Below are 57,105 nucleotides of genomic sequence, written 5' to 3' on the forward strand. Positions count from 1 at the left end.
TGGCCTGGAGGCGATCCAGAACCGCTATCCGGAGCTCGATGTCGGCAGCTATCCCTTCGCGCGTGACGCCGGCCATGGCGTCGCCATCGTCAGCAAGGGCACCGATGTCACGGAGGCCGAGGCGGCGACGGCCGATGTCACCGCCCTCATGGCGGGTCTCGGCCTGGCGCCCATTCAGGGAGAGCCGGTGTGACGACCACGCGCGCGCGGTCGCGCTGAGGTGGCCTGGCTGCTGATCGTTTTCTCTGGCCTGTGTGAGCCGGTCTGGACCTATTTCCTGAAGCAATCCCAAGGCTTTTCGCGCCTCTTGCCGTCCGCGATCACCTTAGTGGTCTCCGGAATGAGCTTCCTCGCGCTGAGCTTCTCGCTCAAGAGCCTGCCGCTCGGTCCGGGCTATGCGGTCTGGACCGGCATCGGCACCATCGGAACGGCGGTGACCGGCGTCATTCTCCTCGGCGAGCCGATCACCGTGGCCCGCGTTCTCTCCATCGCCGCCATCATCGCCGGGACCATTGGCTTGCGGCTGACGACATCGGGGTAAGAAGCCCGTCGCGAGCCTTATTGGGCGATCGTCGCATTCCCGTCGGCCGCGCTGAGCTTCGCCGGCGGATCGCCCATCCAGGTCTGCATCAGCGTGTAGCTGACCGCCAGGATGGCCGGGCCGATGAACAATCCGATAAGGCCAAAGGCGACAAGCCCGCCGAGCACGCCGACCAGGATCAGCAGCAGCGGCAAATCCGCCTGCCGCCTGATCAGGACCGGCCGCAGCACGTTGTCGAGCACGATCGCCAGGATCGTGAACAGCAGCAGAACCACCGCCATCGTTGTGCCGCCGTAGACGAACATCCAGATCACGGCTGGGATCAGCACCAGCCCTGGCCCGGCCTGCGCGACGCAGACCACGAACATCACCGCCGTCAGCACCACCGCGAAGGGCACACCGGTTATCCAAAGCCCCAGGCCACCGATCAGCGTCTCGACCAGCGAGGTCACCATCACTCCCATCGCCACGGCGCGGATGGAGCGCCCGGCCAGCCGCACCATCTCCTCCCCGCGCTCTCCGGCGAGCCGGCGGCCGAAGCGGTCGAGCAGCCGGACCCCGGCTTCGGCATGGACATCGATGAGGGCGACAATCACGACGGTCAGCAGGAACTGGATCAGCAGGCGCCCCAGGCCGCCGATGCTGCCCAGCAGCCAGCCGATCGCCAAACCCGCATAGGGCCGTAGCGTCGGCGCAAGCTTGCTGAGGCCGCTTGCATCGATATCCCGCCACAGCTCGGCCAAGCTGGGACCGACCAGCGGCAGCGTCTCGAGCCAATGCGGCGCCGGCGGCAGCCGGAAGCTGACTGCGGCCTGCGCCAGGGCCGCCAGATCTCCCGCATGCCCGAGGATGGTGATGGTCGCGAGCCAGAACGGCAGCACGAAGACGATCAGGACGATCAGCGTCATGACCGCCACCGCCAATCCACGACTTCCCCACAGCAACCGCTGCATCCGCTGCAGCAGCGGCCAGGTCGCGACGGAAACCGTCACAGCCCAGATGAAAGCGGGCAGGAAGGGCCGCACCACCCAAAGCGTGACGATGATGAGTATGCCGATGATCAGGACGGCGAAGACGGTCCGCGTCAGATCATGGCTCGGCGCCGGCTGGGGCATGGGTGGCTTTCACGCTGCAAATTCTCGGGACATACGCAGTTCGCCGAAGGACGGCTGATGCTCTGTCAGTGAGTGCCGGATTGATCAGTTGGTCAGAAACACGCAGGTACGAGCCAAGGCATTAACAAAGGTCCTAGAGCACGATGTCTTTGGTTGAACGGTTCTCGTTCCGTATCGTCATCCTCGGCGAAGGCAGAGGATCCACGGCTTCCTTTCTCCACGAAGGTGAAGGCGTGGATGGCAGGCCTTCGCGTGCCATGACGAAACCTTGTCGCCGTTCAGTAGTCGATCATCTCGCTCTGGGACATCCATCCGCGCCGGGATTTGCTCCGAAGAAAACCTTGCCCGCTCTGGGAGGCGCGCAACGAAATCCCGGAATACTACCCCATCCGCCGCGCCAGCCGCACCGCAGTGTGGCCTCGGCTGGGGCGGAGGCTTGGCATGATGAGCAGGCAGTCGTCATAAGGCGTGCGGATCTCGATGCCGCCATCCAGCGCCAGCAGGGTATCGCGGCGAGGGATCAGATCTCCGCCACGGAACGGGCGGGTGAAGGTGAAACTGCCGGTGCTCGCGGTAATGACCGCCGTGACCTCGGCGAGCGAAGGGGGATCCTCCGTCACGGGAGGCAGCCTTGGCTCGTTTTTCGCCGCCATGCCCAGGGTGCGCATCATGCCGCCGATCGCGCGCAGCGTCGCGGCAACGGTCGGCTCCTCCCAATGCTGGCCGGCCTCGACCAGGATCGCGCGCTGCGCCGTATGCGGATTGGAGAAGGGCGCATAGTCGATCAGCCGCCGCCCATTGGCGTGACCGGCATCCGACACCACCAGCCCCGGCGTTCCGACCGCCTGGGCCAGTTGGCGGCCGCGTGCGGTGGGGCCGCACAGGATGAGCGGGATGGAGGGCCACAGCATCGAATGCAGGTCCAGCAGCGCATCCGCCGTATCGATCAGGGGCCGCATATCCCGCGCCCGGTCGATCTCCAGCGACCGCCGCCCGCCCTCAAGCCAAGCCGGATCCCAGACGCGGTTGAGATCCTCCTCGACATAGCGCGATGCCACAGGCTCCGCCGCATCGAAGCGGCGGAACGCGGCGAGATTGGCGAAGCCGAAGGTGAGCTTCCCGCGCGCCGGCCGCAGATCCGCCCGCAACAGCCGGTCGAGCGCGATCGCCCCGGCCAGCTCGTTGCCATGCATCAGCGACACGAGAACAAGATGCGGACCCGGCGACCCGCTGTCTCGGGTAGTGAAGCCCTCGATCCCGGTATTGCCCGCGTTCCAGGGCGAGAGATCGGGCGGCGTCAGCTCGACCGCGAATTGCGGCAGCGGCGGCAATGCGAGGGAGGCGCTCGCGATCATCCGCAGGCCAGACGGGCGACGCGGCGAATGAAGGCGTCGCAGGCCACGAGTTGGCTCTCCGCGATCCATTCATCCGCCTGATGGGCCTGCGCGATATCACCCGGACCGCAGACGACCGTTGGGATATCCGCCGCGTCATAGAGCCCGGCCTCGGTGCCGTATGACACCTTGCCGGCCCCGTTGGCCCCCGTCGCCTGGCGAACCAGATCGACCACCGCGTGATTATCCGCGGTCGAGAGACCGGGAATCCAATTAAGCACCTCGATCGTGAACCCCGTCTCGGGATCGACCGCATGCATTGCGGGTTCGATCTCGGTGGCGAGATAGGCGCGCAGCGCCGCCGTCTCGCGGTCGAAGTTGTCGCCCGGCACCGTGCGCCACTCCATGTCGCACCAGGCCTGGTCCGGAATGATGTTGATCACCGATCCGCCGCCCATCACCCCGACATGGGCGGTGCTATGCGGCGGCTCGAAACCCGCGATGAACGGACCCTCGGCGGCAAATCGCCGCTGCCGCTGCGCCACCCAGCGCACCGCCTCGGCGATGGCGGTCACGGCATTGACCCCGCGATCCGGAGTGGAGGAGTGGCCCGCCCGGCCGCGCGCCGAGACGCGCAGAGCCATCCGGCCCTTATGCGCGGTGATCGGCTGCATGAGGCTCGGCTCGCCGACCACGCAAAGCGCCGGCTGCCAGCCGCTTTCGGCAACATCCTCGATCAGCCGCCGGGCGCCGTCGCAGCTGACTTCCTCGTCATAGGTGATGAGGAGGTGGACGGGCCGCGCCAGCCGGGCCGCCTGCAAATCGGGGACGGCGCTCAGGCAGGCGGCGACGAAGCCCTTCATGTCAGCGGTGCCGCGCCCATACAGGCGGTCGCCGTCCCGCCGCAGCCGGAAAGGGTCGCTCGCCCAGTCCTGGCCCTCGACCGGCACGGTATCGACATGGCCGGATAGCGCGAGACCACCGGGCCCGGGTGTGCCGATCACCGCATGGATATTGGCCTTCTGCCCGGTGGGGTCGTGACTGACGCGGAAAGGCACGCCATGGGCGCGCAGATAGTCGCCGACGAAATCCATCAGCGGCAAATTGCTGTTGCGGCTCGTCGTATCGAAGGCGATGAGCTGGTCGAGCATCTCCACCGTCGTCATACGGCGGGCTTCGGTAGTGGCAGGCGGCGCGTCGGAGTGCATGACGGGCCATCCTATACGCGCTGCTCCAACCAGCAACCGCCGTTCGGAATGAAAGATCTGTTGTTAGGCAATGCCGTTGACGCTGAGGTCCCAGCGGACGACAAACCGCCGCCATGTCCCCACCCTCGCAAGCTGCTCCGACATCCTGGATTCTGAGCGAACCCTATGCCGGTTTGCAGGCACAGGCCCTGGGCCTGGCGGAAGCGGCGGGTCTCACGCCTGACCTGCGCACGCTAACATCCCGCTTCCCCTGGAACTTCATCTCTCCGCCGCGCTGGCCCTGGCCGCTGGCGGCCGTGAACCGGGACGCCCTGGCAGGCAGGCTGCCGGATGTCGTCGTCGGCTGCGGCGGGATGGCGGGAGCCGTAGGCGCAGCACTGCGGGCGGGCGGGCAACGTGTCGTCCATGTCCAGCATCCACGCATGCCGCTGCGGCGCTTCGACCTGGTGGTCGTCAACCGGCATGACGAGGTGACCGGGCCGAATGTCATCACCACCCGAACCGCGCTTCACCGCGTAACCCCGGCGCGGCTGGCCGAGGAGGCGGCGCTGTGGCAGGCGCGGTTCGCGCATCTGCCCCGCCCGCTCGTTGCCGTTCTCATCGGTGGCACCAACGGCCGGTTCCGCTTGACGACTGGCGTCGCCGAGGGTCTGGCAAAGTCTCTCGCCGCCATGATGGCCGCGGATGGTGTCGGCCTGGTTCTCACGCCCTCCCGCCGCACGGATCCGGCGGCCACCGAAATCCTGCGCAGCGCCCTCGTGCCGCTCGGCGCCGCCGTCTGGGACGGCACGGGCGACAACCCCTATTACGGCATGCTCGCCCTCGCCGATATGATCGTGGTCACCACCGACTCCGTGTCGATGGTGTCGGAGGCGGCGGCCACCACGGCGCCGGTCATGCTGGCCGCCTTGCCGGGCCGCTCGCGCCGCATCGGCCTCTTTGTCGATGGGCTGATCGCCGAGGGCCGCGTGCGGCCTTTCGCCGGCCGGTTCGAGCCTTGGCCGGTCACCCCTCTGGACGACACGCCAGCGGCGGCGCAGGAAATGCGCCACAGGCTCGGCTTCTGAGACAGGCGGGACAGATGCTCGACATCCAGACCTTCGACGCGGTGCGCGGCGGCAATGTTCTGTACAAGGCGCTGGCTCATCCCCTTGCCGCCGAGCGGGTCGCTGTCCTGGCGGAGCGGCTGCGGGATCGCGGCCCGGTCGCGCTGTTCGACCCCGAAGGCGTGGCCGCCGCACTTCTCACTCTATACCCGTCGCTCCCGGTCACTTCGCTTTTCGTCCAGGACGTTCGCCATGTCGGCGCCATCCGCGCCGGGCTGGTGGCCGAGCCGCTGCTCGATCTCGCCGCCAGTGGCGCGCGCACCGTGCTGCTCGCCGGCTTCGACGCCCGCCGCCCGCTCGCCTTGTTGCGCGACCTGCTTCCGGAGACGATCGAGGTGCTGAGCCTCGACGAGCTGCGCCTGCCGGAGGAGCGGCTCACCAATCCCAAGCGCTACCTCGACCCGTTGAACTTCGCGATGAACTTCGCCTTCTTCCGCGACGCGGCGGGACTCTCTACACGGGTTGTCACCGCCAATTACTGGGCGGGCTACGGCGCGAAATCGGTCCGCTTTTGCCTCCGCCTGTTCGGCGCCGCGGGCGAGGTGCTGGCGAATTGGGAGCAGGCCGCGCCCGCTGGCGCGGGCGGCATCGTCTTCGACAGCCGCGAGATCCGCGCCCGCTTCGGCCTCGGCGAATTCACCGGCCAGCTTTTCATCCATGCGATCGGCGTGGCCGGCCATGACATTGTGAAATACGCCGTCGACACCATCGGCGAGGGTGCCGAGCAAAGCCTCTCCTGCACCCACGACGCCAACGCCTGGCCGTCCGACCGCTATGCCGGCCTGCCCGCGCCACGACCCGACGAGCGTGTGCTACTCTGGGTGCAGAACAGCCACGGCTCGCCCATCCCCGCAGGCAGCCTGGCGCTCGACCGTATGGGACGCGAGGCGCCGGTCATGCTGGACGAGCCGATCGGCTCCTTCGCCAGCCGCGCCATCGATGTCGCGGAGCTGCTGCCCGGTCTCCGCTGGCCGGAACAGGTCGAGTTCCGCAGCGGCCGCCATGTCGTGCGGCCGCGCTACGAGGTCATTCGCGGCGGCCGCACGCGCATCGCGCATGTCAATGTCGAGCGGGCCGATCTCCAGCCTGATCCGGGCATCCCGGCGCTCTCCAACGCACTCGGCCGGGGCTTTCTGCTGCCGCTGCCGATCCTGCCGCGCAATGATTATCGCAGCATCGTGCTGCCGACGCCGATGGCCGAGACCGAGAGCGATCTTCCGTTGCGCATCGACCTGTTCGACAGCGAAGGCAGATCGCTCGGCCAGCATTTCCTCGGCTGCCTGCCGCGCGACCATGCGACCGCCGTCGATCTCGAGGAAATGCTGCCCAGTGGCGCTCTCGCGGATCTCGGTGGCCATGCCGAGCTGGTCTATGACTTTCGTGACGGCGGCAGCGCGAATGGCTGGCTGCATGCCCTCATGCGCTATGAGACGCGCGATGGCAGCCATGCCGCCGAAACCAGTTTCGGCGCGCATATCTTCAACACGCTGATGACCTACAAAGGCGAGCCGCAATCCTATTCCGGGCCGCCGCCCGGTCTGAGCACGCGCCTTTTCCTCAAGCTGGGAGACGAGCAGCGCGCCAGCTTCGCGCATCTCATCTACTCCGCCTCGGCGCCCTGGAAGCCGCGCTCGCAGACCGCGCTCATCCTGCATGACGGGGAGGGCGAGGTGCTGGCCGAGGAGGCTCTGTCGATCGCTTGCTCCGGGTCGGCGCTGGTGCGGCCTGACCGGGTTTTCGGCCCCGACCTGCTCAACAAGGCCGGCTCGCGCGGCTACGTGCTCATCCGCGACACGACCTGCCGTCTCTTCGGCTACCACGGCCTGATCGATCCGCGCGGCCGTTTCTCGCTCGACCACATGTTCGGGTTCTAACCGGCCCACCGTCCACAGGCTGATTCGCCGCCAATGGTCAAGTTGACGGCATGGCTGGACTGCGTAGTCTGACGTCTGATGTGTTTGCGAGCCATTGGAGGTCGTTTTTGCGTCGTTGTTTGTTCCTTGGCTTCCGGCTGAACCGCCGGTCCGCGCCGCCGAGCGCCGAAATCCGGGCGTGACGATGGCCGCGCGAGCGGATGCGAATATTGGTTCCCCGGTCGAGATCAGGGGCCTGACCAAGCGGTACGGCACCCACTACGCGCTGCGTGACATCGATCTGATTGTCGAGCGCGGCGAGCTGTTCTCCCTCCTGGGCAGCTCCGGTTGCGGCAAGACAACGCTGTTACGGTCGCTCGCCGGTTTCGTGCGCCCCGACGAGGGTTCCATTCTCATCGGCGGCCGGGATGTCACCCGCCTCGCGCCCTATGAGCGGCCGGTCAACATGATGTTCCAGTCCTACGCGCTCTTCCCGCATCTGACGGTGGAGGGGAATATCGCTTTCGGACTGCGCCGGGACCGGCTGGCGCGGCCGGAGATTGCCCGTCGTGTCGATGAAGCGCTCGAACTCATCCGCATGTCGGATTTGCGCCGCCGCATGCCGCAACAGTTGTCGGGTGGTCAGCGGCAGCGCGTGGCCCTGGCCCGCGCCGTCGTCAAGCGCCCCCAGGTGCTGTTACTGGACGAACCGCTTTCCGCGCTCGATCGCAAATTGCGTGAGAGCACGCGGATGGAACTCGTCGCGATCCAGGAGCAGATCGGCATCACCTTCGTTCTCGTCACGCATGACCAGGACGAGGCACTCACGATGTCGAGCCGCATCGCCGTGATGTCCGAAGGCCGCATCGTCCAGATCGGCACGCCGACGGAAATCTACGACAAGCCGCGCAACCGCTTCGTCGCCGACTTCATCGGCTCGGTCAATCTTTTCGAGGGCGTCGTCGCCTCAATCAGCGCCGGCATCGCGACGGTGGAATGCGCGACGCTTTCGGCCCGTTTGCAGGCCGCCGATCGCGGCTTCGCTGTTGGTGACAAGGTTGCGCTCGCGGTGCGGCCTGAACGCATGACGATCTCGCCCCCCGAACCTGCGGCGCCGTCATCCGGGTGCTTCGCCGGCATCGTGTCGCATCACTCCTTCGCGGGCGACCGGCATCTCTACCGTGTGGCGCTCGAAGGCGGTGCCGTTGTTCAGGTCGCGCAGCTCAGCGCGGGAACGGATGGACGAGCCTTTCCGCGCGGCGAAGCCGTCGAGGTGAGCTGGGACCCAGCCTCAAACGTTCTGGTCGGGCCCTGATGCGCTGGGGCACCCTGTTTCGTTTGCCGCGCGACAGGCGAAGCGTCGTGATCGCGCTCGTGCTCGGCTGGTACGTGATCTTCTTCATGATCCCCTTCTTCCTCGTGCTGAAGATCTCGCTGTCGCGCCTGTCCGACATGATCCCGCCCTACGCGCCAATGTTTACCTTCGACGGCATGCGCCTCGCCATCACGCTGACCTTCGAGAATTTCTCGCAGCTCCTGTCCGATCCGATCTTCGTTCTGTCCTATCTCGGCTCGCTGCAAACCGCCGCGATCACCACGATCTTTTGCATCCTTCTGGGCTATCCGCTGGCCTATGCCGTCGCCGCCGCCAGACCCTCCGCCCGCCCGAGCCTTCTGCTGCTGATGACGATCCCGTTCTGGACATCCTTCCTCATCCGCATCTACGCCTGGATCGGCATCCTCAAAGACAATGGTCTGCTCAACAACCTGCTCATATGGCTGGGCGTGATCGCGCATCCGCTGCGCATCATGAACACCTCGACCTCGATCTATATCGGGATGGTCTATTGCTATCTGCCGTTCTTCGTCCTGCCGCTCTACGCCGTACTCGAGAAGATGGACTGGTCGCTGCTGGAAGCCGCGAGCGATCTCGGCTGGCGGCCCTTCCGTGCCTTCTGGGCCATCACGGTGCCGCTGTCCCTGCCGGGTGTCGCGGCCGGTGCGCTGCTCGTCTTCGTTCCCGCGACAGGCGAGTATCTCATCCCGCGCATTCTTGGCGGCGCGGTCAATCTGATGATCGCGCCGGTGCTGTGGGACTCGTTCTTCGTCGCGCGGGATTGGCCGATCGCCTCTGCCGCCACGGTGGCGCTGGTCCTGCTATTGCTCCTGCCGCTTGCTTTCGTGGAACGCGCCCGTTCGGCTGCCGCGGAGGCCCGGGCTTGAACGCCACGCTGACCCCGGCCGGCCGGCGCCTGCTGTTCGGCGTGCTCGTCGCCGGCTTCAGCTTTCTGTACGCGCCCATCATCCTGGTGGTTCTTTATTCCTTCAACCGCTCGACCTCGACCACCGTATGGAGCGGATTCTCGCTCCGCTGGTACGCCGAGCTCCTGCAAAACGACGACGTGTTGCGGGCCGCGCGGCTGTCGCTCGAAATCGCTACGCTCAGCGCGATCGGCGCCACGATTCTCGGCACCCTTGTCGGCTATGTGCTGTCGCGCTTCGGCCGCTTCCGCACACGTACTCTGCTCGCCGGCATGGCGACGGCGCCGCTCGTCATGCCCGAGATCGTGCTCGCGGTGTCGCTGCTGCTGCTTTTCGTGGGTTCGGAAAAACTCACCGGCTGGCCGCATGGGCGAGGCGTCGTCACGATCATTCTCGCCCACATCACCTATACCGCAGCCTTCGCCGCGATTGTGGTGCAGGGACGCCTCGCCGGTATCGACCGTTCCATCGAGGAAGCCGCGCAGGATCTCGGGGCCCGTCCGGTGCCGCTGTTCTTCCTCATCACGGTGCCGATGATCGCGCCCGCGATGATCGCCGGCTTCCTGCTCGGCTTCTCGATCAGCCTGGATGATGTGGTCATCACCCAATTCACCTCCGGCCCCGGCTCCACCACCCTGCCGCTGCTGATCTTCTCGCTCGTTCGGCATGGCGTGAAGCCGGACATCAACGCGCTCGCGACCTTCTTCGTGGTCGCCGCCGTGCTCGTCACCTTCGGCATCGCCATGTTGCAAAGATGGCGATCCACCCGTGCCGGATCCGAGTGACCCGGCAGCCCGACTTTGACCCGTTCTATCGAGCCAACCCCAGGGAGACTGCGATCATGAGAAATGCACTACTCGCCGCCGCCTTCACGATGGCGACCGTTTTCGCGGCCGGTCCGGTCCTTGCGCAGGACATGGACAAGGAAAAGGTCCTGAACGTCTATAACTGGGCGGACTACTTCGCGCCCGACACACTCAAGAATTTCACCAAAAAATACGGCATCCAGGTTCACTACGACACCTTCGGCAGCGACAATGAGATGGAGGCGAAGCTCATGGCCGGGAGTACCGGCTATGATGTCGTCGTGCCGTCGACGATGTTCTATCCACGCGGCATTCACGCCGGCATCTACCAGAAGCTTGACAAGGCGGCGATGCCGAATTGGAAGAACCTCGACACCAAGGTTCTCGACCAGATTTCGAGCAGCGGCACCGATCCCGGCAATGCCTATGCCATGCCATATATCATCGGCTACACCGGCTTCATCTACAACAAGGAGGCGATCGACAAGGTGTTGCCGAATGCGCCGGTCGATAGCCTGCGGCTGCTCTTCGATCCCGCGATTGCCAACAAGATCAAAGAATGCGGCATCAACTATGTCGATTCGCCCGAGGATGTCGTCCAGCTCGCGCTGATCTATCTCGGCAAAAGCCCGAATGACGAGGATCCGAAGGATATCGCCGCAGCCTATGCTTTGCTGAAGTCAGTGCATGGCACGGTGCGGACGATCGACTCCAACAACTACCTGAACGCGCTTGCCGCCGGCGATATCTGCGTCTCCGTCGGCTGGGTCGGCAACGATGTGCAGGCCCAGGCTCAGGCGAAGGCGGCGGGGAAGACATTCCACCTGCAATTCGTGCTGCCCAAGGAAGGCACGCCTGAATATATCGACAACATGGTCATCACCACGGATGCGCCGCACCCGAAGAACGCCGCTCTGTTCCTGAACTACATCATGGACTCGCAGAACAGCGCCGCGATCATCAACTCACTCGGCTACCCCATGGCCAATGCCGCCGCGATGTCGAGCGTGAAGCCGGACATCGCCCATAACCCGACCATCTATCCGGACGCAGACACGATGAAGCGCGTGATCCTGCAGACGCCGCGCACCACGGAGGCCAACCAGGCGGTGTCCAGCGGCTGGGTGAACTTCAAGGCGGGGCAGTAAGAACCGATCTGCGCGCGCAATAGCTGACCACGTCATGCTCGGCGAAGGCCGAGCATCCCCGCCTTCGCCTTCGCCGCAAGCAAGGCGTGGATCCTCGGCCTTAGCCGAGGATGACGTTGGTGGCTGATTGCCAATGCAAATCGGCCATAACAGCAGCAAAACATCGCACAGCCTCCCCGACAGGGGGCGAGGCCTCTACCGCCGGGAGAAATTGTAGGAAAGCGCGTCGCCTCGGTGATAGAGGCGCGCGTACAGCACCGGCGCGCCATCCTCGGTGAAGCAGGTTTCGGTGATGAGCAGCCACGGATCCCGGCGCGTCCAGCCAATCGCGCGACCGACCGGCGCGGGGAGCATCACCGCCGAGATGGACGCGGTCGACATGCGCGGCCGATGATATTGCAGCGCCAGAAGATCGTTCAGCGAACTCGCGAACCGGTCATGCGGCAAATCCTGCGGCAGAAAACTCCGCGGCACCGCCTCCAAGGAATAGATAAGCGGCGAGCCGCCATCCGTGCGCAGCCGCTCGATGAACAGGATCGGCAGATCGGCAGGGCACTGTAGCGCGGCCATGACGGCGGCATCCTCGCCAGCGGTCGCCGCGCGCACCGACAACACCGTGGTACTCGGCCGGTAACCGAGTTCCTCCAACATCTGAGTATTGCTCTCGTATGTCGTGATCGGCCGCGTGACGGTGAGGGCGGAAGCGGCCGAAAGAAATCGCCCGCGCCCGTGTTCCGTGCGGACCAGTCCCTGCTGTTCGAGCAGCCTGAGCGCCTCTCGCAACGTCGGGCGGGAGACGCCGACCCTGATCGTCAGCTCCGCCTCGGAGGGCAGCTTGTCGCCGACCTTCAGCCCCTCGCGCGAGATCAGTTCGACGACCGCATCGCGCGCCTGCAGCCCGATCGATTTTGGGTTGCGCAGTTGGATGAGACCAGCTCCCCAAGCATGTTGTCAGACGTCAGGCAGGCCTTGGATCATGAGGCATCCAGGGGAATTAGGAAAGGCGGCCAGGAAGCTCGCGGGCGAGGGCGTTAAAAAGACGAGCCTACATTCAGGTAGCCCGCGACAATCGATACTGCGAGTGTCGTGGCTATGACCACGCCCCCTCCGCCACCAGAGACGCCCGAAATCATCGCCGCAACTCTGAGGCGCCTCTCGCCCGGCTACGAGGCGACGCCTTTGATCGACCTGCCCAAACTCGCTGCTCACCTCGAGGTCGGGGGCGTATTGGCGAAGAACGAAGGCCAGCGCATGCTCGGCAGTTTCAAGTCACTCGGCGGCACCTATGCCGCATTGCGCGCGCTTGCCCGGGCGGCTGGCACGGATATCGCAGGGATGCTAGCCACGGCGAAGGCCTCCGCCGGGCGGCCGACGCTTCTCTGCGCCAGTGACGGCAATCATGGCCTGGCGGTTGCCGCGGCGGCCCGCCTTGCCGGGGGCGCCGCACGCGTCTTTTTGCACGGCGGCGTGCCGCCCCTTCGCGCCGAGCGGATCGCGGCCCAGGGAGCGGAGATCGTTTGGGTGAACGGCACCTATGATGACGCGGTGGATGCGGCGCATGCGGCGGCCGGGGCAGGGCAAGGCATTCTCATAGCGGATACGAGCGACGACGCGTCTGACCCAGTCGTCGCGGACGTCATGGCCGGCTACGGCGTCATGGCTTGGGAAATCATGCGCCAGGTCGAGGATGCCGCCCATCCGCGCCCCACGCATCTCTTCGTGCAGGCGGGGGTCGGTGGCTTGGCAGCCGCGATGGTGGAGGCGCTCAAACCATGGCTGGCGCCGCCCGCCGCCGTGATCGTCACCGAGCCGGAAGCCGCTGCCTGCATCGCCGCGTCCCTGGCCACGGATCCGCCTCCTCGCGTCCCGGGCGGCCTCGATACCGTCGCGGACATGCTGGCCTGCGGACAGGCGAGCGCTGTTGCCATGCCGATGTTGCGACGCCACAGCGCGCGGGTCGTGACGCTCTCGGAGGCCGCTCTAGCCGCCGCGCCGCGCTTACTGAGCGAGCAGGGCGGCCCCGCAACGACACCGTCCGGCGCCGCTGGCCTGGCCGCCCTCGCGGCACTCATGGCAAACCCGCGGGACGCCGCCGGCTATGGCCTCAGCGCCGATAGCCGCGTGCTGATCCTGGTGACGGAAGCGGCCCTCGACGGCCAGGCAACCTGACGCCGCCTTTCGCTGCCCCGGCACGTCTTGCGCGACTGAACGTCAAACCTTCTCGGTGGAAGCGCGATAGATCGCGTCGATGGACTTCGCGAGTGCCGTGTTGAACTCCTCGTCGCTCATCTGACGCGTAAGGCCCTCGGTCAGAGCCCGCGAGAAACTCGCGATCATGCCATGGTTGGCGGCCAGGCGCTTGCAGGCATCGGCCTGCGAATAGCCCCCGGACAATGCCACGACGCGCGCCACGCGCTTGTGCTTGATCAGCGGCGCGTAGAGATCCGTAACGTCCGGGATGGTCAGCTTGAGCATCACCTGGCGGCCCTCAGGCAAGGCGTCGAGCTTGCTGGTCAGTGCCGCCAGCAGAATGGCTTCCGCGCCGGGCTTGTCCGGGCTCTTGATCGAAACTTCCGGCTCGATGATGGGCATCAGCCCGTGCGCGGCAATCTGTGCCGCGATCGCGAACTGCTGTGCCACGATGGCGGCGATGCCCTCTTTCGACGGCAGGTTGATGACCGAACGCATCTTGGTACCGAAAACGCCGAGCTTGAGCGCCCGCGTAAGCAGCGTATCGAGCCCCGGTATCGGCTTCATCAAGCTTACGCCATTGCCCTCCGCCTCAAGCCCCTTGTCGACCTTCAGGAAGGGGATGACGCCCCGCTGTTCCCAAAGGTATGTCGGAACCGGCTTGTCCTGTGCCAGCCCGTCCATCGTGTTTTCGAACAGGATCGCGGCGATGACCTTGGCGCCGGTGAAAGCCGGCGAGGTCATGATGCGCACGCGCATCTCGTGCATGAGCCGGAACATTTCGGCATCGCCGCTATAGGCGCTGTCCGGAATGCCATAGAGGCGCAGCGCACCGGGGGTCGAACCGCCGCTCTGGTCAAGGGCTGCGATGAAGCCGCCCTTTCCGGAGATTTGCGCTAGCATCTTTTCATTGGCCATGACCGTCATCCTTCACTTGAGGCCGCTGCGCTCAAGAGAGACGCGCGGCCTCGACCGATTGCCCGCGAGCCGGCGAGAGTATTGGCACGGCGTTCAAGTTCCACGCAATCTCTGCCCAGGCCGCCATTGCGACGTCATTGGAAGATCATTGCATGACGATGTTTACGGTTCCGGGATTGGATTAACGCTTCAGAAATTACGCCGCGCTAACCTGATCCGCGAAGAGCGCTATAACGCGCGGAGGCCGGAACCTGGTCGTTCGGGCCGTCGGACTGGTGGGTGCGACAGGGATTGAACCTGTGACCCCCGCCGTGTGAAGGCGATGCTCTACCGCTGAGCTACGCACCCAGTCCATGGATCGGCGGCGGGACCTCTAAGGGCTTTCCGCCCTGGCAGCAAGAGCCTGATCACGCGCGAATGCAACCACGCTTGCGGCATGGTAACCTTCTGGTAGCTATCCCGCTCCTATGGGCTCAGAGCCTAACCTACAGCGGGATGAACCAAATGGCGGTCCGCCTCAGCGAAGTCCGATGGCAGCAACTGGCCCTGGCGCCGGGGAGCGATTTTCGCGGCGTCCTTAGCCTCGGCTTGCTCGCCGCCTGGGCCTATTTTCTCTGGCAAGCACTGCAACTGCCGGCCTTCTCCGGCCTGTTGGTCGGCGCCGATCCGCTCCTGCTATCCGTGGTCGCGAAGGGTCGCGTCGTTCCCGACCTCGGGCTGATCGTGGCCGGAATGACGGTGTTCCACTTCCGCCGCCAGTTCCGCCATACGCTGGAATTCGGCCCGGCGGGCCGCGTAATCCTGCAGACCGCGCTATGGCTCGCGGTGCCGCTCCTGGTAGCGCTGCTGCTTGCCGTCGGCCTCAAGCTCGCCGCTGGTTGGCGTGGCCCGGCACTATGGCCTTGGCATGACCCCTGGAGCCGCCCTCAGCTCTTCATTATCGGCTTCGCGCTCGCCTATACCCTGCTGCTGCCGCCGCTCCTCCACATGCTGTGGGCGGACACCGCCGAGATCCCCCTATCGGTCCCCCCGATCGCACTCGGAATATACGGGTTCATGTTCTGGACCGGGATCGACCGCAACGGCTGGGTCTGGGCTTTGCGCCTGCCGGTGGACTTCACGCTCGGCTTCGCGCTCGCCTCCAGCCTGTTCCGCGGCATGAAGTATTTCACCGTCGTGCGGTGGCACGGCGTCATCATCGGCTGGCTGACGCTGCTCGGCGGCAGCATCCTTCGAACGCCGGGCCTTTTCATGCTCGGCTTCATTTTGCTCGCGCTATGCTTTGCCATGGGAGAGCGCATGCGGCGCTTGCCGGGGGAGGGTGCGCTGCTCGCCTGGGCCAGCACCGCGCCGGCGATCTTCCTCGTCCAGCCTGTCATTCTCCTGGCCTGGACGCTCTGGGGTGCCCACCTCGGGCTGACAGCTGGTCACGGGTTGATTGTCGCGGCGGTCCTCACCCAGTTGCTCGCGGCTGCGCTCTTTCTCGGCATTCAGCGGCCAATTCTATGGGCGCTGCCCGTGCCGCCGGCGCCCTAGTGAGCCACACCGCAGCCCTTAGCGATGACACCGGACCCGTTGCCGCTCTTCGCACGACCCTCCTCGTCCATGACCTGCGCAACAGCCTGGCGGTTATCGAGGCCGCGGTGACCGGCCTCGCCCTACGTCCGGATCTTTCCGCCGAGCTGCGAGAAACGCTTGGCCTCGTCGCGCGAATGACGCGTCGGACGACGGGTCTCGCTCGCCTGCTACTGCCCGTGCCGCCAGAGGCAATCCCCGCAGAGGAGCTCGATGATCGCATCCGCATGCTTGCCCCGGAGCTGACACTCGCCGCCGGGCCCGCGCTTCGCCTCGACCTGCGGCTCGCCGCCCCGCCCGGAACGAAATTGCCCGATCCGGCAGCCCTCGACCGCATCCTGATGAACCTCATTTCAAACGCGCGCGCCGCGGCGGACGAGAGCAAAACCGGCACCCGGATCGAACTGAGAACAAGAGCCGTGGCCGGCGGCGTCGTGATCGAGGTGGAGGATGACGGCGCCGGCATGCCCGCCGACATCGCCGCGCGACTGGCTCCATCCGTGCTTCTCGATGGCGTCCCGGAGGAGCCATCGATCTCACCGGAGGGTCACGGCCTTGGCCTTGCCTCGGTAGCGACGCTCGTCCGGTCTCTCGGCGGATTCCTCGCGGTCGAGACCGGCGAGGCCAAGGGCAGCCGCTTCGTCATCACCCTGGACAGGAGCGGAGTATCGCCAAAGCTCGAGACGGAACGCTGCCGCGACGTGCTGCTGGTCGAGGACGATCCTACCCTCCGCTCGTATCTTGCCCTCATCCTGCGTGACGAAGGCTGGGTGCCGCAGGGCTTTGCCTCAGCCGAGGAAGCGTGGCTGCAGGTCAAGAAGTGTGGGGGGGCGCCCGCCGCGCTCATCACCGACCTCTCGCTGCCGGGCGATTGGACAGGGCGGGAACTCATCCGGCAACTGCGTCGGCGCTGGCCGTCTCTCCCAGCAATTTTGCTGTCAGGCTACGGCCCGTCGGAGGCTGACAGGCAGCCGCCGTATTTCGCGCATATGACGAAACCGATCGACGCCGCGGCGCTTCTGGGAGAGCTTGAAAAGCTGACCGCTGCAACGTGACGCCGCCCGGCGGCCTTGGCATCATTGCGCTTTACTGGCTTCCCACCAAGTGTTTCGCATAATGCAGCAATACGCGCTGCGGCATGTTCGAGCGAAAGGACCCCGGCCCATGAGCGACTTCGAGTCCGACTCCCCGACCACGGCGAAGAATGTCGCGGATGACCTGGCAATGCTGAAGAACGACGTCGCCGCCCTCATCAAGCAGATGAAGGAGCTTGCGGTGCGGGAGGGTTCGCGCATTGGTCAGGATGCCGCCGAGCGTATCAGCGGTACCGCGGCCAATGTGTATGACAACGTGTCGAAGCAGGGGAAACGCTCCGCCGAAGCCGTCAGCCAGCATGTCGAGGAGCAGCCGATTTCCAGCTTGCTCATCGCCTTCGCCGCCGGCTTCGTCTTCAGCAAGCTGTTTACGCGCTGACGGGCGGGGGCCCGTCCATGGCATCGATTCAGCGCCTGGTAAGGCTGGGCGCGGCCCTCGCCTTCAATCCCATGACCATCGTCGAGGATGCGGCCGCCGCGGCGCGCCGCACGGCGGTCCTGATCATCTGCATTCTGGTCGCCGGGGTGATCGTTCTTCCCGCCGTCGGCTGCCTCGCGGCGGCGCTTTGGATCTTCGTGCAGCACCGTCTGGGGCCGGTCTGGGCCGCGGTGATCACGGCGGCGGCGCTGATCCTACTCGCGATAATCGTGCTTCTTGTGGGCGTCATGCAATCCAAGAAGCGCCCTGTTGACCAGGAACGGCGCACCCGGCGCTCATCAACCCCGGCGTCGCTGGCGGCCGCCGGTCTCTCCGCCCTGCCGCCGCCTGACGAGCTTATCGCCCAGGGACGGCGGGCCTTCCGGCAGAACAAAGGGACGATCCTGCTGGCCGCTGGAGTCGCCGGCCTGCTCTTCGGCCAAAATCTACTGCGCCCCCGGCCTCGCTATGTTGTGAGGCCCGAGACGCCAGCTGGGCGTGGATGGCGTTCAATGTTTCGCCGCTCATGACAGCGATGCATTCCAGCCTCGTTGCCATCGGATTTCTGTAACCAGTCGCAAGCCGGAGGCGTATAACGACTGTCTTCTGCGTCGCACCCGGGGGTGGGCGCAGCACTATCATCACCGGATGGTTATCGCCGCTCAGGGATAATCTCTTCCTCGTGATGAGGTCTAAGAACGACCGCCTCTCTATAAACGGTTCAGGACAGTCGAACCGCTTCGCCCGAAAACGTCGCTAGTCTCAGGTCGTTGTCGGCGAAGATTAAAGGAGTTCCTGATGGCTCTTGGCATCAATATCGCACCGGAAGGCAACCTCTCTCGCTACCTCCAGGAAATTCGCAAATTTCCAATGCTGACCTTCGAGGAGGAGCTGAGCCTATCCAAGTCATGGCGTGACAACGGCGATCTCGAAGCCGCTCATAAGCTAGTCACGTCTCATCTTCGCCTCGTCGCGAAAATCGCTATGGGCTACCGTGGCTACGGTCTGCCCATCGGTGAGCTGGTAAGCGAAGGCAACGTCGGCATGATGCAGGCGGTGAAGCGTTTCGATCCGGAGCGCGGCTTCCGCCTAGCCACTTACGCTATGTGGTGGATCCGTGCGGCAATTCAGGAATACATCCTGCATAGCTGGTCCCTCGTTAAGATGGGCACCACCGCCGCGCAGAAGAAGCTTTTCTTCAATTTGCGTCGCCTGAAAGGCCAGATGCAGGCTATCGAAGACGGCGATCTCAAGCCCGAGCAGGTCGCGCATATCGCCCACATGCTGGCTGTGCCGGAACAGGATGTCGTCAACATGAACCGCCGCCTTTCGGCGCCGGATCATAGCCTCAACGCTCCTGTGCGGATGGATAGCGAAGGCGAGTGGCAGGATTGGCTTGTCGATGAGTCCGACAGCCAGGAAACCGAAATCGCCGAGCGCGAGGAGTTGTCGGATCGCAAGGCATTGCTCGCCAATGCGCTGAAGACTTTGAACGAGCGCGAGCGTCACATTCTCATCGAGCGGCGCCTGAAAGACGATGCGACGACGCTTGAGGATCTGTCGCAGCAGTATCGCATCTCGCGCGAGCGGGTTCGGCAGATCGAAGTCCGTGCTTTCGAGAAACTGCAGAAGTCGATGAAGGCGCAGATTGCCGACCGCCGTAAGATTCTGCCCGGCGAGGTTGAAAAGCTCCGTATCGCCGCGTAACGCGGTTTCGCAAAGAAGCGACAAAAGCCAAGCTCGAAAGAGCTTGGCTTTTTTATTGCGCAGCGCGTATCTCAGCCGTCTTCGCGAAGCGGCATCGTATGCGCGGCCCAAAATGCAGCCCGCCGCGCGCCCCGCCGGCGGCGCGTGCGCGTCTCCAGCCGCACCGCAAAGAGAACCGTCGCCAGTGCGACAGCACTGAACGCGCAACCGCCCCAGGGCAACGCGTCATATCCAATGCCCGCCGAAACCATCAGCCCACCCGTGGAAGCGCCAATCGCATTGCCGAGGTTGAAGGCACTTTGGTTGAGCGTGGAGGCAAGGCTAGGCGCCGCCTGAGCCTGATCGACCACGCGGGTTTGCAGGCAGGGCCCAACGCCGAAGGCGAGCGCGCCCCAGATCATCAAGGTCACGACGGATGGGATGGCGTAGTGGCTCGTGCGGGTGAAGATCGCTTCGACCACGATCAGCACGCAGAGCAGCACGATAACGGAGAACATCAGCCGCCAATCGGCCAGCCGCCCGCCCATCAGATTGCCGAGGGTGATGCCAACGCCAAACAGCAAAAGCGCGACGCTCACCCCATGCGGCGAGATGCCCGAAACCGTCTCCAGCATCGGCGTGATATAGGTGAAGACGGTAAACAGCGCCGCCGAGCAGATGGCGCTGGTCGCCATGGCCAGCAGCACCTGCGGATGGGCCAGCGCATGTATCTCGCGGCCCAGCCGCATGCGCCGCGCCTGCCGCACATCCGGCACCCAGATAACGAGCGCCACGAAAGCCGCCACGCCGATGACCGACACGGCCCAGAAGCTCGCCCGCCAGCCATAGGCCTGGCCGAGCAAGGTACCGAAGGGCACGCCGAGCACATTGGCGAGCGTAAGCCCCGAGAACATCAGCGATATCGCCATGGCGCGCTGGTGGCGCGGCACCACGTCCGCCGCCACGATCGCGCCGATCCCGAAGAAAGCGCCATGCGCGAGCGCGGTGAAGACCCGCGCCGCCATGAGAAGATCGAAACTTCCTGACAGGGCGCAGAAGACATTGCCCAGGACGAAGACCGCCATCAGCACCAGCAGGGCCCGTCGCCGCGGTAGCCGCGCTATCAGAACCGCCATGATGGGCGAGCCGATCGTCACCGACAGCGCATACATCGAGACGAGCTGGCCCGCCGCCGGGATGGTGACATCGAGGCTGCGGCTGATCTCCGGCAGCAGCCCCATGATGACGAATTCCGTCGTGCCGATCCCGAAAGCAGCGGCGGCGAGCGCGAGAAGGGCAGGCGACAGTGTCACATTCAGGCTCCGAGGGCAGGAGCCTCATTATACGGGCGACCCCGCGCCTTCGAAGCTTCTATTTCGCAGTTGCGAGATGATATCGGGCGCGGGCGAAAGCAGCATGTCTCTGGTCGGAAACCCTGCTCGCTCGCTCCACAACGTCACGCTCGGCAAGCAGGATTTCTCTGGCCTGAACCCGGCTCATTCCACCACGTCATGTCCGGCGAATGCCGGGCATCCACGCCTTTGCTTGCGTGACAAAGGCAAGGCGTAGATGCCCGGGGTGCCCCGCACGCCTTCGCGTGCCATGACGATATCCTTTGGTTGCGATCCAGGCCAAAACATCACCTACTAATCGCCCATCCGCACCCGCAGGCGCAGGCTGATCAGGAAGGCGCCCAGCGCGATCGCTGTCGCCAGGGTGAAGCACCAGATGCCCGCATGCGTTACGACCGCCGGCGTATCGGAGACCGCGAGGCCCGCGCTATTCGCCGCGACCCCGCCCAGCGCCGCGCCGACCGCGAGTCCGGCTGACATCATGGTGGGCACCATTCCGGAGGCACGGTCGCGATCCGCCGGCGCGACACCGACCATGATCGCCTGGCTGACGAAGCCCCAACTCACGCCATAGGCCAGACCGACGAGTGCCTGACCCGCCAGGAACAGCAGCAGCCCGTGCTGCCATAGGGAAACACCGCAAATCGCCAGCCCCGCCGTCATAATCAGCGGCCCGAGCCACAGACAGGCGCGCGCCCAGCGAGCCGAGAGCCAGCTCACCGCCACACCGACCACGCTCCAGGTGAAGCCCATGGTGGCGCCAAGCGTGCTCGCCGGTAGTGGCGAGAAGCCCCAGACCCGCTCGAACAGGAGAATGACATAGACGCCCGGGCCGGTATGGGCGCTCGGCATCAGCAGCACGATCCAGAAGGCAAGGCCCAGCACGCTGCCGAACGAGAACGCGCCGCGTGGCAACAGGTGGTTCGCGGCGCGATGATCCCACAGCACCATCGCCAGCAGCACGAGCAGTCCGGCGCCAACCCCGGCGAATCGCAGAGCCGGTGGTGCGATGGCGGCCGCCGAGATCAGCAGGATGCCAAGCCCGACGCCTGCCAGGCGCACGAAGGGCAGCGGCATGGCGCTGGCCCGTCCGCCACCTCCGCCGCTTGGGATCGCGATGCGGACCATCGCCATGAACAACAGGATGAACGGCACGGAAACGAGGAAGGCGCCGCGCCAGGAAATGACCTCCGTGAGAAACCCGCCCACCACCGGCCCGACGATCGAGCCCAGTGCCCAGATCACCGCCTCCACCCCAAAGATCGCCGGGATCAGCGCCGCCGGGAAAAACTCGGGAATGAGGATGTAGCAGAGCCCCGAAATCGCCCCTTCGCCGACCCCCTGCAGCAGTCGGCCGCCCAGCAACACCCACATGGCCGGGGCCAGCCCACAGGCGAGGCTGCCGAGGAGATAGACCACGCTCGCATATTGGAAGGCCGCTTGGGTGCCCCAACGTTGCTTCAGGGTCGCCGCGAGCGTGCCCGCCAGAATCGCTGCGACGAGATAGAAGGTGAAGCCCCAGCTCATCAGCGACAGGTCGCCGAGTTCGACCACCGCCGAGGGCAGGCAGGCCGAGACCAGGAAGGCGCTGAAGGCATAGAGCGCCGAGCCAAGGCTGAACGTGGCGAGATACATGGCGTGGCGGCGGCCAAACAAAACGCGCCATCCGCCCCCACCGGCGCCTGTGACCGAACCCTCCATCATCGTCTGGTGCCCGTGCGTTAGCCCAGGCGGCGGCGGGGTGGCCGGCCCGGCCACTCGACAGCGTGGTGTTCCAGTGGTCCCGCGTGACGCTCGTTGATGATCCGCCCCGAGGCCGAGATGCCGGCATCGATCACGCTTTGCGGGTCGCCCGTCCGTAGCGGATGCCACGTCGGCAGGTCACGCCCTTCCGCGAGGCGGCGATAGGCGCAGGAGGGCGGCAACCAATCGACTTCTCGCACGACGGCGGGTGTCAGTTGCACGCAGTCCGGCACTTTCTTGAAGCGGTTGGCGTAGTCGGTGCAGCGGCAGCTCTCGGTATCGAGCAACCGGCAGCCGACATTGGTGAAGGTGAGGGCGTCGGTATCCTCGTCGCGCAACTTGTGCAGGCAGCAACGGCCGCAGCCGTCGCAGAGCGATTCCCACTCCGCCTGCGTCATCTCTTCAAGAGTCTTGGTTTTCCAGAACGGGCCGGGCATCGGCGTGGTGTAGCAGATCCCGCGTTAATCTGTGGAGAGCGCGGCATCCCATGTCATCTGCCGAAACGCCGCGGCAGGCGCGACAGCCGCCAGCAATTGCCGCGCGCGAGGTTCGCTGTCGAGCGGTCCGTCGATCGCGCCAAAGCTCGCGGCCCGGATCTTGGTGGGGTCTCCTCCGGCCGCGACCAGATTAACAAGCGCCGATTGCAGCGCGCCGAAACTTGGATTGTAGGCGACATTCTCGATGGCCACGCCGGGAACCAACACACCATCCGCCAAGCGTAACAGGGCCGCCGAACCGCCTCGGCTATAGGGCGCATGGGCACGTGAGGCGAGGCCGCGCAGCACCTCCGCCTCCTCGCTCAGAGCGAGGTCGAGCAGCGCCGGAGCGACCGGCTCGGCGCCCGTCTCTCCAAGATCCGCCGGACTGAAGAAATGCGGCAGTAGCTCGGCGAGGCTGCTTGCCCCGTCACCCTCGGGATCGAGAACAACCAGCCGCTCGCGGCCCGCGAATTCCGCCATGAACTGGCGACAATGGCCGCAGGGCCGCGCGCTGGTCGCGACACGCTCCAGGATCTCGCCACGATGGAAGGCGCGCGCGAACAGGAACTGCTCCGCATGCACAGTTTCGGCCATCGTCGTGCCCGAAAACTCCAGGTTGGCGCCGAGCACCAAGGCGCCGGATCGCCGCTCGAGCCCAACCGCCCCCACACGGAAGTTCGAGACCGACGGACGCGCGAGGCTCTGTGCCAAAGGCAGCAGCGCCCGCATGAGCGCATCCATGCTCGCCAGACCGAACCGCGCGACCAAATCCGCCGCGTCCGAGGCCCCCAGCACCGCGCCTTGCCGCAAGCCGGTTCCCAGTAGCCCGGCGGCAGCGTCGAGCAGCGGCTGCGCCATTCGCGGCTAGTCGGCGGATGAGTGGGGATGATGCGCCCAGCTCTGCACCAGCAGGCTGGCCGCGTTATCCGCCGCCTCGCCCCACAGATGGCTCATCACGGCAACCACAGCGGCGACGCGCGGTCCGTTAGCGGGCGCCGAAAGGTTCAGCGTCCGGGTCGCCCAGGTCGTCAGCGAGGCCCCCGACTTGATGGCAAGCTGCGCGATGAAGATCATCATGCCGCTCGCATCCGTGTCGAAGCGCTGCAGATTGATCTCGACCAGCGCATCGGGCGTGCCGGTGATCGAACTACCGGGACCTGTGACGGTCGTATTCGGCAGCCGCTGCGCCAGATCCTGGACCATCGAATCCTGCAGCATGCCGGCAAAATCCTCGGCCCAGAGATCGTTGTCGTGGATGTCGATCTGGTAGTTCCCGCCGCCCTTCACGATGCCGTCGCGGTCGAGATAGCCGGGAATGCTGATGCTCCGCACCACGATCCGCCCGGGACCGCCGGTATGGACCGTGCCCGGAACGATCCCCAGCCGGTAGTAGTTCGGACTGGGGGAGGAACAGCCGCTGAGGCCGGTCAATCCGACAGCGGCAAACCCGGCGGAGGCGCGGAGGAGCTGGCGGCGTGAGACCATGCGCTAGCCCCCCGTGGCCCGGCCGGTTCGGCCGAGGATCAGCGCCTCGGGGTGCCGGTCGAGGAAGTCGGCGAGCAGCTTGATCGATCGCAGCGCACCGTTCGCCTGGTCCATGAGCTGCTCCAGATTGCGTTGGAAGTCGGAATCGCTGCCGTAGCCGCGCCCGACCTGCCCCAAGGTCGAGGTCGCGGCGTGCAAGGTCGTTTGCAGCGACTTGGTGAGCCCCGGCAGTGCCTTCAGCGTCGGCGCCAGGCCGTCATTGGTGTTCTTCACCAGCTGCTGCACGTCTTTCAGCGTTGTGGACAGCGAGGTCAGCGACTGCTTCACCTCCGGCCCGCCGATCGTGTCATTGGCGGTGACGAGAAGCTTGTTGAGGTTGCTGCCTAAGGCATCGAAGGGAATCTTCGACAGCTTGGTCGTCACGTCCGACAGCGAGGACATGATGTTGTCGAGGCCGCCGCCCTCGCTCGGCATGACCAGCGCGCTGCCCTCGCGCGTGATCTTGGCCGGCTTCGCACCGGGCACGACCTCGAGGGAGATCTGTTTCTGCCCTGTGATGAGGCTGCCGGATTCGAGAACCGCGCGCAGCCCGCGATCGACCATCTTCTGCAGCACTACCGGGGCGGTCTCGTTCTTCGGGAATTCATTGGCCGAGAACACCCGTTCCGGCTGCAATTGCATCGCCACGCGAACCTTGGCAGTGCCCTTGTTCGGGTTCAGCAGCAGCTTCACCTCCGTCACTTCGCCCACCTGAATGCCGAAAACATTGACCGGTGAGCCACGGCTCAGGCCGCTGACTGAGGTCTGGAAATAGGCGACGATCGGTATCTGGTTCTGGTATCCGGCGGCTTCGGCCTCTCCTTTCGAAGCGAAGAGCGGGAAGACCGCGCTATTGGGGCTTGGTGCGCTATCCGCCGCTTCTTTTGGCAGATCGAAGGTCACGCCACCGGCGATGATCGCCTGGAGCGACTGGAATTCGATGTGGAATCCGCCCCCCTGGAAGCCCGCCGAGACCCCGGATGAGTTGTAGAAATGGCTCTCGGGCCGCACCAGTCGGTCATAAGGCGCGCGCACGAAGACGTTGATGGTCACCGGCCCCAGCCCGTCGCCGAGGTCATAGGCCAGGACCTCGCCCACCTGGACATCCCGATAGAACACGGGCGAGCCCGAACTGAGCGAACCGATGCTCTCCGCCTTCAGGACGTAAGTATGGCCTGGCTGATCGGACCGCACGCCAGGCGGGTCCTGCAAGCCGGTGAAATGGGCGCGGTAACGTCCTCCGGGCGCTCCCGGATCGACCTCGATGTAGGCGCCGGATACGAGGGTATCGAGGCCCGAGAAATTGCTCGGCGAGAAGTGCGGCCTCACCACCCAGAAGCGCGCGTGGTCAGTCAGGAAGCGCGTACCCACGCCATTCATCCGCACCCGGACCACGACATGGCTGTTGTCCGGGCTGAGATCGATAGTCTCAACGGTGCCCAAAGCCACCGCCTTGTATTTCACCTGTGTCTGGCCCTCGGACAGGCCGAAGGCGTTGTTGAAGGTGATGGTGATCAGCGGCCCCTGCTGCACCAGCGTGCGATAGCCGAGATAGAGCGCGATGCCGGCGGCCACGATCGGAATCAGCCAGACGAAGGAAAAGCGGCGGCGGCGGAGATGCGCGGTCGGCGGCGGCTTTTCGCGCTGCGGCGGACTGCCATCGACGCGTTCGGCGCGGGGCGGTTGGTCACTCATGCCGGCACTCCCGCAGCCGCGTCATCCGCCTCGGTTCCCGTCTGCAGGTATTCGACCCGCGGCGCGTCCCACATCAGGCGGGGATCGAAGGCGATCACCGCGAACATCGTGAGAACCACGACGGAGGCGAAGGCCGGGGCACCGATATCGGTACGGATATTGGCGAATTGCCCGAAGCGGACGAGCGCCACCAGGATCGAGATCATGAACACATCGATCATCGACCAGCGGCCTATGAAGTCGATCACTCGGAAGGCCCGGGTGCGCCCGAGAAGATGGTCGCCGTTGCGCAGTTGTATCTGGACCAGCATGTAGCCAAGCGTCAGCAACTTGAGCAGCGGGATGGTGATACTGGCGACGAAGACCAGGATCGCGAGCGGCCAAAGGCCGTAATCCACCAATTCGACGATGCCGCCCATGATCGTGAAGTTCTGCGTCTTGGCGAGCTGGGTGACATGCAGCACCGGATACATATTGGCGGGGACATAGAGCGCGACCGCCGCCACGAGGTAAGCCCAGCTCCGCACCACGCTATTCGGCTTGCGCGTATGCAGAACGCCATGGCAGCGCCGGCAGCGGTCGCCGTGATCGGCGCGGTTCACCAGATGGCAGGTGTGACAGCCGACGAGATCGCCCGGGGTGGTCGGTCCCTCGAAGGCGTAGTCGGACTCCGCCGGCGGGCGATGATGCCGCTCGTCCGAATGCTGTTCCGCCACATCCAGCGCGCGCCACACCGCTTCCGAATCGAGTGCTGCTTCCGCCGCCGCCATCATTACCATGAGGCCGATGAGGGAATAGAGCGCGGTGTCCAGGTCGACGCTGGCGATGGCGGTGAGGCGCGTATAGGCGACCAGGAAGCCGAGCAGATAGACATCGACCATGGCCCAGGGCCCGACCCGCTCGTGCCAGCGGAAGGCCAGTTTGAGTAGACGCGCCGATACGAAACGGCTTTCGAGGCCAAGCAGCGTGAAGAGCATGAGGCCAAGCTTGATGCCCGGCATGATCACCGTGACGCCGAGCACGAGCAGGCCGAGCAGCGCGAAGCCCTGCAGCCGCAGCTGGTCCGGCCCGGTTTCGATCCGCGCCAGCTGGAAGCGGCCGTAGGCGGAGATTTCGAGGAAGGGTGCGACGATCGTATAGGCGTAGAACATCACCGCCGCGATGCCGCAGGTAATGGGGAAAGGGAAGGGGGTTCGCCGCATCCGCCACAGTGTTTTGCTGCAGCGTGGGCACTCCGCCACGAAGCCGGGCCGCATCCGGGGGAGGGTGGTCAGCAGGCCGCAATCCGGGCATTCGCGCCAGACATCCGGCACGCCCCCACCGGGCTGCAGTTTCAGGGCGTCGTCAGACATAGGGAACATCCAGGGCAAGCGGCCAATTCTTGAGACTGCATGGCCAATGCGTCAATGACCGGAAGGTCAACGCGGCGGACGAAACCGCCGGTCGGTCGATACCTTTCGGTCTAGCACGACCACGCTCTCTAACCGGCTTGACCAGACGAATTGATCAATCGGTGTCGCCTGCAAGAGATTGAATCCCGCGGCTCTTAGCAACCCCACCTCCCGCGAAAGTGCTGCGGGGTTGCAACTCACGTAAATCACTCGCCCGACGGAAGAGCGGGCGACCGCCTCGATTTGATCGGGCGCACCGGCAAAGGGCGGGTCGAGCACGATGGCCCGGGCGCCGGCGAAATCCGCCAAGCCAAGCGGCTGACGCGCAAGATCGCGCCGGTGGACCAGGATATTGCCGTGCAGCCCCGCGTGCCCGGCAGCCTGTTCCAGCGCCAGTGCCGCCGCCGCATCGCCCTCATAGGCATGCACGCGAGACTTGCGGGCGAGGGCGAAGGTCAGCGTGCCGGAGCCCGCGTGCAACTCGACCACCCGGTCCCGCGCGCGGATGTCCTCAGGCAAGCCCGCCACCACCGCCGCCGCGATATCGCTCGCCCCGGTCGCCGTCGCTTGCAGGAAGGCGCCAGGCGGCGGCGCCACCTCGACCCCGCCGAGGATAATCCGGACCGGCCCGAGCTGCGCCGCCATTTCGGTTTCGCCGGTGCCGCGCGCCCAGGCGATGCGGGGTATGCCCTGCGCCGCGCCAAAAGCCGCGAGCAGACGGCGGTCCGCGGGATTGAGATCAGCGTCGGTGCGCAGCAGAAGGTCGGGGCCGCTGTCGAGCAGGTTGATGATGCAGGCGGCTTCGCGATGGATCGCGGCGAGGCGTGGCAGCAGGTCGCCGAGGGGCGCCAGCAGCGCCACGATCGCCGGTTCGGTGACGGGGCAGACCGCGATCGGCACGATGTCGCGCGAGCGGTGGGCATGGAAGCCGAGCTGTTCGCCGGCCGGTCCGCGACGGAAGGCAAGATCCACACGCCGCCGCGTGCCGGGCGCGCTGGCAAGCGTTGCCTCGACCGTGGCATTCGGGAAACCCGCGCGCGTCAGGGCCTGAACGAGCTCGCCGGCCTTCCAGCGCCGGATGGCGTCGATCTGCCAATGCTGCAGCGTGCAGCCGCCGCAGGTGCCAAAATGCGGGCAAGGCGGTGTGACACGCTCGGCGCTCGGATCGAGAACGATCGCCTCACCGCCTAGGCCGCCGCCGCGCGCATAAAGCTTCCGCGCCTCGACGTTTTCGCCGGGCAGGGTGAAAGGGAGATAGAGCGGCCGTCCATCGGGCAGGCGCGCTATGCCATCGCCATCAGCGCCAATCGCCTGGATCCGCGCCGCAATGACCTCCGGCAGCGCCTCGGGCCGCGCGGACGCTATGCCGCGACGTTCCGCCGGGGCGCGCTGCGCCGATTTCCGATGTGCCACCCTGTCAACGGCTCGCAGCAGCCGTCCTCACGAGGCCTCGGGCGCGGCGTTCGCGTGGTCGCTGGTTCCGGCGGCGGCGATCTGGGCAGGCTCCGGCGCCCGGCGACGGGGACGGATCAGCATGAATGCCGGGATCTCGGCGCCGAAGCCCAAAACCGGTCCGGCCTCGCGATCTGCGGCGACCGGAGCGGGGCGGCGATTGTTGTCGCGGCGACCCTGCGGCTCGCGCTGGGTCTCCTCCGGCTTGGCGCGAACTACTTCGGCCGGCACCTGGCCCTGGCCGCGTTTGCGCTCGTTGCGCTGGCGAGGCTGAGCTTCCGGCGCTGCCTGAGCACTCTCCTCGAGCGCCTGAACCTCACGCGCTAGGCGTTCGCGCGGCGGATGCCCGTCGCGGCCCTGTCCGCCACGACGCCGGCCGCCACCGCGACCAGTCTCCTCGACCGCCACGACCTCTTCGGGCAACAGAATCGGTGCATTGGCCTCGATCGCCGCCAGCGGCTCCGGCTGAGGCGCGGCTGGCTTGGCGCCGCCGCGACCACGGCCACGCTCGCCGCGACCCTTTTCGGCCGACTTGCCCTTATCGCCGCCACGGCCCCGGCCACGCCGGCGGTCGCCGCTGCCTTCGGACCATTCGAGCGGTGCGACGCCTTCGATGTCGATACGCGGGATCGGCGCACCGGTCAGCTTCTCGATCGCCTCCACCATTTCGCGCTCGTCGGGCGTCGCCAGGGTGAAGGCGTGGCCGGTCAGGCCCGCGCGCCCTGTGCGCCCGATGCGGTGGACGTAGTCCTCGGCATGATGCGGCACGTCGAAGTTGAAGACATGCGACAGGCCACCGATATCGATGCCGCGCGCCGCGACATCGCTGCAAACCAGCAAGCGGATCTCGTTGGCGCGGAACTTCTCAAGCGTCGTGAAACGGGCCGATTGCACCATGTCGCCATGCAGCGAGCCGACGCTGAAACCGTGCCGTTGCAGTGACTTGTAGAGAATATCGACGTCGCGTTTGCGGTTGCTGAAGATCAGTGCGTTCTGCACGTCCTGCGTCTCAATCAGCTTGCGCAGCGTGCGCCGCTTATCCTCTTCCGCGACAACGGCGAGACCCGCGACGATGGTCGGCGCAACCGAGGCCGAGGCCGAGGTGGTGATTTCCTTCGGGTTCTGCAGGAAGGCATCGGCCAGCCGGCGGATCGGCGGCGCGATGGTAGCGCTGAAGAACAGCGTCTGCCGGTTCTGCGGCAGCATCGACACGATGCGCTCGACATCCGGGATGAACCCCATGTCGAGCATGCGGTCGGCCTCGTCGATCACCAGGATCCGGACGTCGCTGAGCAACAGCCCGCCGCGCTCGAAAAGGTCGATCAGGCGGCCGGGCGTCGCGATAAGAACATCGACGCCGCGCATCAGCGCGTCCTTCTGATCGGACAGGCTCTCGCCGCCGATGAGCAGCGCGTGGTTGAGCTTGAGGTGCTTGCCGTACAGCACGAAGTTCTCGGCGACCTGCAGCGCGAGTTCGCGCGTCGGCTCTAGGATGAGGCTGCGCGGCATGCGTGCGCGGGCGCGGCTGCCGCTGAGGATTTCCATCATCGGCAGTGTGAAGCTTGCGGTCTTGCCGGTGCCGGTTTGAGCGCAGCCCAGCACATCGCGACCTTGGAGGACGATGGGAATCGCCTGCTCCTGAATCGGGGTCGGATGGAGATAGCCCTTCTCCTCGATCGCGCGGAGGAGAAGGTCCGACAGGCCGAGGTCGTGGAAGGTAGTACGTGTCACGGGTGCGGATTCGGGGGGGTTGTCCGCGGTGATAGCCGCGTCCGTGACAGACGCTGCGTGAAGAGACAAAGATATTCCTTGGTTGGCGGCAGTTGACATAGGTGCGGATGCCAGAGCGCGGCCGGCGCGTCTGCACTGAAACAGCAGGTAGGAGGTCCCGCGGCGAACAAGCTCCGCCCTTGCGCTGGCCCGCAGGCGGGATATCGGCGCTATAGGCCCGGTAAGTCAACGTTTTTCAGGGCATAGCCGCTCAGCCATGACTATGGCCGCCACCCTGCACGCGGCGGTAGAGACGTCGGCTGGAGGTCCGGGCGGGAATCGAACCCACATTCGCGGATTTGCAGTCCGCTGCATCACCACTCTGCCACCGGACCGGATGGTGGTCGGCCTGCGCGGCCGGGCGCGATGCATAGTCCGAGAGCGAGCGGCCGGTCAATCGCGTCTACCGCCAGCGCGCCGGCGATAACTTGGCGCGCGCGAAAGCCGCTTGTATGGTCCGCCGCGATGCAGCACCCGGTAGAGATGATGGCCAGCACCAACCTACCCGCGTCCTTCGCCGCGGCGCGCCAGTTCATGGTGGATAGCCAGCTTCGCCCCAACAAGGTTTCGGACCCGCGCCTGCTCGATGCAATGCGGACCATCCCCCGGGAACGCTTTCTACCGCCGCATCTATTGCCACTCGCTTACGCTGATCAGGATGTGCCGCTCGGCGACGGCCGCGTGCTCATGGCGCCGCTGGCCTTCGCACGGCTGGCGCAACTGCTGCTGCCGGTCGCCGGGGAGCGTCTGCTCGTCGTCGCTGGAGGCGCCGGCTATGGTGCCGCGGTACTCGCCGCCTGCGATGCACGGGTTGTCGCGGTCGATGACGACGAGGCGCTCATCGCGGAAGCGCGCAGTGCCCTAACGGCGCTGGGTTTTCCGGTCACCCTGCGGCACGGGCCATTGCGCGAAGGGGCGCCTGGTCTCGACCTGTGGGATGCGATCTTCATCGAAGGTCAGGTCGCCGAGATACCCGATGCGATCGCGCGGCAGCTCAAGCCTGGTGGCAGGCTGGTGACCGTGTTGTCGCGCGGGGGCAATGGCGTGGCGGTGCGGGCGGAACGGCCTCGCGGTCAGGCAGGCGATGCCTTGCTGGCGGGCCTCGCGATCGTTCCGGCCTTCGATTGTGCGACCGCTGTCTTATCGGCCTTCGATTTCACGCCGCATTTTGAGCTTTGATTCGCTTTTCCTCAGGTATGGGATGTGGCGCGATAGCCACGGCGGCGGGTCAATGCGTTAAAGCATTGGCCTTCAGAACTGTTCTTGTGGCAGATGCTTAGCCGAGATCGCGTGTGCGTAAGCTGGGACCGTCTCCTGTCGGATGAGGGTCCTTTTTTCGGCCTGCCGAGGTCTGAAAGCGACCTGAGCGTCTCCGCGTGAGCGATCAGCGTCGACAAAGGTTTCGGTGGCGAAAGATTTGGGATGGATACATGATCTCGCGTACTGCCTTCCTGATTGGCCTCGGCCTGGTTGCGATGGCCTCGCCCGCGATGGCGCAGACATTGAATGAATCTTTGGCTGCGGCCTATGCCAACAACCCGACCCTGCAGGCCGAGCGCGCCAATCTGCGGTCGGTCGACGAGAATGTGCCACAGGCGCTCGCCGGCTGGCGCCCGACCGTCACCGTCGGCGCTTCCGCGGGTTACACCCAGGGCAATCAGACGGTAGGGCTCACGGACCAGTTCGGCCAGAGCAGCAACCAGACCTCGGGCCAGAACCGCGCGCTCGCCAGTGTTCAGGCGCAGATCACCGAAAACGTCTACAACGGCGGGAAGACCCGCGCGCAGACCGCCCAGGCCAAGGACCGGGTGCGGGCCGAGCGCGCCAACCTCATCAACATCGAGCAGCAGGTCTTCACCAGCGCCGTTTCGGCCTATGTCACGGTTATCGAGAATCAGCAGCTCCTCGCCTTGGCGGTGAACAACGCCCAGGTGCTCAAGGAGCAGCTCAAGGCGACCGAGGACCGCTTCAGCGTCGGCGAAATCACCCGCACCGACGTCGCACAGAGCGAATCCGCACTGGCACAGGCCGAGGCCGAGGTGCAGACCGCCCAGGGCAACCTGCAGACTGCCCGCGCGACCTTCCAGAGCGTGGTCGGCTTCATGCCCGGCAAGCTGGTGCCGCCGCAACCGCTTGCGGTGCCGGTTGGCAATCGGAACGAGGCCGCCGCGGCGGCACAGCGGGACAATCCCGCCGTGGTCCAGGCGCAGTTCACCCAGGCAGCGGAATCCGACGCCGTTGATATCGCCTGGAGCGCGTTGCTGCCCACCCTGCAGGTTCAGGGCGAGGCGTTTCAGCAGGACAACCAGCAGGAACGCAATTTCCAATCGACCGGGGCCGAGGTTCTGGCGACGATCTCGATCCCGATCTATCAGGGCGGCGCCGAATATGCCGCGATCCGGCAGGCGGTGCAGAATCGCGAGAACGCCCGGCAACAGGTTGACGTGCAGCGCCGCACCGCGGTGCAAACCGCGACCCAAAACTGGGAAACGCTGGTCGCCACCCGCGCCACGATTTCCAGCACCAGGGCGGAAATCGCCGCCAACCAGATCGCCCTCGACGGCACCGAGCGCGAGGCGATCGTCGGCAGCCGCACCACGCTCGATGTGTTGAACGCGCAGCAGCTCCTACTGCAATCGGAGGTGACGCTGGTGCAGAACCTCGCCGGGCTGGTTACCGCGTCCTACAACCTCGCGGCGGCGATCGGCCGCTTCACCGCACGGGACATCAACCTGCATGTGCCGCTGTATGACGACAACGCCTACTTCAGATCGGTCAAGGATGCCTGGATCGGCACCGGCGACCCCTCGGCTAACACGGTCGGCAACACCAATGGTAGCCCGTCCGACAACCTGGGGAATGACAACCACTGATCTTTGGGCCAATGCTGCCCCTGACAGAGCGGGGGCAAAGACCTGATGAGTGGCGACGATCCTGAGACTTCTCCCAAGGACGAGTCGATGGAGGACATCTTGGCCTCGATCCGCCGGATCATGGTCGATGAAGAGACGCGTCTTAAAAGCAACTCGCCATCGAGCAATTGGCTGAACGTTCCGCGCTCCAAGGCGGACCAGCCAAGCGCTGAGCCCGAACCTCCCCGTCTTGAGATCGAGGGGCCGCCTGAGATTGTGCCGCCCGTGCTGACCCTCGACGATTCCATGGTCGTCGCGGACCAGCCGCCGCATCCGGCAGATGATCCGGTTCCGCCCCCAAGCGAAGCGCACGTAACGCCGCCACATGCCGCGCCCGGATGGGCCGCTTTGTCCTCCGCCGGCCACATTCCCCGCGCCGAAGAGCCATCGGCCGCGCCGGAAGTCGAAGCCGCCCGCGGACCGTCGGAAGCGCCGCTCTTGGGCACACCGTCGCGCAGTGGCGAGGCCGATGCGGCTCCCCCAATGTCGGCCCTCGCGATCGAAGCCCTCGTGGCGCCGGCGGCTGCCGCAGCGGCAGCCGCCTCCGTCGAAGCCCTTTTGCGCCGGCTCGACCAGGAAGGCGGTCCGCTCAACCCGCGCAGTGCGCCGACAATCGAGGACGTCGTCAGAAGCGAGCTGCGTCCGCTGCTGAAGTCATGGCTCGATGAGAATCTTCCGGGGCTGGTGGAACGGCTCGTGCGCGCCGAGATCGAGAAGCTGGTCAGCCGCAGCTTGCGCTGACGCCGCGGCGCGGGCAGGGAATCCGACGAGGGACCGTCGGGCTGCCGCGTGCGACGGCCTCTTCCGGCGCCGCCCGCTCTCCGCTAGGTCAGCCTGATGCTCGAAAAGTCCTTCTCGCCGGCGGAAGCCGAGGCGCGCCTCTACGCTATCTGGGAAAGCAGCGGCGCCTTCGCGGCCGACCCCACCTCGGACGCCGATCCCTTCACCATCATGATCCCGCCGCCCAATGTCACGGGCAGCCTGCATATCGGTCATGCGCTAACCTTCACCGTCCAGGACGCGCTCGTCCGTTTTCGCCGCATGCAACGGCGAGACACTTTGTGGCAGCCCGGTTCCGACCATGCCGGTATCGCGACCCAGATGGTGGTCGAGCGTCTCCTCGCCGCCGAAGGCACTAGCCGCAAGCAACAGGGTCGCGAGGCTTTTCTCGACCGCGTCTGGCAATGGAAGGCCGAATCCGGCGGCACCATCACCCGGCAGCTCCGCCGCCTTGGCGCGTCGCTGGACTGGCCGCGCGAGCGTTTCACCATGGACGAGGGTCTGTCCCGCGCCGTCCGCCGCGTCTTCGTCGAGATGCATGGCCAGGGTCTTATCTACCGCGACCGCCGCCTGGTGAACTGGGACCCCGCCTTCCAATCGGCGATCTCCGACCTCGAAGTGGAAAGCCGGGAGATGGACGGCTCCCTTTGGTACATCCGCTACCCCATCGAGGGGGTGCCGGATCGCTTCATCACCGTCGCCACCACGCGGCCCGAGACCCTGCCGGGCGATGTCGCGGTGGCGGTGAACCCCGAGGATGAGCGGTATCGGGACCTGATCGGCCGCCACGCCATTCTGCCGCTGGTCGGTCGCCGCATTCCGATCATCGCCGACGGCTACTCCGACCCCGAAAAGGGCACCGGCGCGGTCAAGATCACCCCCGCGCATGACTTCAACGATTTCGCGGTGGGCCAGCGCCACGCCTTGCCCATGCCCTCGATCCTCGATCGCCAGGCGGGGTTCGTCATCGACGAGATCGCCGGCGAGATGCGGGCGGTCGAAGGCATCGCCGATCCCGCCTACCTCACGCGCCTCGCCGGCCAGGACCGTTTCGCCGTCCGCGCCGCGATTGTCGCCGAGCTTGAGCGGCTGGATCTGCTGGTCCAGGTCGAGCGTCACCGCAATCAGGTGCCGCATGGCGACCGTTCCGGCGTGCCGATCGAGCCCCTGTTGACCACGCAATGGTTCTGCAACGCCGCCGAACTCGCCAAGCCGGCGATCCGCGCGGTGGAGGAGGGGCGCACCGTCTTCGTGCCGCGCCAATGGGAAAACACCTTCTTCGCCTGGCTGCGCGAGATCGAGCCCTGGTGCATCAGCCGCCAGCTCTGGTGGGGCCATCGCATCCCGGCCTGGTACGGTCCGGACGGCCAGGTCTTCGTCGCCGAGGACGCGGCAGGTGCCGCGGCCCTCGCCCGCACTGCCTACGGGACCGACGAAGTGCTGACCCAGGACGAGGACGTGCTGGACACCTGGTTCAGCTCCGGCCTGTGGCCCTTCTCGACCCTCGGCTGGCCCGACCAGACTCCGGAGCTTGCCCGGTACTATCCGACCGACGTACTCGTCACCGCCTTCGACATCATCTTCTTCTGGGTCGCCCGGATGATGATGATGGGGCTGCATGTGATGGGCGATGTGCCGTTCCGCACGGTCTATATCCATGGCCTGGTGCGGGACGAGCGCGGCCAGAAGATGTCCAAGTCCAAGGGCAATGTCATCGACCCGCTGGCGCTCATCGACCAATTCGGCACGGATGCCCTGCGCTTCACCATCTGCGCGCTGACCGGGCCGGGCCGGGACGTCAAGCTCAGCCCCGCCATCGTCGAGAGCTATCGCAGCTTCGTCACCAAGCTGTGGAACGCCGCGCGCTTCTGCGAGATGAACGGCGTGGCCCCGGTGCCAGGCTTCGATCCGGCGCAGGTGAAATTGCCGCTCAGCCGCTGGCTGCTCGATTCCGCCAATGTAGCGGTGGCCGAGGCGACGGCGGCCTTGGACGCCTACCGCCTCAACGACTACGCCGCCGCCTGCTATCGTTTCACATGGAACACGTACTGCGACTGGTTCCTGGAATTCGCAAAACCCGTCTTCGCCCAGGGCGAGTCCCCGGAAGCGAGTGAGATCCGCGCGGTCGCGGCGCATGTCCTCGGCACCATCCTGCGCTTGCTGCATCCCGCGATGCCCTTCGTGACCGAGGAGCTGTGGGGCGCCTTCGGCTTCGGCGCCGAGGGCACGCTCATCCGGGCACCCTGGCCCAAGCCGGCCGCGGCGACCGAGGCCGAGGCAGCGCGGGCCGAGCTCGACTGGATTGTCGGTCTCATCACCGAGGTTCGCGGCGTGCGGTCCGAGATGCGCGTGCCGCCCTCGATCCTGGCACCGATCCTGCTGCGCGATGCCGATGCCGAAGCCTTGGCGCGCGCGGCGCGCTGGGAGGACACCATCCGCCGCATGGCCCGCGCTTCCGAGGTGCGGCCGCTCGAAGGCGAGGCGCCAGCGGGTTCGGCGCAAGCCGTGCTGGGGCCGATCACCATCGTGCTGCCTCTAGCCGGTCTGATCGACCTCGGCGCCGAGCGCGTGCGGCTGGAGAAGGAGCGCGCGAAGGCCTTGGAGGAGGCGCGCAAGGTGCAAGCCAAGCTCTCCAACGAAAGCTTCGTCTCGCGCGCCAAGCCGGAGGTGGTGGAGGAAAACCGCGAACGCCTTGCCGGTTTCACGGCTGAAGCAGCACGTCTCGAAGCGGCACTCGGCCGCTTGGGCTGAGGCTGAGGTAGAGCTGGATCGCGTTTGCCGGGCGGGCACTGCAGGATTTGTAATCCGGAGGCGTTCCGGTCTCGGCCATGCGGCCTGTGGAGTTTCGATATCGGGACGAACACTCGGGTGCGTGAACGTTTATAAATCGCAAAGCAAAAATCTTGTGATCCGCGAATATCCAGATGCCGCTTTGATAAAAGTTGAGCAGCACGACGTTTCTGGAATGCAAAGGTGCAAACGAGTTAAGACCTTCCTGCGATACGCGCCTCTTCTCAAAGGAGGTTGCCATGTCGCAATCGATCGGGCCTATTATTAATACTGGCCCAATTACGCCGCCTGGTGAGCTGGAGGTCGGAGAGATTCCGTTTCAGCTCTGGCAGCAGCTCCAGAATCCGGCTCAGACCGTGATGCCCCTGACGAGGCGAACGGTCGTTCCTCGTTCGCCGACCTACCGGCGCCTTCCGCTCGGTCCACTGCCTCAGGACCTTCCGGTGGACGAGCCCCGTCGGATCCTGGTGGCCCGCCGCCAGCTTGCCCCCCGACCCCAGGTGACTGAGGCCCAGCCGCCGATCCCGCAACTGTCGCAGCCTCTGCCCCAGGCACCGGCACGGGTATTGCCACAGCCACAGCCACAGCCACAGCCACAGCCACAGCAGGTGCAACCTGTCGCCGCTGCACCCGTGCTGCCGCCTGGCCTCCATGGTCGACCGTTCGCATTGGCAGGAATCCTCCGTCAACTGCCGCAACCTGTTGCAGCGCACCAACTCTACGCAGCATGGCTCGCGCGACCGCCGGAGCTCTATCCAAACACCTATACAAGACCGCAGAACATGCGAAGGGCCTTCGAACTGCTTGTGGCGCGGTATCCCGATTACTTCTACGTCGTAGCGGGTCCTGATCACATTTACGGAGTAGGCCGGCCTCCGACCTAAGACCCCGGCCGTCCCCCGGGCTGGCGCGCAAGGTGCAAGCGAAAGTTTGCCACCGAGAGCTTCGTCTCTCGCGCCAAGCCGGAGGTGGTGCCGCGAGCGCCTTGCCGGTTTCACCGCTAAAACGGCGCGCGCCTCGACGCGCCGCTCGGCCGCTTGGGCAGAGACCAGACAACCGGCGAGAGTATCAACGCGTTAACGTGTTTGGCGATACGCGTCTCTTCTCACGAGGAGAGCGCCATGTCGGGAGCAGACGTATTCAGGTTCGGACCGCCGACGCCCATGGGTCAGTCCGTTTCGGATGACCAGCCCGGCAATCAATCTTCGTTTGAGCTGCTCGCGCCGAGCCCACCGTTCGTCCCAAACGACTGTCCACATCAGCTGGGCGGCACAGTCGTGGCTCCGCCGGCAAACACAAGTTACCTTCCGACGAGTAACCAAGAGCGCACAGGCACACTCGCCTTAATCCAACAGCCCACCGACCCGCAACTTCCGGGGGCCATCGGTCAAGTTCCGTTGTTCGGAACGAGACTTCGCGTCCTACGGCCGCCACCGCCAGCAATACCCGCGGATATTCGGCGCGCGGACTGGATTCCGGGTCTAAACGTCACGCAACACTTTCTGGCCAGCGTTCTCTCCGCTCACTCGAATCCGACGCACCAACTTTCGTCCGTTCAACTTCACAATTTAGCTGGCACACATCGTCGTCAATTTCCTGAAGCTGGAGACGCCTATCGGCGCGAGGATTACATACGGTCAGCCATGATCAGGCTGATCAGAAGTCATCCTGAACATTGTGCGGGGCAGCGGGTCCCACCGGGCGAAGGTTGCTGGTTTTTCTGGGCCATCCCAGGCGCACCGACTTAAGTCTTGCGGGCTTCGCTGTGGTTGTCGGCTACCTACGGAAAATAGCGACTGACCAAGGTTACCAGGCGCGCGCCGCCCTGGTCGTTGATGCCCCATCAGCCCGGCCGTATCCGCACGGCGATGCGGCATTTGAAGGCGGTGCGCCAAAGAGCCGGCTGCCGCTCGACGGCGAATTCAGTTTGATTTCGGTGACGGAATCTCGCTGCGTTTCCATGTCGCAGCGATATCAACCATTAAGACATTCCTGCGATACGCATCTTCTGTCACGAGGAAGAATGTGATGCCGGGAAGTTCGACGCCTGTTGTTTCCAGGTCACCGACGCCGGAGGGCCAGACACAGACGCAACAAGACCAGTTCTCGCCAATTCAGAACCGGTCATCGCACCATCAAGTGCCGCCTCCATTCGTGGCACGGGTTTTCCGTTCAGGAGCTATCTGCCACAACCAGGCTTGCGCTGTGTTGCAACCATCGTTCCGGAATCCATACAGCCGTCTGGTCAAGTGCCGGCGGTTGAGCAGCCTAACGTCGCATCGCCGTCGCCTCGATGGGATCAATACCCAACCTGCCTATTTAACCTTACGGGGCCGCAGGAATTTTTAGCGAAAGTCCTTATGGCGAAATCGAGCGAGGAATACCCTCTGACAACCGACTTGTTGGTTCACTGGCTCAACACATACCGCCCAGAATTCCCGGGCGTGGGAAATGCCTACGCGAATTCCAGAGCGCTGGGGCCAGGCATGCTGAACCTGGCGCAGAAATATCCCGAGCAGTTCATAGCGAAGAGGGGCAAATGCTATTGGCAGTTCCATTATAAACCCCGCGCATGACCAAACCCACACGCGCCGCCGCGGCGGTCGTTGACACTCCCTCGGCCATGGCCGCACTCTGCGTGGATTGTTGACAATCCGCGCGCGAGACGCGGGGCGGGAGGACATTCGATGAAGCTTGGCCTGTTCCAGATGCCGCTGCACCCGGCCGATCGCTCGATGCGCGACACCATCTCGGAGAATTCCGAGAAGATCATCCATGCCGACCGCCTGGGCTTCGACGAGGCCTGGGTGGGGGAGCATTTCTCCGCCGCCACCGAGCCGTTCTGCGCGCCGATGATGCTGATGGCCTCGCTGATCCATCGCACCAAGTCGATCGTCTTCGGAACTGGCGTTGTGGGTCTGCCGAACCACCACCCGGCCATCGTTGCCGCCGAGGCCGCGATGTTCGATCATCTCAGCGGAGGCCGCTTCGTCTTCGGCATCGGGCCGGCGGGTCTTTCCAGCGATCACGAGCTGTTCGGCAATACCGATCCCACGATCCGCAACGAACGGATGATGGAGAGCATCGACCATATCCTGGCGATCTGGGGCCAGGACCCGCCCTACGACCTCAAGGGCAAGCATTGGCATATCAAGATCACCGACTCGATCGTGCCGGAGCTTGGTGTCGGCTACATGGGCAAGCCGTTCCAGAAACCCCATCCGCCCATCGCGATGTCCGCCATGTCGCCCTATTCCGGCAGCGTGAAGGTGGCGGCCGAGCGCGGCTGGAGTCCGATCAGCGCCAATTTCTGTCCCGAATGGATCGTCGGCAGCCACTTCAAGAAATACGCCGAGGGCTGCCGTGCGGCTGGCCGCGAACCTGACGGCCATGATTGGCGCGTTGCCCGCAACCTGCTTGTGGCCGAGAGCGACCAGGAGGCGCTGGACTGGGTCATGGATCCCAAAGGCAGCAACTACTACTACTTCCACTACCTCTGGGAGGTTCTGAAGCGCGCCGACTACACGGCGGTGATGAAGAGCGACCCCAAGATGGCCGACGCCGATGTCACGGTGGAGGGGATGATCGAAAGCATGGTCATCTATGGCTCCGCCAAGACCGTCACCGAAAAGCTCCTCGGCTTCCGGGAGCGGGTCGGCCCTTTCTCGACGCTGCTCATGGCCTCGATGGACGGCAGCAACCAGAACCGCGCGCGCGAATGGGGCACGATGGAGCGCCTGGCGCAGGACGTGCTGCCGGCGATGCGGCGGGAAATCGCCAGCGCGGCGTCGCGCAAGGCGGCGGAATAGCCGGCTCACCCTCTGTCACAGTCGGCGCCGCGCTTTTGCCTTGCTGCGGGCGTTCGGTCCGTCTCCTTCGGCTGAGATATGAGGAGACCTGGATGATCCGTTTTCGAGCCCTTGCCGCCAGCTTGGCATTGGGCGCGCTGCTGGGCGCCGCGACTATCTCCGGCGCCTCGCCGGCCCAGGCGCAGGGCTATCCCTACCCGCCTGTGCCGGGGCTGCGCTTCGAGGGACCGCCGCCTCCGCCACCTGGTCCGCGCTTCGTTTGGGAGCCCGGCCATTGGCAATGGGACGGCTACCGTTACGCCTGGATCGGCGGCCACTACATCCCAGCCGGCCCGCGCTACGCCCACTTCATCCATGGCCATTGGGCCAATTCCTATGGTCGCTGGGTCTGGGTGCCGGGCCACTGGCAATGAACAGTCGTCATTGAGGCGGCGGGACTAAGACACCAGCCCTCCGCATCGCTTGCATTTACCGGATGCGCAAACAATGACTGGCGCATCCGGTTCATTTCGGCTTCAAACTGACCTGATGACGGGACGGTGGGGAGCTATATGCAGTTCGCGAAGGTGGCGGCGCTCGAGGAGGCCTTTCTGAAGCGCGAGATCGACAAGACGGTCTCTCCGCAGGACCACATGTTCAACACCGGCCCCGACTGGTATTTCTCGGTCGGGGTCGATGCGATCCGCGTCATTTTTCGCGCGCTTGCCATGTCGAGCCTCGGCGATGTCAGGCGCATCCTCGACCTTCCCTGCGGCCATGGCCGTGTCGCCCGTCATCTGCGCGCCGCCTTTCCCCGCGCCGCGATCACCTTCGCCGATATCGAGACGGATGGCGTCGACTTCTGCACCCAACAATTCGGCGGCACCGGCATTTATTCTCGGCCCGATCTGGCGACGGTCGAACTCGGTACAGGCTTCGACCTGATCTGGATCGGGTCGCTCTTCACGCATGTGGATCGCTCCCGCGCTGAGGCCTGGTTGTGCCATCTAAGCCGCCTGCTCAGCCCGCGCGGCATCCTGATCGCGACGATCCACGGCAATTGGAGCAAGGAGGTCCAGCGCAGCCACGGCGCGATGATCGGCGAGGTGGAATGGGCCGAGATCCTGGCAGGCTACGAAGCCACCGGCTGGGGCTATGCGCGTTACCCTGGCCCGGACGATTACGGTGTGTCGCTATGCCGCGCATCAACCGTGATCGAGATGGCAAGCCGCGCGCAGGCGACCCGGATCCTCAGCTATAACGAGCGCGGCTGGGCTGGCAATCATGACGTGCTCATGATCGAGAACCGCGACCGCATGGAGAAGTTCTGACCCGGGGAGCGCTGCCGTTGCTGCACTGCGATTGACGCCGGGGAGGGCGTGATCTAATGCCGAGGAAGATTATAAAGTTTTTGTAAGGTATTGAAGATGCGCCGGCTTGTCGCTCTTACCGCACTGCTCGCACTCGGCGCCTGCACCCCTCCGTTGGAGCCCGCCGGCCAAAGCTTCCCGGTCTTCTTCACGCCGAACTCCGCAGCGCTCGACAATGGCGCGGACAGCGCCGTGACCGCCGGAGCGAACTTCGCCAATCGCTATAGCGATAAGTCGGTTGTGGTCGCGGGCTACTCCGCGCCGCCGGGCCATCACTATGTCGAGCCGGCGGATATGGACAACCTCCGCGCCAAGGCCGTGGAGGCAGAACTGGTGGCCGATGGCGTCAATCCGTCGCGGATAACGACTCGTCCGATGGGCGCCGTTCAACCCGCCGTGCCGATGTCCAAGATCGAGGTTCGCCGCGTCGACATCATCGTCGGCTCGCCGACCGCGCCGTAAGCCTCAGGCCGCCAGCACCTCGGCGGTAGCGTCGGCGAGGTCGACCACCACGGGGACATGGTCGGATGGCTGCTCCGCCCCGCGCTCGTCTCGGTCCGGTGCGGCGGCGATGAGCCGCTCCGCGAGGCGCGGGGACAGCAGCGCGAAGTCGATCCGCAAGCCGCGGTCGCGCTCCCAGGCGCCGGCCTGGTAATCCCAGAAACTATAGGCCGGCGCATGCGGATGCAGAGTCCGCACCGCGTCGGTCAGACCGGCATGGATCAGGCGGCGATAGCGCATCCGCGTTTCCAGCCGTAGCAGCGCATCGGTCGGCGGCAAGGTACCGGGTGCGAAGTCGAGCGGCGTCGGACAGACGTTGAAGTCTCCGGCGATGAGAAGATCGCGATCCTCGTCCAGCAGCGCTTCAGCCCGCTCCGCCAGCAGGTCCATCCAGGCGAGCTTGTAGGCATAGCCAGCCTCGCCGCCGGAATTGCCGTTGGGCAGGTAGATTCCGATGACGGTGATGCCGCCGCTTTCCAGCTCGATGTAGCGCGCCTGGGTGTCCTCACCGGACAGGCCCGGTAAAGCGCGATGCGTCACCGTGAAAGGCTGGCGCGCCACGACCGCGACGCCGTTATAGGCCTTCTGCCCGATCGCCTCCGACTGGTAGCCGAGATCCTCGAAGACCGCGCCGGGAAACCCCGCCGACTCGCACTTGATCTCCTGCAGAACCAGAACATCCGGCCGCACCCGCTCCAGCCAGCGTCGGACATGGGTCTGGCGGACGCGGATCGAATTGACGTTCCAAGTGGCGATGCGCATGCGGGAAAACTAAGCCGGCCGCCTCAGTCGATCGAGAAGCTGCTGCCGCAGCCGCAGGCGGAGGTCGCGTTCGGGTTCTTGATCGCGAAATGCGCGCCCATCAGCGCGTCGGTGTAATCGAGCTGCGCGCCGCCCAGCAGCGTCAGGCTGCTCTGATCGACCAGAACCCGGGCGCCGTCGCGCTCGATGACCATATCCTCATCGGTGGGCGGTGCCTCATCCAGATCGAAGCTGTATTGGAATCCGCTGCAACCGCCCGCCAGCACGGCCACGCGGAGCGCCGCCGAGGATTGGGCGCTGAGGATCTGGGCGATCTGCGCGGCCGCCCGATCGGTCACACCGAAACTGCCAGGCACGCCTAAGCTCGCATTTTGCTCGGTCATGCCCACAACATAGCCGCTTGATGCGCGTAATTGAAGGGATTAGCCCTCGTCCATGGATCTCGCCCCCTATGCCGTGCGCGCGGAGACGTCGCGCGGGCGTCTGCATCCCGAGCCGGACGCCGGCATGCGCGGTCCCTTCCAGCGCGACCGCGACCGCATCATCCACGCCACCGCCTTCCGCAAGCTGCAGTATAAGACACAGGTTTTCGTCGATCACGAGGGCCACTTCTACCGCACCCGGCTGACCCACAGCATCGAGGTGGCGCAGATCGGCCGCTCCATCGCCCGCGCCCTGCGGTTGGACGAGGACCTGACCGAGGCGCTCGCGCTGGCGCATGACCTCGGCCACCCGCCCTTCGGCCATGCGGGCGAGACCGGCCTCGACCAGGCGATGGCCGAGTTCGGCGGCTTCAACCACAACGCCCAAAGCCTGCGCGTCGTGACCTTACTCGAAGCGCGCTACGCGGGCTTCGACGGGTTAAACCTGACCTGGGAGACGCTGGAAGGGCTGGTCAAGCATAACGGCCCCATCGCCTCGCCCAGCGGCTATGTCGCCGCCTATGACGAGCGGCATTCGCTCGACCTTACGACCCAGGCCTCGGCCGAGGCTCAGGTCGCGGCGCTGGCGGACGATATCGCTTATCACAGCCATGACCTCGACGATGGGCTGCGCGCCAAGCTCTTCACCATGGAGGAGATCGGCCGCCTGCCGGTGGTGGCGGAATCCCTGGCCGAGGCGCGGGCTCTGGCCCCCGACCTGGCCGCGCCCCGTCTGCGGCACGAGACCATCCGGCGCGTGCTGGACCGGATGATCCGCGATGTGGTGGGCGTCACGCGCCTGCGAATCGCGCGGCTCGATCCCGAGAGTGTGGAGGCTATCCGCCACGCGCGATCCCCGGTGGTCGGCTTCAGCCCGGCGATGGCGGAGGCCAACCGTGAGATCAAGGACTTCCTCTTCGCCCGCATGTATCGCCATTGGCGCGTCAACCGCATGTCCGCGAAGTCGAGCCGCCTCACCGCTGAGCTCGCGACACTCCTGCTCGATGATCCGAGCCTGCTGCCGGATGAATGGGGCGAGCGGGCCGGGCAGGGCCGCACCCGCCGCGCGGCGGAAACCGTGCGGGACTATATCGCGGGCATGACGGATCGCTACGCTCATGACGAATATCGCCGGTTGACCGATCCCAGCGTTCCGGGCTGATACCGCCCATGACCGAGAACCTTTTCGCCGGCATGCGCGACCATGCCGTGCAGGCGCTTGCCGACCTGCTGCCGGACCTCGACCCCGCCATCCTCGCGCAAGTCACCGCGCGCGTGGAGGTGACGCCGACGCGTGACCCCGCCCATGGCGACATGGCGACCAACGCCGCGATGGTGGCGGCCAAACCTGCCGGCAAGCCGCCTCGCGTTCTGGCCGAGGCCATCGCCGCGCGTCTGGCGCTGCTGCCGGATGTCGCTTCCGCCGAACCCGCTGGCCCCGGCTTCGTCAATCTGCGGCTGAGCCCCGGCGCGCTGCTGGCGCAGATCCCGGTGATCCTGCGCGCCGGCGAAAGCTACGGCGACGGCCATATCGGCGACGGCATCGCGGTGAATGTCGAATACGTTTCAGCCAATCCGACCGGCCCCATGCATATCGGCCACTGCCGTGGCGCGGTGGTGGGCGACGCGCTGTCCTCGGTTCTCGTCAAGGCCGGCTTCGCGGTGACGCGGGAATACTACATCAACGATGCCGGCGGTCAGGTGCAGGCTCTCGCCTGGGCTTCCTACTGGCGCTACCTCGAAGCAATCGGCAGCCCGGTGACGCCCGAGGAACTGGATGCCGCCGCCCCCAGCGGCCTGCAGTATCGCGGCGAATACCTCATCCCCGTGGGCCAGGCACTCTACGAGCGATACGGTGCGAGCCTCGCGACCCCGGAACTCGGCATCGCCGATCCCGCGCTTTGGCTGGCACACGTGCGTGAACTCGCCCTGGAGATGATGATCGCGGAGATCCGCGAAGACCTCGGCCGCCTCGGCGTCACCTTCGACGTGTTTTCCTCGGAGCAAGCGCTGCTGGAAAGCGGCGCCACGGACACCGCCATTGCCAAGCTCCAGGCTGGCGGCCTGCTGTATGAAGGCGTGCTGGAACCGCCGCGCGGCAAGACGCCCGACGACTGGGAACCGCGTCCGCAAACCCTGTTCCGCGCCACCGATTTCGGTGATGACGTGGACCGTCCGCTGCGGAAATCCGATGGCTCCAACACGTATTTCGCCAATGACATCGCCTATCACACCGACAAGATCGCGCGCGGCGCCGATATCCTGATCGACGTGCTCGGCGCGGATCATGGCGGCTACGTTTCGCGCATGAAGGCGGCGGTGAAGGCGGCCTCGGGCGGACGCGTGCCGCTGGAAGTCGTGCTTTGCCAGATCGTGCATGTGATGCGGAACGGCCAGCCGCTGCGCATGAGCAAGCGCGCCGGCACCTTCGTCACGTTGCGCGACCTGCTCGAGGAAGTCAGCGCGGATGCCGTTCGCTTCACCATGCTGATGCGCAAATCCGATGCGCAGATGGAATTCGACCTCGACCAGGCGATGGCCCAGACGCGCGAGAACCCGGTCTTCTACGTGCAATATGCCCATGCCCGCTGCCGCAGCGTGCTGCGCGCCGCCGCCGAGATGCTGGGCGCCGAAGCCGCAGAACCGGCCGCCCTCGCCACCGCCGATCTCGCACCGCTCGACGACGCACAGGAACTCGCGCTGATCCGCCGCTTGATCGCCTGGCCGCGTCTGATTGAGGGTGCCGCGCTGGCCCGCGAACCGCATCGTGTCGCCTTTTATCTCTATGAGCTTGCAGGAGAGTTCCACATGCTATGGAACAAGGGGCGCGAGGACACGACGCTCCGATTCCTTCAGGCCGAGGACGGGGAGGGCACCCGCGCCCGTTTGGCTCTGGTCGCGGCGACGGCGACGGTTCTGCGGTCCGGACTTGCGGTGCTCGGCGTCACGCCGGTCGAGGAGATGCGATAGATGTCGGATGACTTGCGAATCCCTACGCCAGGCGCACCGCGCTCCGGCTATCAGCGGGATCGCGAGACACGGCGCCTCTTCGTCATGGCGGGCGGCATCGGGGCGGTCATGCTCCTGGTCGTCGTCATGTGGGGCGTCTTCAGCGGCGGCGGCGGTTCGGTGCCGCTGATCGAGCCTGAGCCGGGGGCGGTGAAGGTTAAGCCCCTGGATCCCGGCGGTCTGCAGATCAATGCGATGAACAATCAGCTACTCGGCGCTCAGGGCGGCGGCGCCGGAACCAGCCTCGCGCCGGCTCCCGAAGCGCCTGACCCGAATGGCCTTGCCGCCGCGGCGGCCGCGCAGGACCAGCCGCCACCGGCGCCACCTCCGCCCCCCGCCGCGCCACGGGTCATCGCGCCCCCACCGCCGCAGGTGAGTGCCGCGGCAAAGCCCGATGCGACGCTTCCTCTGCCGCCCGGCTCGGCGACCAGTGTGCAGTCGGTGCCCGAGACGCCGATGACGTCGAGCCGCAACCTCGCCGCTGAGGTTCCGATGAAGCGCAACGCCGCCGGTGTCGGCAATCTGGCGATGGAGATGCCGCAAACCGCCGGGACCCCATCCAAACCCGCTCCAGCCAAAACCCCACCGCCCGCGCATGGTGGCAAGCCCAGCCACGTCCAGGTGCAGCTCGCGGCGCTCGACAGCGAGATGGGGGCGCATATGGAATGGGCCCGGCTCACCCATCGCATGCCGGAACTGCTCGGCGACCGCGATCCGGTCGTGATGCATGCCGAGGTTGGTAGCCGCAGCTTCTGGCGTCTCCGCACCGCAGGCTTCGCCTCCGTCGCCGACGCCACGCGCTTCTGCGCCGATGTTCGCGCGAAGGGCGGCAACTGCACGGTGGCCTCATTCTGAAACCCGTTATCCTCGGTGTCTCGGGGCCCAATCTCACCTCGGAGGAAGCGGCGCTCTTCCGCCGCCTGCCGCCCGCTGGCGTCATCCTGTTCGGCCGCAACGTGGTGGATCCGGCGCAGCTTGCGTCTCTGATGCATGACCTCCGCGCCGTGCTTGCGCCCGAAGCGGTCATGATGGTCGACCAGGAGGGCGGCCGCGTCGCCCGGCTGCGGCCCCCGCATTGGCGCGCCCACCCCTCGGCCGGTGCGATTGCCCGCCTCGATACACGCGATCCCGCCGCCGCCTTGCGCGCCGCCTGGGCGCATGGCGCCGCCATCGGCGCGGAGTGCCGCGCGGCCGGTTTCGATGTCGTGGCCGCGCCCGTGCTGGATCGCGCGATACCCGGCCAAAGCGATGTCGTGGGCGACCGCAGCTTCGGCGGCGATCCGGAACGCGTGGCGGTGCTGGGCCTCGCCATGGCAGAGGGGCTGCGCGCCGCCGGAGTCATTGCCGTGTCCAAACATGCCCCCGGCCACGGCAGGGCGCGCGTCGACAGCCACCTTGTTCTGCCGCGCGTGCCCTTCGATGCCGAGGCATGGGGCGCCGACCTCGCCCCCTTCCGCGAGACGGCGACGCTGATTCCCTGGATGATGACGGCGCATATCCTGTACGAGGGCGTCGATGACGACCGGCCCGGCACCCTCTCTCCCACCATCATCGGCGATGCCATACGAGGCGAAATCGGCTTCGACGGCCTGCTGCTGTCGGACGACCTCGCGATGAACGCGCTGGAGGGAACGCCCCTGACGCGGGTTCAGGCATCGCTCGCCGCTGGCTGCGACGTCGCCGTCTATTGTCCCGGCGATCTCGCCGCGAATACGGCGATCCTGGAGGCGGTACCGTCCGCACCCGGCCTGCCGTCGATCCTTGCCGCCGCGCGAACCCTGGCCGCGTCCGGCGCTCAGCCGGCCAAGGATTGGGGCGCCGAGCGCGACCTGCTGCTGGGGATAGGCTAGCGCCATGCGGATCCCCGAACGGCTGGTTGTCGGATGAGCGACTTCATCGTCTCGATCGCCATCGGCGTGGTGGCGACGGTTCTCGCCATCACCCTGCATGAGGCGGCGCACGGCTATGCCGCCTGGGCGCTCGGCGACGATACGGCGAAGAAGATGGGCCGTCTTTCGCTCAACCCGCTGCGGCATGTCGATCGGGTCGGCACCATCATCCTGCCCGGCATCCTGCTGGTCGGTCAGCTCCTCACCATCGGCCGCGTCGCCTTCATGTTCGGCTGGGCGAAGCCGGTGCCCGTCTCGGCCTGGCGTTTCCGCGACCCGCGGCGCGGCATGATGGTGGTGGCCGCGGCTGGCCCGGCGATGAATTTCTTCCTCGCCTGGATCGGCGCCCTTGGCGGTTTCCTGCTCCCGCATCTCCCGGCCAGTTCGATGGTCCCCTTCGCGACCTTCATCCAGGACTTCATCCTCGCGAATATCGTGCTCGGCCTCTTCAACCTGCTGCCCATTCCGCCGCTCGATGGCGGCCGGATCGTCGTCGGTCTCCTGCCTCTCGCGCTCGCCGAGCGCTGGGCGAGGCTGGAGCGCGCCGGCATCGCCATTGTCATGCTGCTGATCTTCGTCGTCCCCGCCGCCTCGCGCGAATTCGGCTGGAACTTCGACCCGGTCCACACGCTGCTGGACCGGGTGGTGCCCTGGACCATGCGCCTGGTCTTTAACCTCGCCGGCCAGCATGTCTGAGACCGCCGTGGCCGAGGCCGGGGCCAGCCCCAGCTTCGTGCTTCGGCTGGAGGGCTTCGAGGGGCCGCTCGATCTCCTGCTCGATCTCGCGCGGAGCCAGAAGGTCGACCTCGCGCAGATCTCCATCCTAGCCCTCGTCGATCAGTATCTCGCCATCATCGAGGGCGCGCGGCGGGTGCGCCTGGAGCTCGCCGCGGACTGGCTGGTGATGGCCGCCTGGCTCGCCTGGCTGAAGTCGCGCCTGCTGGTGCCCGCAGGTGTCGAGGAGGCGGAGGATGCCGAGATCGCCGCCGAGGGCCTCGCCTCCCGCCTCGCAGACCTGCAACGGATGCGGATGGCGGCACTGTGGCTTGGCGCCCGGCCGCAACTGGGCCTGGATGTCTTCGCGCGTGGCGCACCGGAAGATCTGACCGAGACGGACCGTTCCGGGCTTCTGCTCGACCTGCCGAGCCTGATGCGCGGCCATATCGGTGCGCTGCGCCGCCAGCTCGGCCGACGCCGCTACGCGCCTCGGATGACGCCATGGTGGAGTGTGCAGGATGCGCTGCGCCGTCTGGGTCTGATGCTCGGCCAGATGCCCGACTGGACCGAACTCGCCCGTTTTCTCCCCGAAACGCTGCCGGATGCCGCCGCCTTGCGCGCCGCCATGGCCAGCACCCTTCTCGCCAGCCTCGAGATGGGCCGCAGTGGCGATATCGACCTGCGCCAGGAACAGGCTTTCGGACCGATCGCCATTCGCCGGAGCGAGTCCCATTAAACCCCGGGCATTCCGGGTAAGCTGGCGCAACCCGCCGTTCTCCCTCTCCACGGACGGATAGTGATGGAACCCTCCGACGACTCTCTCCGTCTCGCCGAGGCTCTGGTCTTCGCCGCCGCCGCCCCGGTGCCGCTCCGCACCCTCGCCACCATGCTGCCCGAAGGCGAGGAGCCCGAGGCTGTCGTCGCAGCACTTCAGGCGCGCTACGCCGGGCGCGGCGTCGAACTTGTGGAGGTCGCCGGCGGCCTGCAGTTCCGCACCGCGCTCGATCTCGCGCCGCGCCTCACTCGCGTCATCGAAATCCCGCGCCGCCTGCCGCGCGTCGCCATGGAGACGCTCGCCATCATCGCCTATCGCCAGCCGGTCACGCGCGGCGAGATCGAGGAGGTGCGCGGCACGGCCCTGGCTCAGACCACGCTGGAAACGCTGCTCGAAGCGGAGCTCATCGCCCCGGCCGGACGGCGGGACAGCCCCGGCCGCCCGACCCTCTGGGTCACGACCACGACCTTCCTGTCCCGCTTCGGCCTGAAGGCGCTGGGTGACCTGCCGCGCCGCGACGATCTCGTCAACGAGGCGCAGCTCCTCCAAAGCGCTGACCTGAACGAGCAGGCCGCCGCCGAGACGGTGGTTTCCCACGACTGAACTTCCTGCTAGCAGAAGCGTCGGGAGTATCAGCCGTAAATGTTCGACTTCGCCTGGTCGGAAATCGCTCTAGTCGGCGTGGTGGCCCTCATTGCCATCGGTCCCAAGGACATGCCGGTGGCGATTCGCACCATGACCACCGCCATCAAGAAGATGCGGCGCATGGCGGGCGAGTTCCAGGGCCAGATGGACGAGCTTGTCCGCGAGGCTAACCTCACCGAGGTGCGCGACCAGATCCAGGAGATTCGCGGCGGCCTGAATGTGCGGCAACAGATCGGCCGCATGATCGATCCCGACCGCTCGATCCGCTCCGCCTTCTCCGATCCCATGGCGGCCGGCGCGACAGCCGCGACCACTGCCGGCAATGGAGCGGTGGAAACCGTCGCGGTAGGGGAATTTCCGGAATATTCCGCCGACGCGCCGCGATCCGACGAAACTGGCACGCCGATCATGCTACCCGACGAGGCTGCGGGTCCTCACCCGCCCGCCTTCATCCCGCCGGGTCTTCGCATCGCCGACCGGCGCCCTGCCTTCATCCCGCCCGGCATCCGCCGGTAACGGCCCAAACCCCCGAGATCGAGGCGCAAGGCCGTGGCGACGCATGAGAATGACACCATCAACGACAAGCCGATGCCGCTGCTCGAGCATCTGGCGGAGCTTCGCACGCGGCTATTGTGGTCGGCCGGCGGCTTCCTGATCGCCTTTTTCGTCTGCTACCACTTCTCGTTTCAGATCTACGAGTTCATCGCCCATCCCCTGGTCCAGGTGCTGAAAAGCCGGGGCGAGGAGCCGCGCCTGATCTATACGGCGCTCTACGAGGCCTTCTTCACCTACATAAAGGTATCTGTATATGCAGCCGCCTTTATATCCTTCCCGATCATCTCGACGCAGGTCTGGCTGTTCATCGCGCCCGGCCTCTATCGCAGCGAGAAGCGGGCGCTGCTGCCCTTCATCGCCGCCACGCCGATCCTGTTCCTGGGGGGCGCGGCGCTCGCCTACTACTTCATCTTCCCGATGGCCTTCCGCTTCTTCCTGAGCTTCCAGACGCCGGCCCATCACGCCGCCGCCGATGGCATGAAGATCGAGCTGATGGCCCGTGTTTCGGATTATCTCGGCCTGGTGATGAAGCTGGTCTTCGCCTTCGGTGTGGCCTTCGAGCTGCCGGTGGCGCTGACGCTGATGGGCAAGGTCGGCATCATCAGCTCGAAGACGCTGAAGAAGTTCCGCCGCTACGCCTATGTCGGCTGCTTCGTGGTCGCCGCCGTGCTGACCCCGCCCGACGTGCTGACCCAGACCAGCCTCGCCGTGCCGCTGATCCTGCTGTACGAGATTTCCATCATCGCGGTGCGGCTGGTCGAGCCGAAGCCGCTTGAGGATGATTGAGCGCTCGACAATGTTCGCGCCGTAAACATCGTCGTGGCACGCGAAGGCGCCATCCACGCCTACCTTCGTCGACCAAGCAAAGGCGTGGATGCTCGGCCTTCGCCGAGCATGACGGGCTCCTGACGCCACCAAGACTCTGAGTTGAGGCCACCCCATGCACGATATTCGCGCGATCCGCGCCGACCCCGCCGCCTTCGACGCGGCACTCGCTCGCCGCAACGTGCCGCCAATGGCCGAAGCGATCGTCGCCTTCGACGCCGAGCGGCGCCAGGCACTCGGGGCGCTCCAGGAGATGCAGGCACGGCGCAACGCCCTGGCGCGGGAGATCGGCCAGGGCAGGAAGCAAGGTGCCGACACCGCTGCCCTGGAAGCCGAAGGCACCGCGCTGCGGCAGGAGATGGAGGCCCTCGAAGGCATCGCCGCGCGTGCCGAGGCCGATAGCCGCGCCCGCCTCGAAAGCCTGCCCAATATCCTCGACCCCGACGTGCCCGACGGCGCCGATGAAAGCGCCAATGTCGTGCTGAAAACCTGGGGCGAGCCGCCGCGCCAGAACTTCCCCGCCCGCCAGCATTTCGAGCTCGGCGAAGCGCTCGGGCTCATGGATTTCGCCGCCGCCGCCAAGCTTGCCGGTGCCCGTTTCACGGTCCTGCGCGGCGCACTTGCCCGGATGGAGCGCGCACTCGGCCAGTTCATGATCGACCTGCACACGACGGAACACGGCTTCGAGGAGATGGTCGTGCCGTCGCTGGTCAATGATGCCGCCGTCTATGGCACCGGTCAGCTCCCGAAATTCGCCGAGGATCTGTTCCGCACCACCGATGGCCGCTGGCTCATCCCCACCGCCGAGGTGCCGCTGACCAACCTCGCCGCGGGCGAAATCACTCCGGAGTGGCGGCTTCCCGTCCGCCTCGGCGCCCTCACCGATTGCTTTCGCAGCGAGGCGGGTTCCGCCGGCCGGGACACGCGCGGCATGCTGCGCCAGCACCAGTTCCGCAAGGTAGAGATGGTGGTCATCGCCCATCCCGACCAGAGCGATGCGGAGCACGAGCGCATGACCCGCTGCGCCGAGACGGTGCTGGAACGGCTGGAGCTACCCTATCGCCGCGTCGTGCTTTGCGCGGGCGATACCGGCTTCGGCGCCGCCAAGACCTACGACCTTGAGGTCTGGCTGCCGGGTCAGGCGGCGTGGCGGGAGATCAGCTCATGCTCGAACATGCGGGACTTTCAGGCCCGCCGCATGAACGCCCGCTCCCGTGCGACGGACGGCAAGACGCTCGGCTTCGTCCATACGCTCAATGGTTCCGGTGTAGCTGTTGGCCGCGCGCTGATTGCGGTCATGGAGAACCACCAGCAACCGGATGGCACCATCCGCGTGCCGGAGGTGCTGCGCCCCTATATGGGCGGCAACCGCGCGATCGGTGCGGTAGCCGCGAGCTGATCGCGCCCGTCGCTCTGACCTACCACCGCTTCGACGATCTGGTTCCTGCCACCGCGCTTGGCCTCGAGGAGCCGGGCGTCAGTCTCGCGCATGGCGGTGGCAACGTCGGCTGGGGCGCTGAGGAAGGTCACGAGCCCGATCGAGAAGGTCACATCATAACCCGCCCCCGCCACTGCCTTGTCGAGCAGCTGCTTGATGCGACACCCGGCGGCTAGCGCCATGGCTGGATCAGCGCCCAGGATGATAAGCGCGAAGTCGTCACCATCCAGCCGCCCGGCGGTCTCGCTCCGTCGCGTCTTTTGCCTGAGCGCCTCGCCGATCAGCTGAAGAAGCCTGTCCCCCGCTGGCTGGCCCTTGGTCTCGTTGATCCGCGCCAGGCCATCGACATCGAGGCGAAGAAGAGAAAAGGGACAGTGGCGCTGATCAAGAGCCGCGATCGCCTTGCCGATCTCGCTCTCGATCGCGGTGCGATTGGGCAGTTTCGTCAGGGCATCCGTAAGGGCAAGCTGACGCGCCTCTTGCATATGCCGTCGCATCTCCAGGATTTGCATCGCGGTTCTGGACAGGTCGACGAGGGTCTGGCGTTCCGTCGCCGTCACTTCGCGGGCGCGCGTATCGAGGGCGCAGAGGCAGCCGAGTGCCGAGCCGTCTCCGGCAATGAGCGGGGCGGCGGCGTAAAAACGGATGCCGCAGCCGTCGGTCACAAAGGGATTTGAGCGGAACCGTGGGTCGCTGAGGGCATCCACAACGGTGAAGGGCGCCGGACCCATTTCGCGGATCGCCAGGGCGCAGAAGCTTTGGTCATTCGGCACCGACTCGGTATCGACGCCGTCGCGGCCGATGACGCGGGTATGGGTTTCGTCCACGAGGGTGACCGCCGCAAAAGGCACGTCGAGACTGCGACGAAGCTGGCCGCAGAGCGCATCGAGCCCATGGTCGAGTCCCGACGCATCGTAGCTGCGCAAGGTCCGCAACCTCTGGGTTTCGTTAGCTCTCATCTGGGTCTCGGTCGCCGCCAATAGGCCGAACCTCCTTCAAGGTCGCGGGCAGGTCATGGCCGAGGCGATCTCGGCTGCCGGCAGTCGTCGGTTACCCAATCATTCGTTCGGTCGGGACCCGCGATCAATCATTTTGAGCATCCGGAGACAGCACCATGCAGGGAGTGCGCCCATGGCTGAGCGTGCTGCAGGCATTTACGGCCGCGCTTTGCGATAGGCCGCTGAGCCGCGCCCGGAAAAGTGTTTTCTGCGAGACATGCACCGGCATGACGACGCTGCTGGCGGAGGCGAGCTGGTAACGGCTGTGCTGGCGGGCGGTGCCGACGGCCTCACGGGCGTCGCCGGCGGTGCGGTAGGCGCCAACCTGGATCGCCCAGCCGCCGCCATGGCTGCTCGAAGACATCGGCATGGTGTCGGCCATCGCCGGGGAGATCAGGCGAAAGCCGCTGGTGCGATGGGTCGGCACAGCGGCCGGTTCATTCATTTCCATCGCCAGATTATGCTCGCCGCGCGACCCAACCACGCGGTTCGGCACGGTCCGGCGCAGCGGCGGCGTATAGGCCGCGAGTTGTACCGCCCGCACCGGCGCCGGTGCGGGCGGAGGTGGCAGGCGAACGGGTGGCGGCGCCTGATAGGCCGCGACCTGCGGCTGGACGACAGCCGGGCGATAGCTTGGCGCCGCGATATAGACGGGTGCCGCGGCAGGCGGCGGCAGGTTGACGGCCATCCGCATCGGCGCCTGAGCGACACGCGGCTGCACCACCTCGGGCATCGGCACGACGCGGGTAGCCGGCGTCTGGAGCGGGGCCTGTTCGACCACCGCAGCCTGGTCGTCTCCGGGGGCTGTGGCTCCGTCGTTATCCGCGGCGATTTCCTGTTGGGCGACCTGGGCCGCCGACGGACGGGGATCGTTCATCGCGACCATGAGGTCAGCCGGCACTGCTCCGCCGCCTGCGGCGACCAGGGCCGCGCCATGCTTGGCGACCTGCTGCTGGTTAAGATCATCCGCGCTGGTTTCCGTGACGACGCTGGCTACTGGCGGCGGAGGCGCCTGGTTCATCGCCATCATATTGCCGGAGACCGCGCCGCCGCCGGTATTCGCGAGGCTCGGCGGCGCATAGCCACCGGCATTGTAGGCGCGGCCGCTCGGCGCGTTCATGCTGTTCATCGCGAAGCGGTCGGCCGGTGAGTGGCCAGACGGCATGTCGCCATGGATATAAGGCGCGATCATCGCGACGTAATGCGTGGTCTCCGCCGGTAGCGGGCGTCCGTCGGTGAGATATTGGTTCAGCCGTTGCGGTCCGGCATTATAGGCCGCGAGGAAGCCGGGTGACCCGAACAGGTCGTACATCTCGCGGAGATAGGCCGTGCCCGCCATGATGTTGTCATGCGGCGCATAGGGATCGTCGCCGAGGTTGTACTGGGCCGAAAGCTCCTGGTAGGTCTCCGGCATCACCTGCATCAGGCCCATCGCGCCGACGCCTGAGGTAACAAGTTGCCCGTTGACGTACAGATGTCCGCCGGACTCCGTGTGCATCACGTTGCGGATCCAGCTTGGCGGCACGTCGAAGCGCTGTGCCGCTTCGTTGATATAGGGACCCCAGGGATCCGAAGCCGGGCCGGGCGGCGCGTAATCACCGCTAGCATTGTACTTATATTGGGCGGCTTGCTGGGTCGCCGAGAGGCGCGGATTATGGCTGGCGCAAGCAGCGAGAAGCCCAAGGAGAGCGAGCCCCGCGAACCGAGGCAGATGACGCACCGCGCGAGCCTTGCGGCCAGGTTCTGCAACCTGAGCGAGAGTCAACTCTGCTTGAGCGGGCTGCGGCATCGATACTGCCTCCGTCGTGGCGCGGCCGAATAGGCCGGTGAGTCACGACGACAGACGTCGCCGCTCCGGGGTCGTTCTGACGCCTTCCTCTGAGGAAAGCGAGCTAAGTCCTAGAGGAACCCGAAGTTCTGTGCAACATGAACAAACCGAAATCTGTCGTTGCGGATAGGTTTTGTCCAGAAATCACGCTAAGCAGAGGAGGCTGCGGAAGGATTTGGGCGATGATCACAATCGGTTGTAATCGCCGTGACCGTCAGCCTCGACATTGCCTGAGAATGCTTGCGGCATCGTTAATGCTGGCCGGCTGCACCGTTGCTTCCGGCCCGGCAGCCACGCCACGGACAGTGGCGCCCACTTCCGCGGTTACCTATGGCACGATCAAGGCGATTCGGGTCATCGACGCCAAGACAGGCAATCCTGACAAGGACATTCTCGGCGTGATCGGCAATGCTCTGCTCGGCGGCGTCGATCCGGGCGCCA

General features: G+C 65.9%; 52 protein-coding genes and 2 tRNA genes (2 of these 54 cut by a window edge). 34 read left to right on the top strand and 20 right to left on the bottom strand.

The window, feature by feature from the left end; genetic code table 11:
* Both GSQ92_RS15320 and GSQ92_RS15325 read left to right on the top strand, forming a co-directional pair.
* A protein-coding gene (locus GSQ92_RS15320) for a molybdopterin-binding protein (protein WP_158802711.1) crosses the window boundary here: on the top strand, positions 1–193 show its final stretch. It extends 560 nt beyond the left edge of the window; only the last 193 of its 753 coding nucleotides appear in the window; its start codon lies beyond the left edge, outside the window; it ends in the stop codon at positions 191–193.
* A 27-nt stretch (positions 194–220) separates the two neighbouring features.
* Positions 221–541, top strand: coding sequence for a multidrug efflux SMR transporter (locus GSQ92_RS15325; protein ID WP_158802710.1), 321 nt, complete (start codon positions 221–223; stop codon positions 539–541).
* A 17-nt stretch (positions 542–558) separates the two neighbouring features.
* Here the strand turns inward: GSQ92_RS15325 and ydiK are convergent, their stop codons facing one another.
* The 3 genes from ydiK to argE form a co-directional block, all read right to left on the bottom strand.
* Positions 559–1,656 (bottom strand): AI-2E family transporter YdiK, encoded by a 1,098-nt coding sequence (gene ydiK, locus GSQ92_RS15330; RefSeq protein ID WP_158802709.1) that lies wholly within the window; start codon positions 1,654–1,656, stop codon positions 559–561.
* Positions 1,657–2,036: 380 nt separating this feature from the next.
* Complete coding sequence (locus GSQ92_RS15335) at positions 2,037–3,011, bottom strand: succinylglutamate desuccinylase/aspartoacylase family protein (protein WP_158802708.1); 975 nt, start codon at positions 3,009–3,011, stop codon at positions 2,037–2,039.
* Positions 3,008–4,198 (bottom strand): acetylornithine deacetylase, encoded by a 1,191-nt coding sequence (gene argE, locus GSQ92_RS15340; RefSeq protein WP_159013660.1) that lies wholly within the window; start codon positions 4,196–4,198, stop codon positions 3,008–3,010. Before argE ends, GSQ92_RS15335 begins: the two co-directional genes overlap by 4 nt.
* A 113-nt stretch (positions 4,199–4,311) precedes the next feature.
* Between argE and GSQ92_RS15345 the strand changes: the two genes are divergently transcribed.
* From GSQ92_RS15345 to GSQ92_RS15370, 6 genes are all read left to right on the top strand, one after another.
* A complete protein-coding gene (locus GSQ92_RS15345; protein WP_158802706.1) occupies positions 4,312–5,265 on the top strand; it encodes a mitochondrial fission ELM1 family protein in 954 nt (317 codons plus the stop codon).
* A gap of 14 nt (positions 5,266–5,279) precedes the next feature.
* Positions 5,280–7,178, top strand: coding sequence for a hypothetical protein (locus tag GSQ92_RS15350; RefSeq protein ID WP_158802705.1), 1,899 nt, complete (start codon positions 5,280–5,282; stop codon positions 7,176–7,178).
* A gap of 184 nt (positions 7,179–7,362) precedes the next feature.
* Positions 7,363–8,472 (top strand): ABC transporter ATP-binding protein, encoded by a 1,110-nt coding sequence (locus tag GSQ92_RS15355; protein WP_158802704.1) that lies wholly within the window; start codon positions 7,363–7,365, stop codon positions 8,470–8,472.
* Positions 8,473–8,519: 47 nt separating this feature from the next.
* Positions 8,520–9,380, top strand: a complete 861-nt coding sequence (locus GSQ92_RS15360; protein ID WP_254065592.1) for an ABC transporter permease subunit — start codon at positions 8,520–8,522, stop codon at positions 9,378–9,380.
* The gene (locus GSQ92_RS15365) at positions 9,377–10,204 is read left to right on the top strand and encodes an ABC transporter permease subunit (RefSeq protein ID WP_254065591.1); all 828 of its coding nucleotides are present in this window, start codon (positions 9,377–9,379) and stop codon (positions 10,202–10,204) included. The genes GSQ92_RS15360 and GSQ92_RS15365 overlap by 4 nt, the downstream gene beginning before the upstream one ends.
* A 56-nt stretch (positions 10,205–10,260) precedes the next feature.
* A complete protein-coding gene (locus tag GSQ92_RS15370) occupies positions 10,261–11,373 on the top strand; it encodes an extracellular solute-binding protein (protein ID WP_158802702.1) in 1,113 nt (370 codons plus the stop codon).
* Positions 11,374–11,568: 195 nt separating this feature from the next.
* Here GSQ92_RS15370 and GSQ92_RS15375 read toward each other — a convergent pair whose 3' ends face one another.
* A complete protein-coding gene (locus tag GSQ92_RS15375; RefSeq protein WP_371418559.1) occupies positions 11,569–12,300 on the bottom strand; it encodes a GntR family transcriptional regulator in 732 nt (243 codons plus the stop codon).
* A gap of 165 nt (positions 12,301–12,465) precedes the next feature.
* On the opposite strand from GSQ92_RS15375, the gene GSQ92_RS15380 reads away from it, so the two are divergent.
* Entirely contained in the window at positions 12,466–13,542 is a 1,077-nt protein-coding gene (locus tag GSQ92_RS15380) for a pyridoxal-phosphate dependent enzyme (protein ID WP_158802700.1), read from the top strand.
* A 42-nt stretch (positions 13,543–13,584) separates the two neighbouring features.
* Here GSQ92_RS15380 and GSQ92_RS15385 read toward each other — a convergent pair whose 3' ends face one another.
* Both GSQ92_RS15385 and GSQ92_RS15390 read right to left on the bottom strand, forming a co-directional pair.
* Complete coding sequence (locus tag GSQ92_RS15385) at positions 13,585–14,481, bottom strand: fructose bisphosphate aldolase (protein ID WP_158802699.1); 897 nt, start codon at positions 14,479–14,481, stop codon at positions 13,585–13,587.
* A gap of 273 nt (positions 14,482–14,754) precedes the next feature.
* A tRNA-Val gene (locus tag GSQ92_RS15390) sits at positions 14,755–14,829 on the bottom strand.
* 156 nt (positions 14,830–14,985) lie between these two features.
* On the opposite strand from GSQ92_RS15390, the gene GSQ92_RS15395 reads away from it, so the two are divergent.
* From GSQ92_RS15395 to rpoH, 5 genes are all read left to right on the top strand, one after another.
* Positions 14,986–16,017: a hypothetical protein gene (locus GSQ92_RS15395; protein WP_158802698.1), complete on the top strand. Its 1,032-nt coding sequence runs from the start codon at positions 14,986–14,988 to the stop codon at positions 16,015–16,017.
* On the top strand, positions 16,017–17,111 hold the full coding sequence (locus GSQ92_RS15400; protein ID WP_159013661.1) for a HAMP domain-containing sensor histidine kinase: 1,095 nt from the start codon (positions 16,017–16,019) through the stop codon (positions 17,109–17,111). Before GSQ92_RS15395 ends, GSQ92_RS15400 begins: the two co-directional genes overlap by 1 nt.
* Before the next feature lie 109 nt (positions 17,112–17,220).
* The gene (locus GSQ92_RS15405; protein WP_158802696.1) at positions 17,221–17,529 is read left to right on the top strand and encodes a YqjD family protein; all 309 of its coding nucleotides are present in this window, start codon (positions 17,221–17,223) and stop codon (positions 17,527–17,529) included.
* 17 nt (positions 17,530–17,546) lie between these two features.
* On the top strand, positions 17,547–18,098 hold the full coding sequence (locus GSQ92_RS15410) for a phage holin family protein (RefSeq protein WP_158802695.1): 552 nt from the start codon (positions 17,547–17,549) through the stop codon (positions 18,096–18,098).
* Positions 18,099–18,366: 268 nt separating this feature from the next.
* Entirely contained in the window at positions 18,367–19,275 is a 909-nt protein-coding gene (rpoH, locus tag GSQ92_RS15415) for an RNA polymerase sigma factor RpoH (RefSeq protein ID WP_174246649.1), read from the top strand.
* Positions 19,276–19,346: 71 nt separating this feature from the next.
* Here the strand turns inward: rpoH and GSQ92_RS15420 are convergent, their stop codons facing one another.
* The 10 genes from GSQ92_RS15420 to GSQ92_RS15465 form a co-directional block, all read right to left on the bottom strand.
* Entirely contained in the window at positions 19,347–20,567 is a 1,221-nt protein-coding gene (locus tag GSQ92_RS15420) for an MFS transporter (protein WP_254065590.1), read from the bottom strand.
* 333 nt (positions 20,568–20,900) lie between these two features.
* A complete protein-coding gene (locus GSQ92_RS15425) occupies positions 20,901–22,310 on the bottom strand; it encodes an MFS transporter (RefSeq protein ID WP_158802694.1) in 1,410 nt (469 codons plus the stop codon).
* A gap of 17 nt (positions 22,311–22,327) precedes the next feature.
* Positions 22,328–22,786 carry a YcgN family cysteine cluster protein gene (locus GSQ92_RS15430; protein WP_158802693.1) on the bottom strand — a complete coding sequence of 153 codons (459 nt, stop codon included), beginning with the start codon at positions 22,784–22,786 and terminating at the stop codon, positions 22,328–22,330.
* A 24-nt stretch (positions 22,787–22,810) separates the two neighbouring features.
* Positions 22,811–23,686, bottom strand: coding sequence for a cytidine deaminase (gene cdd / locus GSQ92_RS15435; RefSeq protein ID WP_158802692.1), 876 nt, complete (start codon positions 23,684–23,686; stop codon positions 22,811–22,813).
* Positions 23,687–23,692: 6 nt separating this feature from the next.
* Complete coding sequence (locus tag GSQ92_RS15440; protein ID WP_158802691.1) at positions 23,693–24,313, bottom strand: membrane integrity-associated transporter subunit PqiC; 621 nt, start codon at positions 24,311–24,313, stop codon at positions 23,693–23,695.
* A gap of 3 nt (positions 24,314–24,316) precedes the next feature.
* Positions 24,317–26,047, bottom strand: coding sequence for an intermembrane transport protein PqiB (locus GSQ92_RS15445; protein ID WP_159013662.1), 1,731 nt, complete (start codon positions 26,045–26,047; stop codon positions 24,317–24,319).
* Positions 26,044–27,399, bottom strand: coding sequence for a paraquat-inducible protein A (locus GSQ92_RS15450; RefSeq protein WP_158802689.1), 1,356 nt, complete (start codon positions 27,397–27,399; stop codon positions 26,044–26,046). Before GSQ92_RS15450 ends, GSQ92_RS15445 begins: the two co-directional genes overlap by 4 nt.
* A gap of 66 nt (positions 27,400–27,465) precedes the next feature.
* Positions 27,466–28,851, bottom strand: a complete 1,386-nt coding sequence (locus GSQ92_RS15455) for a class I SAM-dependent RNA methyltransferase (protein WP_254065589.1) — start codon at positions 28,849–28,851, stop codon at positions 27,466–27,468.
* A gap of 27 nt (positions 28,852–28,878) precedes the next feature.
* Complete coding sequence (locus GSQ92_RS30975; protein WP_158802688.1) at positions 28,879–30,720, bottom strand: DEAD/DEAH box helicase; 1,842 nt, start codon at positions 30,718–30,720, stop codon at positions 28,879–28,881.
* 201 nt (positions 30,721–30,921) lie between these two features.
* Positions 30,922–30,995, bottom strand: a tRNA-Cys gene (locus GSQ92_RS15465).
* A 130-nt stretch (positions 30,996–31,125) separates the two neighbouring features.
* Between GSQ92_RS15465 and GSQ92_RS15470 the strand changes: the two genes are divergently transcribed.
* The 9 genes from GSQ92_RS15470 to GSQ92_RS15510 all read left to right on the top strand — a co-directional run bounded on the left by GSQ92_RS15470 (position 31,126) and on the right by GSQ92_RS15510 (position 42,762).
* Positions 31,126–31,839 carry a protein-L-isoaspartate O-methyltransferase gene (locus GSQ92_RS15470; RefSeq protein WP_254065587.1) on the top strand — a complete coding sequence of 238 codons (714 nt, stop codon included), beginning with the start codon at positions 31,126–31,128 and terminating at the stop codon, positions 31,837–31,839.
* Positions 31,840–32,090: 251 nt separating this feature from the next.
* Positions 32,091–33,533: a TolC family outer membrane protein gene (locus tag GSQ92_RS15475; RefSeq protein ID WP_158802687.1), complete on the top strand. Its 1,443-nt coding sequence runs from the start codon at positions 32,091–32,093 to the stop codon at positions 33,531–33,533.
* Between the two features lie 87 nt (positions 33,534–33,620).
* Entirely contained in the window at positions 33,621–34,313 is a 693-nt protein-coding gene (locus GSQ92_RS15480) for a DUF2497 domain-containing protein (protein WP_158802686.1), read from the top strand.
* Between the two features lie 96 nt (positions 34,314–34,409).
* Entirely contained in the window at positions 34,410–37,103 is a 2,694-nt protein-coding gene (locus GSQ92_RS15485; protein ID WP_159013663.1) for a valine--tRNA ligase, read from the top strand.
* A gap of 1,747 nt (positions 37,104–38,850) precedes the next feature.
* Positions 38,851–39,171, top strand: a complete 321-nt coding sequence (locus GSQ92_RS15490; protein ID WP_158802684.1) for a hypothetical protein — start codon at positions 38,851–38,853, stop codon at positions 39,169–39,171.
* Between the two features lie 658 nt (positions 39,172–39,829).
* Entirely contained in the window at positions 39,830–40,951 is a 1,122-nt protein-coding gene (locus GSQ92_RS15495; protein ID WP_158802683.1) for an LLM class flavin-dependent oxidoreductase, read from the top strand.
* Positions 40,952–41,043: 92 nt separating this feature from the next.
* The gene (locus GSQ92_RS15500) at positions 41,044–41,364 is read left to right on the top strand and encodes a YXWGXW repeat-containing protein (protein WP_158802682.1); all 321 of its coding nucleotides are present in this window, start codon (positions 41,044–41,046) and stop codon (positions 41,362–41,364) included.
* A 138-nt stretch (positions 41,365–41,502) separates the two neighbouring features.
* Complete coding sequence (locus tag GSQ92_RS15505; protein WP_158802681.1) at positions 41,503–42,261, top strand: trans-aconitate 2-methyltransferase; 759 nt, start codon at positions 41,503–41,505, stop codon at positions 42,259–42,261.
* Positions 42,262–42,357: 96 nt separating this feature from the next.
* Positions 42,358–42,762 carry an OmpA family protein gene (locus GSQ92_RS15510; protein WP_158802680.1) on the top strand — a complete coding sequence of 135 codons (405 nt, stop codon included), beginning with the start codon at positions 42,358–42,360 and terminating at the stop codon, positions 42,760–42,762.
* A 3-nt stretch (positions 42,763–42,765) separates the two neighbouring features.
* Here GSQ92_RS15510 and xth read toward each other — a convergent pair whose 3' ends face one another.
* Both xth and GSQ92_RS15520 read right to left on the bottom strand, forming a co-directional pair.
* Entirely contained in the window at positions 42,766–43,563 is a 798-nt protein-coding gene (gene xth, locus GSQ92_RS15515; RefSeq protein WP_158802679.1) for an exodeoxyribonuclease III, read from the bottom strand.
* A gap of 23 nt (positions 43,564–43,586) precedes the next feature.
* The gene (locus tag GSQ92_RS15520) at positions 43,587–43,946 is read right to left on the bottom strand and encodes an iron-sulfur cluster assembly accessory protein (protein ID WP_158802678.1); all 360 of its coding nucleotides are present in this window, start codon (positions 43,944–43,946) and stop codon (positions 43,587–43,589) included.
* A 52-nt stretch (positions 43,947–43,998) separates the two neighbouring features.
* On the opposite strand from GSQ92_RS15520, the gene GSQ92_RS15525 reads away from it, so the two are divergent.
* The 10 genes from GSQ92_RS15525 to serS all read left to right on the top strand — a co-directional run bounded on the left by GSQ92_RS15525 (position 43,999) and on the right by serS (position 53,799).
* Positions 43,999–45,147, top strand: a complete 1,149-nt coding sequence (locus GSQ92_RS15525) for a deoxyguanosinetriphosphate triphosphohydrolase (RefSeq protein ID WP_158802677.1) — start codon at positions 43,999–44,001, stop codon at positions 45,145–45,147.
* Positions 45,148–45,155: 8 nt separating this feature from the next.
* Entirely contained in the window at positions 45,156–46,955 is a 1,800-nt protein-coding gene (gene argS, locus GSQ92_RS15530) for an arginine--tRNA ligase (RefSeq protein WP_158802676.1), read from the top strand.
* Complete coding sequence (locus GSQ92_RS15535) at positions 46,956–47,849, top strand: SPOR domain-containing protein (protein ID WP_159013664.1); 894 nt, start codon at positions 46,956–46,958, stop codon at positions 47,847–47,849.
* An 8-nt stretch (positions 47,850–47,857) separates the two neighbouring features.
* Positions 47,858–48,844, top strand: a complete 987-nt coding sequence (nagZ, locus tag GSQ92_RS15540; RefSeq protein ID WP_254066628.1) for a beta-N-acetylhexosaminidase — start codon at positions 47,858–47,860, stop codon at positions 48,842–48,844.
* Between the two features lie 33 nt (positions 48,845–48,877).
* Entirely contained in the window at positions 48,878–49,579 is a 702-nt protein-coding gene (locus tag GSQ92_RS15545; protein WP_158802674.1) for a site-2 protease family protein, read from the top strand.
* Positions 49,572–50,336: a ScpA family protein gene (locus tag GSQ92_RS15550; protein WP_159013665.1), complete on the top strand. Its 765-nt coding sequence runs from the start codon at positions 49,572–49,574 to the stop codon at positions 50,334–50,336. Before GSQ92_RS15545 ends, GSQ92_RS15550 begins: the two co-directional genes overlap by 8 nt.
* A 63-nt stretch (positions 50,337–50,399) precedes the next feature.
* Positions 50,400–50,978, top strand: a complete 579-nt coding sequence (gene scpB / locus GSQ92_RS15555) for an SMC-Scp complex subunit ScpB (protein ID WP_158802672.1) — start codon at positions 50,400–50,402, stop codon at positions 50,976–50,978.
* Positions 50,979–51,017: 39 nt separating this feature from the next.
* Positions 51,018–51,536 carry a Sec-independent protein translocase protein TatB gene (tatB, locus tag GSQ92_RS15560; RefSeq protein WP_158802671.1) on the top strand — a complete coding sequence of 173 codons (519 nt, stop codon included), beginning with the start codon at positions 51,018–51,020 and terminating at the stop codon, positions 51,534–51,536.
* Between the two features lie 72 nt (positions 51,537–51,608).
* Positions 51,609–52,361 carry a twin-arginine translocase subunit TatC gene (gene tatC, locus GSQ92_RS15565; RefSeq protein WP_158802775.1) on the top strand — a complete coding sequence of 251 codons (753 nt, stop codon included), beginning with the start codon at positions 51,609–51,611 and terminating at the stop codon, positions 52,359–52,361.
* A 154-nt stretch (positions 52,362–52,515) separates the two neighbouring features.
* Positions 52,516–53,799, top strand: a complete 1,284-nt coding sequence (gene serS / locus GSQ92_RS15570; protein WP_159013666.1) for a serine--tRNA ligase — start codon at positions 52,516–52,518, stop codon at positions 53,797–53,799.
* Here the strand turns inward: serS and GSQ92_RS15575 are convergent.
* Together GSQ92_RS15575 and GSQ92_RS31730 are read right to left on the bottom strand one after the other, a co-directional pair.
* A complete protein-coding gene (locus tag GSQ92_RS15575; protein WP_158802669.1) occupies positions 53,754–54,797 on the bottom strand; it encodes a sensor domain-containing diguanylate cyclase in 1,044 nt (347 codons plus the stop codon). The genes serS and GSQ92_RS15575 overlap by 46 nt on opposite strands.
* A 124-nt stretch (positions 54,798–54,921) precedes the next feature.
* Entirely contained in the window at positions 54,922–56,625 is a 1,704-nt protein-coding gene (locus GSQ92_RS31730) for a lytic transglycosylase domain-containing protein (protein WP_158802668.1), read from the bottom strand.
* Between the two features lie 344 nt (positions 56,626–56,969).
* Between GSQ92_RS31730 and GSQ92_RS15585 the strand changes: the two genes are divergently transcribed.
* A protein-coding gene (locus GSQ92_RS15585; RefSeq protein ID WP_158802667.1) for a hypothetical protein crosses the window boundary here: on the top strand, positions 56,970–57,105 show its 5' portion. The gene runs 155 nt beyond the window's last position; the window shows 136 of its 291 coding nt (coding positions 1–136); its start codon is at positions 56,970–56,972; its stop codon lies beyond the right edge, outside the window.

The sequence above is a fragment of the Acidisoma sp. S159 genome (assembly GCF_009766125.1).
GTDB lineage: Bacteria > Pseudomonadota > Alphaproteobacteria > Acetobacterales > Acetobacteraceae > Acidisoma.

What these genes read in the sequence shown, in the direction of transcription:
- ydiK (WP_158802709.1), bottom strand. Translation starts at nt 1,656, where the DNA reads ATGCCCCAGCCGGCGCCGAGCCATGATCTGACGCGGACCGTCTTCGCC.
- GSQ92_RS15335 (WP_158802708.1), bottom strand. Translation starts at nt 3,011, where the DNA reads ATGATCGCGAGCGCCTCCCTCGCATTGCCGCCGCTGCCGCAATTCGCG.
- argE (WP_159013660.1), bottom strand. Translation starts at nt 4,198, where the DNA reads ATGCACTCCGACGCGCCGCCTGCCACTACCGAAGCCCGCCGTATGACG.
- GSQ92_RS15345 (WP_158802706.1), top strand. Translation starts at nt 4,312, where the DNA reads ATGTCCCCACCCTCGCAAGCTGCTCCGACATCCTGGATTCTGAGCGAA.
- GSQ92_RS15350 (WP_158802705.1), top strand. Translation starts at nt 5,280, where the DNA reads ATGCTCGACATCCAGACCTTCGACGCGGTGCGCGGCGGCAATGTTCTG.
- GSQ92_RS15355 (WP_158802704.1), top strand. Translation starts at nt 7,363, where the DNA reads ATGGCCGCGCGAGCGGATGCGAATATTGGTTCCCCGGTCGAGATCAGG.
- GSQ92_RS15370 (WP_158802702.1), top strand. Translation starts at nt 10,261, where the DNA reads ATGAGAAATGCACTACTCGCCGCCGCCTTCACGATGGCGACCGTTTTC.
- GSQ92_RS15380 (WP_158802700.1), top strand. Translation starts at nt 12,466, where the DNA reads ATGACCACGCCCCCTCCGCCACCAGAGACGCCCGAAATCATCGCCGCA.
- GSQ92_RS15385 (WP_158802699.1), bottom strand. Translation starts at nt 14,481, where the DNA reads ATGGCCAATGAAAAGATGCTAGCGCAAATCTCCGGAAAGGGCGGCTTC.
- GSQ92_RS15395 (WP_158802698.1), top strand. Translation starts at nt 14,986, where the DNA reads ATGGCGGTCCGCCTCAGCGAAGTCCGATGGCAGCAACTGGCCCTGGCG.
- GSQ92_RS15405 (WP_158802696.1), top strand. Translation starts at nt 17,221, where the DNA reads ATGAGCGACTTCGAGTCCGACTCCCCGACCACGGCGAAGAATGTCGCG.
- GSQ92_RS15410 (WP_158802695.1), top strand. Translation starts at nt 17,547, where the DNA reads ATGGCATCGATTCAGCGCCTGGTAAGGCTGGGCGCGGCCCTCGCCTTC.
- rpoH (WP_174246649.1), top strand. Translation starts at nt 18,367, where the DNA reads ATGGCTCTTGGCATCAATATCGCACCGGAAGGCAACCTCTCTCGCTAC.
- GSQ92_RS15425 (WP_158802694.1), bottom strand. Translation starts at nt 22,310, where the DNA reads ATGATGGAGGGTTCGGTCACAGGCGCCGGTGGGGGCGGATGGCGCGTT.
- GSQ92_RS15430 (WP_158802693.1), bottom strand. Translation starts at nt 22,786, where the DNA reads ATGCCCGGCCCGTTCTGGAAAACCAAGACTCTTGAAGAGATGACGCAG.
- cdd (WP_158802692.1), bottom strand. Translation starts at nt 23,686, where the DNA reads ATGGCGCAGCCGCTGCTCGACGCTGCCGCCGGGCTACTGGGAACCGGC.
- GSQ92_RS15440 (WP_158802691.1), bottom strand. Translation starts at nt 24,313, where the DNA reads ATGGTCTCACGCCGCCAGCTCCTCCGCGCCTCCGCCGGGTTTGCCGCT.
- GSQ92_RS15445 (WP_159013662.1), bottom strand. Translation starts at nt 26,047, where the DNA reads ATGAGTGACCAACCGCCCCGCGCCGAACGCGTCGATGGCAGTCCGCCG.
- GSQ92_RS15450 (WP_158802689.1), bottom strand. Translation starts at nt 27,399, where the DNA reads ATGTCTGACGACGCCCTGAAACTGCAGCCCGGTGGGGGCGTGCCGGAT.
- GSQ92_RS30975 (WP_158802688.1), bottom strand. Translation starts at nt 30,720, where the DNA reads ATGTCAACTGCCGCCAACCAAGGAATATCTTTGTCTCTTCACGCAGCG.
- GSQ92_RS15470 (WP_254065587.1), top strand. Translation starts at nt 31,126, where the DNA reads ATGCAGCACCCGGTAGAGATGATGGCCAGCACCAACCTACCCGCGTCC.
- GSQ92_RS15475 (WP_158802687.1), top strand. Translation starts at nt 32,091, where the DNA reads ATGATCTCGCGTACTGCCTTCCTGATTGGCCTCGGCCTGGTTGCGATG.
- GSQ92_RS15480 (WP_158802686.1), top strand. Translation starts at nt 33,621, where the DNA reads ATGGAGGACATCTTGGCCTCGATCCGCCGGATCATGGTCGATGAAGAG.
- GSQ92_RS15485 (WP_159013663.1), top strand. Translation starts at nt 34,410, where the DNA reads ATGCTCGAAAAGTCCTTCTCGCCGGCGGAAGCCGAGGCGCGCCTCTAC.
- GSQ92_RS15495 (WP_158802683.1), top strand. Translation starts at nt 39,830, where the DNA reads ATGAAGCTTGGCCTGTTCCAGATGCCGCTGCACCCGGCCGATCGCTCG.
- GSQ92_RS15500 (WP_158802682.1), top strand. Translation starts at nt 41,044, where the DNA reads ATGATCCGTTTTCGAGCCCTTGCCGCCAGCTTGGCATTGGGCGCGCTG.
- GSQ92_RS15505 (WP_158802681.1), top strand. Translation starts at nt 41,503, where the DNA reads ATGCAGTTCGCGAAGGTGGCGGCGCTCGAGGAGGCCTTTCTGAAGCGC.
- GSQ92_RS15510 (WP_158802680.1), top strand. Translation starts at nt 42,358, where the DNA reads ATGCGCCGGCTTGTCGCTCTTACCGCACTGCTCGCACTCGGCGCCTGC.
- xth (WP_158802679.1), bottom strand. Translation starts at nt 43,563, where the DNA reads ATGCGCATCGCCACTTGGAACGTCAATTCGATCCGCGTCCGCCAGACC.
- GSQ92_RS15520 (WP_158802678.1), bottom strand. Translation starts at nt 43,946, where the DNA reads ATGACCGAGCAAAATGCGAGCTTAGGCGTGCCTGGCAGTTTCGGTGTG.
- GSQ92_RS15525 (WP_158802677.1), top strand. Translation starts at nt 43,999, where the DNA reads ATGGATCTCGCCCCCTATGCCGTGCGCGCGGAGACGTCGCGCGGGCGT.
- argS (WP_158802676.1), top strand. Translation starts at nt 45,156, where the DNA reads ATGACCGAGAACCTTTTCGCCGGCATGCGCGACCATGCCGTGCAGGCG.
- GSQ92_RS15535 (WP_159013664.1), top strand. Translation starts at nt 46,956, where the DNA reads ATGTCGGATGACTTGCGAATCCCTACGCCAGGCGCACCGCGCTCCGGC.
- GSQ92_RS15545 (WP_158802674.1), top strand. Translation starts at nt 48,878, where the DNA reads ATGAGCGACTTCATCGTCTCGATCGCCATCGGCGTGGTGGCGACGGTT.
- GSQ92_RS15550 (WP_159013665.1), top strand. Translation starts at nt 49,572, where the DNA reads ATGTCTGAGACCGCCGTGGCCGAGGCCGGGGCCAGCCCCAGCTTCGTG.
- scpB (WP_158802672.1), top strand. Translation starts at nt 50,400, where the DNA reads ATGGAACCCTCCGACGACTCTCTCCGTCTCGCCGAGGCTCTGGTCTTC.
- tatB (WP_158802671.1), top strand. Translation starts at nt 51,018, where the DNA reads ATGTTCGACTTCGCCTGGTCGGAAATCGCTCTAGTCGGCGTGGTGGCC.
- tatC (WP_158802775.1), top strand. Translation starts at nt 51,609, where the DNA reads ATGCCGCTGCTCGAGCATCTGGCGGAGCTTCGCACGCGGCTATTGTGG.
- serS (WP_159013666.1), top strand. Translation starts at nt 52,516, where the DNA reads ATGCACGATATTCGCGCGATCCGCGCCGACCCCGCCGCCTTCGACGCG.
- GSQ92_RS15575 (WP_158802669.1), bottom strand. Translation starts at nt 54,797, where the DNA reads ATGAGAGCTAACGAAACCCAGAGGTTGCGGACCTTGCGCAGCTACGAT.
- GSQ92_RS31730 (WP_158802668.1), bottom strand. Translation starts at nt 56,625, where the DNA reads ATGCCGCAGCCCGCTCAAGCAGAGTTGACTCTCGCTCAGGTTGCAGAA.